Source organism: Pantoea sp. B550, assembly GCF_024158165.1.
Lineage (GTDB): Bacteria > Pseudomonadota > Gammaproteobacteria > Enterobacterales > Enterobacteriaceae > Pantoea > Pantoea alfalfae.
Genome location: NZ_JAMYXI010000003.1, coordinates 3731937 through 3788488 on the forward strand (window position 1 = coordinate 3731937; position 56552 = coordinate 3788488).

Here is a 56552-nt window from a genome sequence, read left to right on the forward strand (position 1 = left end):
ATGCTGCACCACTGAGTGCCGGGGCGGGGGCTGATGGCGTGCTGGTCAGGGCGGGTTTTCATTATTACCTTTCGCCGCCTTTATCCCACCCACACCGGGCGGCGTGAGGCAGGGATGCCGCGCACCACCCGCTGATATGACTCCTCAACCAGCTGCTGAATCAGGCCTGGCGACAGGCCGTCGCCGGGATAAACCGTAATCCAGTGGCGCTTATTCATATGGTAACCGGCGGTAATCGAGGGATAGATCACCCGGTGCAGCTCCGCCTGTTGCGGTTCGCATTTCAGGGTGATAATCGGCACGCCCCGCAGTTCGGTCAGCAGTAAAAACACTTTCCCACACACTTTAAAAACCTGATGTTCCGGCCCGAACGGATAGCCCGATTCGGCGGCGGGCAGCCGTTCAGCTGCGTCGATAGCGATACGCTGGATCGCGTGACCCTGCATAGTCTCTCTCCCTGTCATTATTCACTCTGCCTCTGTGGCCCGCGACTGGCTGGTCGCCAGAGGCCTGTTACACTTCTGATAAGCATCAATCAGGAGCAGTCATGAAATTAGGCTTTGCATGTAAGTATCTCAATAGCGACGGCAAACAGTTTTTCCCGTTTCGCGCGACTACCCGTAAACGATTTCTGAGTTTACCGCACGCTGAACGTCACCAGCTGGTTCATGAGATCACCGTTACCAATCTCAATAATCTCTACCTGACGCTTGAGCATCTGGCCATGTTACCCGCGCCGCTGCGAATGATGCGTATCGGCAGCGATCTGCTGCCGCTTTATACGGTGCCCGAAGCGACGCCGCTGTTTGCGGAATTCCTGCCTGAACTCTACCCGCTGTTTGCCCGCTGTGGTGAGCTGGCGCGGGCGCATGATATCCGGCTCTCATTCCATCCGGGCCAATATACCGTGCTGGCTTCCGATAATCCCGATGTCGTGGTGCGAGCCCTGGAAGATGTGGAGTATCACACGCTCTGCGCCTGTCTGATGGGCTACGGCAAAACCTTCCAGGATTTTAAAATCAACATTCATATGAATGGTAAGGCGGGATTCGACGGCTTTAAACACTCATTTAATCAGCTCAGCCCGGAAGCGCGACTGATGCTGACGGTGGAGAATGATGAGATTTCCTGCTCGCTGGATGATGTGCTGCAGGCGGCACCCCTCTGTCCGGTCGTGCTGGATATCCACCATCACTGGGTAAAAGAGAGTGAGTTTATTCAGCCGGATGATGCGCGCGTTGCCAGAGTAATCGACTCATGGCGCGGCGTACGGCCGGTGCTGCACTATTCGATTTCGCAGGAGGGGATTATTCCGCAGGCGGGCTGGCCCGATCAGCAGCAACTGGGCGTGAGCAAAAGCAAACTGCGGGCGCACTCCGACTTCTTTTTCAATCCGACGCTGAATGGCTGGGCGCTGTCGTTCCACGCTTTCGACATCATGTGCGAAGTGAAAATGAAGAATCTGGCGCGGGAGCCGCTTTATCAGTGGGGAATAACGCAGAAGCTGATAGAGAATCCCCTGGTCGAAGCGACCAGGGAATCGGCAAACGTTAAATAATCGCCACGCCGCCTGTGACGGCGATGGTCGCACCGGAAATGTAGCTGGCTTCATCACTGGCCAGCATCACATAGGTTGGCGCCAGCTCAGCAGGCTGACCGGCACGCTGCAGCGGCACTTCACTGCCAAAGGTCTTCACCTGTTCAACCGGCATGGTCGACGGGATCAGCGGTGTCCAGATGGGGCCGGGCGCAACCGCATTGGCTCGGATGCCTTTTTCCGCCAGCAAGGCGGCCAGGCCACCGGAGAAGTTAACGATGGCGGCTTTGGTGGCGGAGTAGGCGAGCAGTTTCGGTTTCGGCTGGTCAGCATTGATCGAAGCCGTATTAATGATCGACCCGCCTGCAGGCATATGTTTTGTGGCCGCTTTAGTGATGTAAAACATCGCGTACAGGTTAGTCTTCATCGTCCGATCAAACTCGTCGTCGCTGATCGCATCCAGCGAGCCGCGCGTCATCTGATACGCCGCGTTATTCACCACAATGTTAATCTCACCAAAGGCTTCAACGGCTTTATCAACCAGCGCGTTGCAGTGTGACGCATCGGTAATGTCGCCGGGCACCAGGACGGCTTTCTGACCGGCGGCCTCAACCAGTCGGGCGGTATCCTGCGCATCCTCATGCTCATCAAGATAAGAGATCAGCACGTCAGCACCTTCCCGGGCAAAAGCAATCGCCACGGCCCGGCCAATGCCGGAATCGCCGCCGGTAATAATCGCTTTTTTACCCGCCAGACGGCCTGAACCCTGATAACTCTCTTCACCATGATCGGGCTGTGGCTGCATCGCGGCGGTGCTGCCAGGCCACGTCTGCTGCTGCTCTGTGAATGGGGGTTGTGGACGCTGAGTGGATGACATGACTTCTCCTCCGTAAAAAATGGAAAAACCTGTCAGGGCATTGGTCCCTGACAGGCGGGTAATTATGGTTTCGGTGGCGTAACGCCATCAATCTGCTCTGACTGTGCACCGGAGCCGGGACGGGCATTGCCCAGCAGCGGCTCATCACCCAGAATCTCGGGCTGCTGCTTCGCGCTGAACTGCCCATGACCATCGTAAGCCGGGCCACTGCTCCAGCGACCTTCCGGCAGCGGTTTGTCCAGTGAGGTATTCAGGCAGTAGTACGAGTGCTCCTGCGCCTCATGTTCCTGCGGGAAGCTGTTCGGGATCGGCAGCGATGCGTTCAGGCCACCCATCTCTTCGATCACCGCCAGCCACTGCTGCTGGTGCATCGTGTCACGGGCGATCAGGAAGGAGAGGAAGTCCTTCATCCCTTTGTCTTCGGTCATGTTGTAGAGCCGGGTAGCCAGTACGCGGCCGGTGGCTTCTGCAGTGACGTTAGCCAGCATATCTGCCGCCACGTTGCCGGAGGCGTAGATGTGGCTCATGTCGAACGGCATGCCGTTGGCATTCACCGGCATCGCAGCCAGACCGGAAGAGAGGATATGGCGTGGGTTCATGCCACCCAGAATGGCATTAACCACCGGGTCTTTGGCTGACGCTTCCTGGTAAGAGAGCGGTGCGCCTTCAAGGTTCAGCGCCACGGCGTAGCCCAGCATTTCGATATGGCTCAGCTCTTCGGTGGCGGTGGAGATCAGCAGATCCCGAATCCGCACATCACCCCGCGCGCCCATCGCCTGGAAAAAGTATTGCATCGCTACACGAATCTCACCTTCGACGCCGCCGATGGCCTGCTGTAACAGCATGGCAAACTCTGGATCGGGCTTCTCTACACGAACCGGGAATTGAAGTTTTGATGAATGATGAAACATGATTATTTTCCTCGTCTGTGTTTGCAGTAGATGCAGAAAAAGCCTGGACACAGATATCGGATAAATAAAGCGAACCGAGAGCAATTAATCGCAATTTAAGGTGAAATAAGCGGCAAAAACGGTAAATAGTAGAGCTATATCTGGTCCGGCAGGGCAGGCAGTACGGGAGGTGAATATAGAAGCGGGCGATGCAGTGCAGCAGAAATAAAAAAGCCCCTTTAAAAGGGGCCGATTCCGTAGTGGAAAAGCATCCGTGCTAATTCGCGTTCCGTCATGACAGACACAGGTTTTTAGCTTTCGCTGGTGGCCGTTGCACGCTGCAGAACATGTTCAAGAGCCTGACGGTAAATATCCTGCTTAACCATGTCGCGCTCGCTCTCCAGGCGGTGAATCAGACCCAGCACAATGTCTTTATCGGAGACATGGGCTTTGGCTCGCGCAAGTTCAGCATGAACTGCGGCGATCACCTGTTTTTCTGTGGTCAGCGCTGTACCAGAGTTCATGAAGTAATCAGAAATCTGAGACTCTGTATTCATCGTTGTTTGCATGTCAGGCCTCATAAGAAATTGGGAAGGAATGCGTTGATTCAGATCCGGTAACCGGCTGACGCAAAAAAATTGCATCTGAAGGTGGAAATCCACAACACCTTCAGATGCGGTGCAAAGCACGCTCGTTACAAGTGATTTAACATCACGAGGTAAAGTTATACAAAAATGGCAAAGTTGTACAATAAAATTTGACAAAAGATAACTGGTCAGATGTGTTGAGGGAGAGATGGCACACAGGACAAAGCGAGGCTTTCACTCTTTATGTTATATTATTCAGTGAATTAACAGGGATTTCCCATAAGATGATAACGTCTGCTGGTGAGTGCCAGCTATTTTTCTGCCGTCCTGTAAAACGATACAATAGCCGTTCAGGCAGACATTTTTGCAAAAAACCTGTACAGCCCGTACAGGTTTTTTTGCGCAGGAAAAGCGGACAACGCAACACAGCTGCTGCAATCCTGTCCGCCTGACAGGTCATGCCACATAATTCACTTCCCACGCCTGATGCAGAAGGCTAAGGTTGAGCCCTTATTCATCACAAGGAAATGATCATGGTTCACGACTATTTTGCGATTCCGCCTGCGGGCGTGACGCAGGAACAACATAAACGTTCAGTGGCTGTGGCAGCGGCGCTGTCAGTGGCAAAGGAATCCGTCAGCGCTTCAACGTCAGCAACCGGTTCAAAAGCCTCCTGGGACCTGCAGGCCGTGGCGAATGAAATTGGTAATCTGGCCGATGCGATTCAGGATGCGCTGGAGAGTGATAGCCAGGCTTAAAGGCTAATCCGCAGCGCCTCAGACGGCTGCCGGGACGGGGCAGGGGATGGCAGTGTTCAGGAGCCGGTAACGTCCGGTGAGCGGACGCTGCCGGAGAGTCCTATTCCATCGTGGGTGGCTCATATTTAATATACTGACGCAGGGCGTCATGGATTGCCTGATTATTGCCTTCCTCCAGACCACGTTCGGCATATTCTTTCGCCAGCGCGGCCAGCACATCGTCAAATTTCCCTTTGTAGTTGAGATTATTGAGCGCAATTTGCTGACCGAGTATCGCTTTTAATACCGTGGTCTCAACCGTTAACTGCGCAACGGCTTCTTCCAGATGTTTAATTCTATCGTCGTCTGTCATAACCCCTCCATGCCTTAAAAAAGGCAGAATAACCAGCCCGCTCTGAATATTCAAACCTCGGCGAATGCCACAGAGACGTTGTCAGATTTTCCTTAAGTAAAAATAATCAGCGGGTGAATTTATAAGATTAGTTACTGAAAGAAAAAAACGCTGATATTCCCGTGCTGCGGCAAAAGTAACCCGTTTCCGCTTACTCTCACAGCAGTGAGAAAAAAGAGGATTAAAAAAGTGTATTACCATCAACTCCTTTGCTTAAAAATGTTCCGTGTCACTTGATTAAAAGGGGGATTAGCTATTACTGTATTTATATACAGTAATCTGAGCAAGGAGTGAAATTGTGGAATTCATTAAACCTGCGGACATTCGCGCCGTTATGCCTTTACCGCTTTATATCGAACGTGTGCCGTGCGGATTTCCCTCCCCGGCGCAGGATTATGTCGAACAACGTATCGATCTCAATGCGCTGATGGTGCAGCATCCCAGTGCCACCTATTTTGTCCGCGTCAGCGGCGAGTCGATGATTGAGGCGGGCATTAACGATGGTGATATGCTGGTGGTCGACAGCTCGCTCACCGCCTCACACGGCGATATCGTGGTGGCCGCCGTCGATGGTGAATTTACCGTTAAACGTCTTCAGCTTCATCCCTGCCTGCAACTGATGCCGATGAACACCAAATTTAAACCGATCGCTATCCAGACCGAAGATGCGCTGGAAGTGTTTGGTGTTGTGACCTTTGTTATTAAATCGACGCACTGACCATGTTCGCGCTGGTCGATGTGAACTGCTTTTATGCATCGTGCGAAACCGTTTTCCGGCCCGATCTGAAAGGCAAACCGGTGGTGGTGCTGTCGAATAACGACGGCTGTGTGATTGCGCGCAGCGCCGAGGCAAAAAAAGCCGGCATTAAAATGGGTGCACCCTATTTTAAAATGCGTGAAGAGCTGACGCGTCATGCGGTACAGGTCTTCAGCTCAAATTACGCGCTCTATGCCGACATGAGTGAGCGGGTGATGACCATCCTCGAAGAGATGGCTCCCTCGGTGGAGATCTACTCGATCGACGAGGCGTTTATGGATCTTACCGGCGTGCAGAACTGCATGGCGCTGGAGACCTTTGGCCGGCAGGTTAAAGAACGGATCCGCAAAGAGACCCATCTGACCGTCGGCGTCGGCATTGCACAGACCAAAACGCTGGCTAAGCTGGCGAATTTTGCGGCCAAAAAGTGGAGCAAAACCGGCGGCATTGTCGATCTGTCGGACCCCGAACGACAGAAAAAGCTGCTGGCGCTGATTGATGTGGCTGACGTCTGGGGCGTAGGGCACCGGATCGGCAAACGGCTCAACGCCATGGGCGTTATGACGGCGAAAGATCTGGCCGATCTAAGCACCGAATCCATTCGCAAACAGTTCAGCGTGGTGATGGAGCGTACCGTCAGAGAACTGCGTGGCGAATCCTGCCTGGAACTGGAGTCAGTGACACCGGATAAGCAGCAAATCATGTGTTCCCGTTCGTTTGGCAGCCGCATCTCCGATTATGACCAGATGCGTGAAGCCGTCTGTGCCTATGCTGAGCGTGCGGCAGAGAAGCTACGCCGCGGTAACCAGTATTGCCGTCAGGTGGGGGTCTTTGTGCGTACCAGCCCGCATGCTACGGATGAACCCTTTTATGGTAATCAGTCTACCGGCCAGTTGGTCATCCCGACACAGGACACGCGCGATATTGTCGGCGTTGCGATGGCGTGTCTGGATAACATCTGGATTGAGGGGCATCGCTATATCAAGGCGGGCATCGTGCTGGGGGATTTTTTCAGTCAGGGCGTGGCCCAGCTTGATCTGTTTGACGAGCATCAGCCGCGCCGCAACAGCCAGGAGCTGATGCAGCTGATTGATAAAATTAATAAAATCGGCAGCGGAAAACTCTGGTTTGCCGGGCAGGGGATCAACAAGGCCTGGGCAATGAAGCGCGAGATGCTGTCACCTGCCTATACCACGCGGGTAACGGATTTGCCGGTGGCGGCGGTTAAGTAGGCGCGGGTCCGGCTTCCTCTGTTGCTGACGTAGCAGCAGCTGTTATACGCTTTTTTATCACGCGATTAAAGTGACAGGAAGTGATGCTTTGCCTGGCCCGATGAGTAGTTTTTCATCGGGCATTTTAAAAAAATAACCACGTAAATATAGTGGGTTTCAGAGCGTTTGAAGCCAGAGTCATGCTCTGGCCTGCAATACAATTCACAGCAATCATTCAATCCCGCCACCATGACGACGATGAGATTTATGTGGTCGACGGCAACAGCACTATAAAAACCCGACTCTTTTTATGTTTTGCTGACAATGAGCACCACGCCAGCCTGCTTATTAAGCAGTCTATGTTATGGCTGATTAAAATAAACACGCAGCAACGGGCAGATCGCCGCAAAGAGACCGCGTTATTATCTGAGTAAATCGTGACCGGTTTGCTCTGTAACCTCTGCCGGGTTGCAGGGTACAACCGGTTACTCCCCTTGATCATCAGGCGACAGAAACGGACAGGCGTCAGTGTCAGGCCGCTATCTATACTTGTTACCCATGCCTGGGATAGAATCCGGGCTGATTCTGACAGGAACGTCCTTACCAGACCGGTAACAATGATCATGACAGCGACAGCGCAAAAAAACAAAGAGCGGGGACGTCCCAGAGAGTTCGATATTGAACAGGCTCTGGATCACGCCATGATCGTTTTCCGACAAAAAGGGTATCACGCCACATCAATAAGCGATCTGGGTGAGGCGATGAACCTCTCTGCTGGCAGCATCTACAAGGCCTTTAAAGATAAGCGCTCGCTCTTTCTGCAGGTGTTTGAACGTTATCTGTTGCTCAGAAATACCGAGCTGCGCCGTCGTCTGGCACCCTGTGTCAGCGGACGGGAAAAAATAACCGAGCTATTGCAGTTCTATCTTGACTCGGCGCGCGCCATCGAAGGGCGGCGCGGCTGTCTGGTCGTTGCCAGCGCCATTGCGCTGCAGACGATGGATCAGGCGCTGGGGCAGCGCATTGATGAGGTGGTTCAGCGTAATCAGCGCTTCCTGGTCTCGCTGCTGGAGCTGGGGCAACGGGATGGCTCAATCGATAACACACTGGACAGTGAAGCGGCAGCCGGTTTAATCCTCTGCATGGCATACGGTATGCGGGTTGCAGGCAAGGTCAGCGATGTGACCAACGAACAGCAGACGCTGGCGCTGGCATTGAAAGTGCTGGGGTAATCATTACGGGGAGGGGCATCAGTATACCGGCATTTCCCCGCCCACGTTTTTCGGACAGAAAAAGTCTGCAGTGCGCTTTTCCCGACGCTGTTTATGTGCCAGGCTTTTACGCTTTATTCTGTAGCGTAGAAAATTAAGGCCTGCTTCGTGAAAACCTCAATCTTACTGACACTCGTCGCCGCTATTGGCTGCTCTGTCTTTGCTGCACAGGGGGGATTTGAAACCCGCGCAGTGAAACATCCGCTGCAACAGCAGGTGACGGAAAGCGGAGAGCCGCTGACGCGCTGACAGAAGTCGCTGGCAGAGAGCGTCCGCTGCTTAACGGTCAAACAGCAGGCTGATGAGGGCACGGTAATGACGCTCCTCTTCCTGCGTGGACGCTGTCTCCAGCCGACGGAGAAGTTTGGTGCAGATCGATTTACGGTTTACGTTCCCGCCTGCATGCAGAATTTCCACCACCACCTGACCCAGCGTTTCCTGCTGTGAGGGCAGGCTTGCCGCATTAAAATAACGGGCAATATCGTCTGCCGTCCGCGGCAGTCTCTGGTTCGGGTACATGGATAATTTCCTGTGAGGTGATGGAAAAACGATCGGCTTGCGCCAAAGTTATACAAAAAATCGAATCTGTATAGCTATTTCAGCGCAGGACCGGTGGTTTTCGTGCGATCTGCATAGCTTCTGGCGATAAACAGAAAAAATGCAAAAACTGGCGTGATGCCGCGGAGTGGTGAGTGGCACCAGGCGAGGCCTGGCACCCTGAACCGACAGGACATTCTTTAGCACATTAGCGGTAATCTTTAAGGTAAACCGGCGCCTGTCCGGTTTCAACCAGCCAGTTTAATTCGGCGCGGTCGCGCGTTGAGGCCTCGATAAAGCCTTTAAGCCAGTTGCGTGTATCAGCAATCTGCGCGACGCGCTCATCGCTGCGTTCGTTTTCAGCCATTTCAGCCAGCTGGCGAATCAGTGATACCAGCGTGATCTCCTGCTGTTCAAACGCCAGATTAATGGCGGCTTCACCAAGAATGATATGACCGATTGTTTTATCATGGTAAACCATCAGCGACCTCCTGATTGAATAACGATATGAATAGTCTAGTTAAAGGTCATCCGGACTAAAAGATCGGAAACCGCCGATAAACACAGTTGAAATGATTAAAAAATAAAATGAACCTTTAAGCGAAGCGATAAGCCTCTAATAAAAAAGAATAAAAACAGAGTTCTGTTTTACGGGTAAAAGAGCTTGAGCTATTAAGCTGGTTAAAAAGGGTAGGGGTTGCCTGAAATTCAGATAAGTAATAAGCAGGTGAATCACGATTACTGTCATGTTGACTGCCATATTATGGCTATAACATAACGGATATTTCTGATTCGAATCGGCAGGTGGCGGGAAGCTTCGTTCGTACCACATGTCGCGCTAAGCACAGGAAAAAATAAAGCCGCCCGTAGGCGGCTTTATTAAATGAACGATAGTGCCCGGTTTATTTCTTCGGTACTTCAGAAACCGCTTTAACGTCCGCTTTATTAATCTGTTGCTTCACGCCATTAGCGTCGGTGTAGGCCAGCAGACCGGCATCTGACTCAGAAGGCTTGCCATCACTAATAATGGTACGTCCATCATTAGTCTGAATCGCATAACTGGTACGGGTGCAGCCGGTTAATACGGTCATACCAATCAATGCGGCGAGAGGTAAAATCAGCGCTTTTTTCATCTTATTCACCTTATATTAGTTGTCGAGTTCACTCATATTACTGATCTCATTGCGATTGATCTGCTCAGTTTTTCCTGTCTGAGCATCGCGATAAGAAACCAGGCCAGTATCTGAATCGATCTGCGGTTTACCATCAGTGACAATGGTACGGCCATCAGTGGTCTTAATTGACTGATTCGAGGCGCAGCCTGCAAGCGTACCTAAAGAAAGCGCCAGCAAAGCAATGGCTGACAGGGATTTCATTTTCATTTTTTTTAACTCCATGAAGTATAACCAGACGTTTACAGCATAGACGGCTTTATAGAGTTTGCTGACCCTGTCACGCTTCGCTGCCGGTTTTTTAGACAAAAAAGGGGGGTGTAGCGATTATTCACGGGAATGACGGTGGGGAATAGCATTTATTGCAAATGTGCACGGCTGTTTATGCCGTTTCAGCAGAGGCATTACATGGCCTGAATAAAAGTGAGGTCAGGGTGGAAAATAAGCACGGCAGCCGGAGCAGATATTCTTCGTTAAAGCCAGCGTCGCCATAGGGGTAATCGTCTGCACCAGCGTTAACGGCTGCTTATATCCGCTGGCCCGATACCCTGATGACTATCGGGCCAGTGAAGAAGGGGATCAAAGAATGGAGTCTTCGCCGGCTTTGGCTGCCGCTTTTTCCGCTTTCATGGCGCTGACCGGATCGGATGCGCTCAGCCAGCGATCAAATTTCTGGTAGGTGTCGATAAAGGTTTTAAAGTAGCTGCTGGCGACGGTGGCATTCTCTTTGTGGTTCATAAACGCCACAGCCAGCTTAAATGCATCTTCGTTATCAAATTTCATATTTGTTTTCCTCGCTTAAGATCTATAGAGCGTAGCCTGAGAACGCGGCCTGTGCATTCAGACAACCGCCTGAAAATGCGCAATAATTCAGGCGGCATGACAGCATCCACCAGATTGGCGCGGATTCCCACTTACTTCGCGCAAAATCCTTCTTATAATGCCAGCTTCACTCGTGAAGGAGACCCGCTTATGTTGAAAGGATTGACCGTTGCCGCGGTGCTGTTGCTGTCGGGCTGTAGTCTGATGCATAAACAGCCACCGTTGCCGCAGACCCTGCATTATCGCTGTGGAACCCTGCCCCTGACCGTGACACTGGATGAGGCGAACGAGCAGGTGAGCTTCATCATGGATGGCCAGCCCCTGACGCTGAAGCAGACGGTATCGGCTTCCGGCGCACGCTATAGCGACAACAACTATGTGTTCTGGTCCAAAGGAAACGGCGCATTTATCGAACGTAACGATAAAATCGTCGTGAACGATTGTGAGCTGCAACCTGCCAGCTGACTCTTTATCTGAATAGGCGAGCATTATGAGCGACAGCGAAACGCTACACACCATTGCCCATCTGCGGCGTGAATATACCCGCGGCGGATTGCGTCGTAAGGATCTGCCGGATGATCCGATTGCGCTGTTTGAACAGTGGCTGAGCCAGGCGTGTGAAGCAAAACTGCCCGATCCCACGGCAATGACCGTGGCCACCGTGGATGAGCAGGGCCAGCCGTGGCAGCGTATCGTGCTGCTGAAGCACTTCGATGCGCAGGGCATGGTGTTTTACACCAATCTTGGCAGCCGCAAGGCGCTGCAGCTGGCGCACAATCCACGTATCTCCCTGCACTTCCCGTGGCACTACCTGGAGCGTCAGGTGATGGTGCTGGGCGAAGTGGAGAAACTGTCGCCGCTGGAGGTGCTGAAATATTTCCACAGCCGCCCGCGCGACAGTCAGATTGGAGCCTGGGTGTCGAAGCAGTCGAGCCGTATTTCGGCCCGTGGCATTCTGGAAGGGAAGTTTCTGGAACTGAAACAGAAGTTCCAGCAGGGTGATGTGCCGCTGCCCAGCTTCTGGGGTGGATACCGCGTGAAATTTCACACAGTGGAGTTCTGGCAGGGCGGCGAACATCGCCTGCACGATCGTTTCATCTATCAGCGCGATCACGATGGCTGGAAAATCGACCGTCTGGCACCCTGAATCTGCATGATTTCCCCCTATCAGCGCTGGCACAGAAGGCGTCAGCGCTTTATGCTATAGCCCTCATTTTTTTCGATTCCGCAACTCAGCGGAAAGCTGTGTACCAGCATAGGTGCAGTCTGATCAATTTGGAGTCAGTAATGACCAGCAGTAACCTGATACAACAATTGCAGGAGAGGGGCCTTATCGCCCAGGTGACGGATGAAGACGCGTTAACAGAGAAACTGGCGCAGGGGCCAATTTCGCTCTATTGCGGCTTTGACCCCACTGCTGACAGCTTGCATTTGGGCCATCTGGTACCGCTGCTCTGCCTGAAGCGTTTTCAGGATGCCGGCCATCAGCCGGTGGCACTGGTCGGGGGTGCAACCGGCCTGATTGGCGACCCGAGCTTCAAAGCCGCAGAGCGTAAACTTAATACCAGCGACACCGTCAACGAATGGGTTGAGAAGATCCGCCAGCAGGTGGCGCCATTCCTCGACTTCGATTGCGGCAGCAACAGCGCAATCGCCGCCAACAACTACGACTGGTTTGGCAGCATGAACGTGCTGACCTTCCTGCGTGACATCGGTAAACACTTCTCCGTTAACCAGATGATCAATAAAGAAGCGGTGAAGCAGCGTCTGAACCGTGACGATCAGGGCATCTCCTTTACCGAATTCTCTTACAATCTGCTGCAGGGCTATGATTTCGCCTGCCTGAACGAGCGTCACGGCGTATCGTTGCAGATTGGCGGTTCCGATCAGTGGGGTAACATCACCTCCGGTATCGACCTGACCCGTCGTCTGCATCAGAACCAGGTCTTTGGTCTGACCGTTCCGCTGATCACCAAGTCTGACGGCACCAAATTCGGTAAAACGGAAGGCGGCGCAGTCTGGCTCGATGCGAAGAAAACCAGCCCGTACAAGTTCTATCAGTTCTGGATCAACACCGCTGACGCCGATGTCTATCGCTTCCTGAAGTTCTTCACCTTCCTGAGCATTGAAGAGATCAACGCGCTGGAAGAGGAGGACAAAAACAGCGGCACCGCGCCACGTGCGCAGTATGTGCTGGCTGAGCTGGTAACGCGTCTGGTGCATGGCGAAGCGGGTCTGTCGGCGGCAAAACGCATCACGGCCAGCCTCTTCTCTGGCTCCGTGAGCGACATGACCGAAGCCGATTTTGAACAGCTGGCGCAGGATGGTATGCCCACTATCGTACTGGGCGCTGACGACGATCTGCAGCAGGCGCTGGTGAAAGCCGAGCTGGTGCCGTCTCGCGGTCAGGCACGCACCATGATCGGCTCCAATGCCGTTTCTCTGAATGGTGAAAAGCAGTCTGACGCGGAATACCGCTTCAGCGACAGCGACAAACTGTTTAACCGCTTTACGCTGCTGCGTCGCGGTAAGAAACATTACTGCCTGATTAACTGGCAGTAAGATTTCAGGGCCGGTTTCCGGCCCTTTTTTATGGCAAGGCAGGACAGGGCAAACAAGTGAAAAATATTTTAGCGATTCAGTCGCATGTTGTTTTTGGTCACGCCGGTAATGCGGCGGCTGAGTTTCCGATGCGCCGTCTGGGAGCAAACGTCTGGCCGCTGAACACCGTGCAGTTTTCCAACCATACGCAATATGGTCACTGGACCGGCACGGTGATGCCTGCCACGCATTTAACTGACATCGTTAAAGGCATCGCAGATATTGACCGTCTGAAGACCTGCGACGCGGTGCTGAGCGGCTATCTGGGTTCGGCAGAGCAGGGTGAGCAGATTCTGCAGATTGTTCAGCAGGTCAAAGCGGCTAATCCAGATGCCTGGTACTTCTGCGATCCGGTGATGGGTCATCCCGAGAAAGGCTGCATCGTGGCACCCGGCGTGGCGGAGTTTCACTGTAAAATGGCGATGCCGGCCAGCGACATCATCGCCCCGAACCTGCTTGAGCTGGAGATGCTGAGCGAACGCACTGTCACCGACGTCGACGCGGCAGTCGACGCTGCGCGGGCGCTGATTGCCGAGGGACCACGCGTGGTGCTGGTGAAGCATCTGGCGCGCGCCGGTCGTCGCAGCAATCGCTTTGAGATGCTGCTGGTGACGGCGGAAGACGCCTGGCACATCAGCCGTCCGCTGGTCGATTTCGGTGTGCGTCAGCCGGTCGGCGTAGGCGATCTTACCAGCGGTCTGCTGCTGGTGAATCTGCTGCACGGCAAATCATTGCAGGATGCGCTGGAGCACGTCACTGCGGCGGTCTATGAGGTGATGCTGAAAACCCATCAAATGGGCGAGTATGAGCTGCAGCTGGTGGCGGCCCAGGATGCCATCGCCAGTCCAACGCAGCACTTCACGGCAGAAAAGCTGTAATGCATCAGGGCCGGTTGACCGGCCCTGTTCACTCAGGCTAAGCCTTCCGCTTTCAGCGCCGCCTGCACCGCAGGACGTTCCGCAACACGATCAAACCACGCCTCCAGCGCCGTAAAGCCGGACAAATCCAGTCCCAGCGCTTTTGCCCAGCGCGTCACTACAAACAGATAGGCATCCGCCACGCTGAAATGCAGCCCCATCAGCCACTGTTTGTCACGCAGTGACGCATCGACATAGCGGAATTTCGCTTCCAGCTGACTGCGCGTCTGCGCTTTCACCTCATCGGAGTAACCCGGGCGAAACAGCGGCCCGAAGCTTTTGTGCAGCTCACTGCCGATGTAGCTGAGCCACTCCACGGTGTGATAACGCGTCAGGCTGCCGACCGGTGCCAGCAGATGACGATCGGGCTTGAGATCTGCCAGGTACTGCACAATGGCAACGCCTTCCGTCAGCACGGTGCCGTCGCTGAGCAGCAGCGCGGGCACCTGACCTTTAGGGTTAATCTGGCGGAAATCATCGCCCCGTTCAGTGCGTTTTGTGGCCAGATCAACGTTCACCTGAGTGAAATCGAGACCGCATTCGCGCATGACAATATGGGGAGAAAGAGAGCAGGCTCCTGCTTTACAAAACAGTTTCATGACCATGTACTCCTTGTTGCAATGGGATCACAGCATAGTAAAGGCTCAGGGTGGAATTACCAGTGATAAGGATCAGGGATCGATGAGGGGAAAGGGTCAGCAATAAAAAAAGCCGGGCAGAGCCCGGCTGATTCGTATCACGGCAGCGATGACGCCTGCACGTTATTTTTTCGCGTCAGGATCCTGCGCCATGCGGTTCAGCATCGGCGCCGTAATCAGCATCAGCAGGGCGATCACCGCCGTCACGATACCAATCTGCTGGAATACGCGGCTGTAGGTCGCCAGCGAAATCAGTGGATCGGTAACGTTTTCCGGCACCGCCATCAGGTTGGCCACTTTACCGGCAATGACCGCCGCGCCTGCGGTGGTCAGGAACCAGGAGCCCATGATAAAGCCCATCAGACGCTGAGGCACCAGCTGTGCCACCATCGCCAGGCCGAGGCCGGAGATCATCAGCTCACCGATACTCTGCAATGCATAGCTCAGGATCAGCCAGTTAACAGAAACGATACCGGCATCGCTGGCGAACTTCGCGCCCACCGGCAGCACCAGGAACGCCGCGGAGCAGAGCACCATACCAAAGGCAAACTTGTGCGGCATAGGCAGCTTATCGCCCAGCTTGTTGTAGAGCGCCGCCAGCAGCGGACTGGCCAGCATGATCCAGAACGGGTTCAGCGCCTGGAACTGCTCGGGCGCAAAGGTAATGCCGAGAATCGTGTGCTCAACGTTGCGGATAGCAAAGAAGTTGAGTGACGTTGGCATCTGCATGTAGAGCACGAAGAAGAGAATCGCTTCGACCATCAGCAGGAAGGCCACAATCATTTTACGACGCGCCGCGCCCTGCAGTGCAAAGGCTTCTTTAGCAAACACCAGCACGATACCCAGCGCAATGACCGCCAGCACCAGGCGTGCAATGACCTGATGATGCAGCATCCAGTTCGCCAGCGCGATTAGCACCACGACGCCAACCAGGGTCATCAGCAGTTTTCCAACCTGCAACGGTGCAAAGTCCGGCTTAGAACCGTAATCCTTGACCATGCGTTTACAGAACAGGAAGTTAAACAGGGTGATGATCAGACCGATAACGCACAGTGAGAAGGCAACGCTATAACCATATTTCGCCGCTAACCACGGGGTGAGCATCATCGAAAACAGTGAACCGATGTTGATCGACATATAGAACATGGTGAAGGCACCATCGATACGCGGATCATCTTTTTCGTAGCAGGTGGAGAGCAGAGAAGAGGGGTTCGCCTTGAACAGGCCGCTGCCCACGGCGATCGTTGCCATACCGATATAGACGATGCTGACGTTATGACCGGAGAATGCCACCAGCGCATAACCCAGCGCCAGCACCAGCACGCCCAGCACAATCACACGTTTCGTGCCCAGCACTTTATCGCCGAGCCAGCCGCCAATGGCGACAAGTCCATAAACCAGCGCGCTGAATGAAGAGAACAGGGTGATGGAGTCTGATTCAGACAATCCCAGTTGCTTCACCAGGTAAACCGCCATAATGGCCTGCAGGCCATAGAAGCCAAAACGTTCCCATAACTCAATCGAGAAGATTAAGTAGAACGCCTTCGGCTGTTTAAACGCATTGAGACTGACAGCCTCATCAGTGTGTTTGTTTGCAGTTGACACATGTACCTCAGTTTTTTCATACCCTGTTTCGGGACAGCAATTAAGTCCGCGTCATGTGAGTTTTTCATGCGCGAGATTGTTATTAGAAGGGAAAAGCGGCGACTAATTTGGCTGATTACGGGCGGCAGGGCAAGAATTTTCTGACAACCTGCCTGAGCTGATAATCCAGAGTTAAAAACCTTATAACAAACTGTTGATCAGGTTTTAATATTGATGGAAAAGAGTATATCAGTATAAATCAACTGAATGCGAGTGAGGCGCTGGATGAATTTAACATTAACTGCTAATGAAGAGTAATTCAGATGAAACGTTTGCCGCAGATTTTATCAGCAGCATTTACAGGAGGTTTCAGGCCATTATTCAGGCAGTGTGACGAAAAAGTAAACGTTAACGCGTCTCATCTGGCGGCAAAGCATACAATTGCTGATCGAGAGCACAAACCAGCGATTTAATTCAGAAAGCAAAAGAAGAAACCGATTGCGTTGCTGCGCAGGAAAGCTAAAAAGCCTGTCGGCAGCATAAACCTGCAAAAAAGTTTTCGCTGAAGAAAAGAGAAGCAGACTGTGATGAAGGCATGATGCTCCCTGTACTGAATGGCAGCATTATGACGCGACTGTCAGGCCGCTCGACTTGAAATTAACATTCCTGTAACCTCTCCATTTCTCCGGAAAGGATCATTCCAATGTCGTCTCCCCTGCGCTTATCTCTGGCTGGTGACTACCGCGCGGATGCGGTTGCCCATCAGGCCATTCCTCTTGCTATTGAACGTGCTGCCCGCTGGCTGAACATAGCGGTTGAAGCTGAATGGGTTGCCAGCGAAAAACTCGCTGAATCCGATCTCAGGCGCAGTGACGCAGTATGGGTGGTGCCGGGCAGTCCCTATCATAATGATGAGGCCGTTTTCGATACCATTCGCTGGGCGCGGGAAAACGGAAAGCCTTTCCTGGGCTCCTGTGGGGGATTCCAGTATGCGGTCATCGAGTATGCACGCAATGTACTGGGCTGGCACGATGCCAGTCATGCCGAAACCGACACCGGTGGGCGCATGGTCATAACCCCGCTGAGCTGCTCGCTGGTGGAACAGCGCGGCGCGGTCAGATTCGAACCTGGTTCGGGTATTGCTACGGCCTACGGCAAGCTGGAAAGCGATGAAGGCTATCACTGTAACTTTGGCGTCAACCCCGAATTCAGTGCGGCGCTGGGTGATAACACCCTGCGTATTACCGCCTGGGATGAAGCAGGTGACGTACGCGGTGTGGAGCTGCCGGATCATCCTTTCTTCGTCGCGACGCTGTTCCAGTCAGAGCGCGCGGCACTACAGGAGAAAGAGTCTCCCCTGGTCATTGCCTGGATGCAGGCGGCGCTGGCACAACGTTAAACGCGGCCATCCTGTGACACTGTCACAGGATGGCCGTCATCAGCGCAGCAACGCCGGGCGTTTGGCGTTAAACGACCAGTTATCAATCAGAAACTGCATGCCCAGCGCATCGTTACGATTTTTATCCGGCAGCGAATTGTAGAGTGCATGTGCCGCTTCGACTCGTTCCATATTCAGGGTAATACCCAGCCCTGGCCCCTCTGGCAGTTCCAGATGCCCATCCCGAATCTGCGGCGCATGCTGCGTCAGCTGTTGTCCATCCTGCCAGATCCAGTGTGTATCAAAGGCCGTCAGGCGATCGCCGGGTGCAGCCGCCCCCAGATGCGCCACCATCGCCAGTGAGACATCAAAATGGTTGTTTGAATGGCAGCCGGTGGTCAGCCCCCACTCCTGACAGAGCTGTGCCACGGTATGCGCATTGCGCATCGTCCAGAAGTGCGGATCGGCCAGCGGAATATCAATAGCATTGAGCTGTAACGCATGCTGCAACTGTCGCCAGTCATTGGCGATCATATTGGTGGCGACCGGAATACCGGTGGCCCGTTTAAACTCGGCCAGCGTTTCCCGGCCGGAGTAGCCCTGCTCTGCGCCACAGGGATCTTCCAGATAGGGAATGCGGCCCGCCAGCTGTTTACCATAATAAATGGCTTCGTCCAGCGACCAGCTGGCGTTAGGGTCGACCGTGACACGAGCCTGCGGAAAACGCGCCAGCAGGGCATTAACCGTCTCGACCTCCACTTCGCCGTGGTGTACGCCACCCTTGAGTTTGAAGTCGCGGAAGCCATAGCGTTCCGCTGCGGCCTCAGCCAGCCGCACGACGCCTTGCGCATCCATTGCTTTTTCATGGCGCAGTTGCAGCCAGGCATCACCGCCGGCCTGGCCTGCCTGATAGTTCATACTGGTCAGGTTGCGGTCGGCGATATAGAACAGATAGCCGAGCACCGGCACCCGATCGCGCTGCCTGCCGCTGGCAAGTAACTCGGCAACCGGCAGATTCAGGTGCTGGCCCATCAGATCAAGCAGCGCGGCTTCAATCGCTGCGGTGGCGTTGTAGAACTTCTCCGGGTTCATCTGCGGAATGTGGATGTCATCGGTATGCGCGGTCTGCTGATGTCGTGCATCACTCGCAAACAGCGTGGCGATTGTCGCATTCAGCCGCAGCAACTCGCTGCCCTCAATCTGCGGTCGAAAACGTGCCAGCAGCGCCAGCGTCGAAGCGTGACAGGGACTTTCGCCAACGCCGGTACGGCCAGCGGAATCGGTCAGGATTACCAGGATGCGGGTAAAGTAGCAGTTATGCGCGCCACCAATGTTCAGCAGCATGCTGTCATACCCGGCGACCGGCACCACACGCATTGTTTTAATGACTGGACTGTCTGACATGGTGATTCTCCATAGGATCAAGGGAAGGCGGGGATGGCCTGCGGCGCAGCAGCAGCCACAACCCGGTCAGCAGCGAGACGCTGGTCAGGGCATAGAGGCCGCCGGTAGTGGAGCCGGTTTTCATCTCCAGATAGCCAAACACCGTCGGTGCGAAAAAACCGCCAAGATTGCCAACAGAATTCACCAGCGCAATACCCGGCGCGACAATCGAGGCGGGCAGTTCTCCCTGCGGCATCGGCCAGAAAAAGGTGGCGCTGACTTTTGAGCCGATGCAGGCCACGATCATCGCCAGGAAGCCAAACCACGGGGAACCTAACGTCGCCATAAAAGTGCCGCAGGCCGCGACCAGCATGGCGACGCCCAGCGCTTTATCGAGTCTGTCACGGTGGCGATCTGAAAAGCGGCTCAGCAGGTTGATGGCGATAATGGCGCACAGCCACGGCACGGCGGTGAGAATGCCGATACCAAAACTGCTGAAGCCCTGAATGCGCTGAATAATCTGCGGCAGCCAGAACACCAGCGTGTAACCGGTCATGGTCATGGTGAAGAAGATTGCGCAGAAGAACAACAGGCTGCGATTGCGTAACAGCGACATTTTTCCCGGCTCACGATTAAGCGCGTCACGCTGCGCCTCTTCACTATCCAGTTGCTGCACCAGCGCCTGTTTCTCCGCGTCACTCAGCCAGCGCGCATCAGCAGGACGCGACACCAGTACCCAGGCGGCGAGGATCCCGATCAGTACCGAGGCACCACCTTCGAGAAACATCACCCATTTCCAGCCCGCTATTCCCAGAAAATTATGCATCATCAGGATAGCGCCTGTGATCGGCCCGGAGAAGAGGAAGGCGCCAGCCGTGGCGCTCAGGACCATTGCAGTGGCCCGGCCGCGCCAGGCATTGGGCACCCACTGACGGAAATAGAACAGCACGCCGGGAAAGAAGCCCGCTTCGGCGACGCCCAGTAAGAAGCGCAGCAGGTAAAATTGAATGGGTGAGGTGACGAATCCGGTCAGGACCACCACGAATCCCCAGGTAATCATGATGCGTGTCAGCCAGACGCGTGCGCCAAATCGCTTCATCATCAGATTGCTCGGCACTTCAAACAGCGCATAACCAATGAAAAAGAGGCCCGCACCCAGACCAAAGGCGGCGGCGCTGATCCCGGCATCGGTGCGCAACTCGGCTTTAATAAAGCCAATGTTGGCGCGGTCGATCTGATTAATGATCAGCATCACCACCAGCATTGGGATGATATGGGTGAAGAATTTTTTGATGGCGGAGGCGATCAGCTCATCGTGCTGCGGGGATAAGGCGCTATCCATCGTTCTTCCTCATGAGAAACGTAAAGAAGAGCAAAGTGTAGGGTACTGAAAAGGCGGGCTCTATGGGCATCCGCCCAGGACCGGATGGGCGTCCGGCCTGGATGGCTGTGTTATCAAGATGTTACTGGAAAGGTGAGGCGAAGCGGCTGAGCAAAACTGTGGCAGCGATCAACGTTGTGTGTGTCAGTCGGCCACGCGGAATATGCCGACAGTACAGGATGCGCCAGCAGCGGTCAGACTTCAGCCGCTAAACTGACGGCGCTGCGCAATCTCTTCAGCGCGCAGCAGCAGCGCCTGCAAATCATCTTCGTCAATATCCAGCAGTTCGCCGCCCTGTAAAGCCTGATGCAGATCGGCACGCGTGAGCGGGACCGGCATGGCAACCGGCTCGGGTTTAACTTCCTGAGGCGCCAGCGGATGGGGGTAGCGACGACCGGCCAGATTATTTAACAGCAGGGCCAGCAGAGCCAGCGTCAGTGAGTTAAGCAGAATCGGCGTCAGGACAAAGTGATAACCCAGCTGCTGCACTGAAGGCCCGCCCAGAATAGCGGTCAGCGCCACTGCGCCGCCGGGCGGATGCAGACAGCGCAGCTGGAACATCAGCAGGATCGCCACACAGGCCGCGACACCGCAGGCGATGGCCGGATCGGGAATCAGCTGGCTGACAGTGACGCCTGCCAGCGCGGACAGGCTGTTGCCGCCAACGATTGCCCACGGCTGCGCCAGCGGACTGGCAGGCAAACCAAAGAGCAGGACTGCTGATGCGCCAACCGGGGCGACAAACCAGAGGTTCAGCTCGCCCAGCATCCAGTGGCTCAGCAGGCTGGTCAGCACCAGGCCAATGCCCGCACCCAGTCCGGCGATCACCACATGTTTTTTACTGACTGCCAGCGGATGCGGCCAGAGGCGTGCCAGAAGCAGGCGCAGACGATGCCTTCCAGCAGAAGGGCTTTTCTTCATTACGTTACTCACCGTGTCATAACTTTTTCTTATCATCAGGGGCGGCGATTTTCCATCATCAACATCAATGTAACAACCCGACAAACTGTGCCGGTATTCAGGCGCGTCGGAAAGCGTGGTGAAAAGGCGGATCGCGCAGGAGAGGTCATGCAGCGGGCACAGCAAGATAATAAAAAACCCGCCGCAGCGGGTCAGTTATCAAATCACTCGACTTTGTCGGGGTACTCGCAGAGATCTTCAATCAGGCAGGCGCCGCAGCGCGGTTTACGTGCCACGCAGGTGTAGCGGCCGTGCAGTATCAGCCAGTGGTGACAGTCAACTTTATAGGCTGCCGGAACTACCTTCAGCAGCTTCTGCTCGACCTCTTCCACATTCTTACCCGGCGCAAATTTTGTCCGATTGCTGACGCGAAAAATATGGGTATCAACGGCGATCGTCGGCCAGCCAAAGGCGGTATTGAGCACCACATTGGCGGTTTTACGGCCAACACCGGGCAGGGCTTCCAGCGCTGCACGATCTTCCGGCACTTCGCCGTTGTGCTGCTCCAGCAGAATGCGGCAGGTCTTAATCACATTCTCCGCTTTGCTGTTAAACAGGCCGATGGTTTTGATGTATTCCTTTACGCCATCCACGCCCAGCGCCAGCATCGCGGCAGGCGTATTCGCCACCGGATAGAGCTTCGCGGTGGCTTTGTTCACGCTGACATCGGTCGCCTGCGCCGAGAGCAGCACCGCAATCAGTAGCTCAAACGGCGTGCTGAAGTTCAGCTCGGTGGTCGGATGCGGATTGTTCTGCTGCAGCCGGTGGAGGATTTCGGTGCGTTTGGTCTGATTCACACCGCTTTCCCGGCTACGCCCTGAGGGGCCGCGGTTTCAGCCGCCTGAGCACGCAGCGCTGCACGCTGTTTCATCTTCTGATCGATCAGGTACTTGGCCGCCAGCATCATGCCCAGGCCGATAAACGCGCCAGGCGGCAGCATGGCCAGCAGCATCGGCGAGTCGAAATGCACCACTTCGATACGCAGCGATTTTGCCCACGGGCCAAGCAGCTGGTCGGCACCGTTAAACAGCGTGCCGCTGCCGATGATTTCGCGCAGCGAACCCAGCACCACCATGGCGCAGGTTGCGCCCATACCGATGGCGAAGCCATCCAGCGCCGAGAGCGGGATGCTGCTTTTAGAGGCGACGGCTTCAGCACGGCCCACCACGATGCAGTTGGTCACGATCAGCGGGATAAAAATTCCCAGCGACTGATAGAGACCGTAGGCATAGGCGTTGATCAGCATCTGCACGCAGCTCACCACCGAAGCGATGATCATCACATAAATCGGAATACGGATTTCCGACGGCACCCAGCGGCGCGAGGCGGAAATGAAACTGTTGGTCAGGGTCAGCACCAGCGTGGTAGCCAGACCTAAACCCAGCGCGTTCGTCGCCGTCGCCGTTACCGCCAGCAGCGGGCAGAGGCCCAGCAACTGTACCAGTGCTGAGTTATTCTTCCACAATCCACCAACCAGCAGACTTTTAGCTTCACTCATTTGTGTCTCCACATGCCGGTAACGAAGAGAGTCTCTCCGGAAGCGTTTTCATCAATAGCGCGGTGCGTTTCGTCGCATTGACCACCGCGCGTGGGGTAATGGTGGCGCCAGTAAATTGATCGAAATCGCCGCCATCTTTTTTAACTGCAAAAGCTTTATCCGCCGGACCCTGCACCACTTTGCCATTAAAGCTGTTGATCCAGTCAGAGATGCGCAGTTCGATCTTATCGCCAAGGCCAGGCGTTTCATGGTGTTCAATCACCCGCACGCCCAGTACTTTACCCTGGAAATCGGCACCGACCAGCATCTGTATCGCACCAGAATAGCCGTCAGGTGCGGTTGTCTCCAGTGCAGCCGCGACCGGCTGGCCCCCTTTACGTGCCAGGAAGAGATGATGCGGCGCATTGTTGCCCAGTGCTGCATCCGTGACAACGTAACAATCCTGCTGAATGTTGTTGTCATACAGCTCAACCGGCACCACCTGGTCCAGCAAACTTTTCTGCTGTAACTGGGTCTGATGCTCCACCGTTGGTTTGGTGACCGTATTCACCACCGCGGTAGCGGCCGTGGTAATCGCGGCGAAAATCGCCAGCGTGACGCCATTTTTACGAACCGTCTCCAGCATCGCTTAATCCTTCTGATGGCCGTAAACGCGCGGCTGGGTGTAGTAATCGATGAGCGGCACGCAGATGTTGGCAAGCAGAACCGCAAACGCCACGCCATCGGGATAGCCGCCAAAGCTGCGGATCAGCCAGACCAGCAGTCCAATCAGCGCGCCATACACCAGGCGGCCACGGTTAGTCGTTGAGGCGGTCACCGGGTCGGTGGCAATAAAGAACGCGCCCAGCATGGTGGCACCGGAGAAAAGGTGAATCAGCGGACTGTTCAGCGATTCCGGGGAGAAGAACCAGCCCAGTGTGGCGCAGAACGCCAGTGACAGCAGCATGGCGGCCGGAATATGCCAGCGAATCGCACTCTTCCACAGCAGGAACAGGCCGCCCGCCAGGTAACCGACGTTCACCCACTGCCAGCCGAGCCCGGCCAGCACGCCGCTGTAAATCGGCTGCGCCAGCAGATGTTCGGCACTGTGGCCGGCACGTAAGCCGGTTTTAAAGGTATCCAGCGGGGTCGCCTGGCTGATGCCATCCACACCCAGCTGCAACTGCTGCATGGTGTCACCCGCCACCGTGTGGCCCTGGAACACCATGCTCAGACTGTCCATCAGTCCGGGTTTAATCGCCTGTAGCATGTCAGGCGGCAACCAGCTGGTCATCTGCACCGGGAAGGAGATCAGCAGCACCACATAGCCAACCATCGCCGGGTTAAACGGGTTCTGGCCCAGTCCGCCATAGAGCTGTTTGGCAATGACCACCGCAAACAGGGTACCAATGACCACCAGCCACCAGGGCGCCAGCGGCGGCAGGCTGATACCGATCAGGATGGCGGTCAGCAACGCCGAGTTATCCGCCAGGGTGCTGGCAACCGGTGCTTTACGCAGACGCAGGATCGCCGCCTCTGTCAGCCAGGCGGTAAGGGTCGCCAGTAAGACCTGTAAAACGGTGCCGTAGCCAAAAAAATAACACTGTGCAGCAAAACCGGGCACCGCCGCCAGCACCACCAGCAGCATGATGTTGCCGGTACTTCGGCGGTTATGGGTATAGGGAGAACTTGCGATACGAAAAGCCATTTAATCCTCAAGCGTCGTAGACGACTGCGCTTTACGCGCTTTGGCACGGGCGATGGCGGCGGCAATAGCGGCCTTGCGCGCATCATCGGGTTGATTCAGTTCAGGTGCCTGTTCAGGTTCAGCATTGGCGTTATTTGCCTGCTCCTGCGCCTGTTCCGCGTTCTCTACCGCAAAGTGTGCGGCGGTGGCGAGCGCTGCGGCGTCACGTGACGCGGCATCCGCCGCACTTTCAGCCTGTGCCGCTTTCTTCGCTTTAGCGCGGGCGATAGCCGCCTGAACCGCGGCTTTACGCGGATCGGTTTCTACGGCGGCGTCCGACGCGGCTTCTGGAACGCTCTCCGAAGCAGCCGGAGCCGTCGTATCAGCGCCTTCTGCCTGCGCGGCTTTCTTCGCTTTGGCGCGGGCGATAGCCGCCTGAACGGCGGCTTTACGCGGGTCGGTTTCAGCGGCAGCGTCTGATACGGCGTCAGTAACGCTCTCCGCTACAGCCGGAGCCGTCGCATCAGCGCCTTCAGCCTGCGCGGCTTTCTTCGCTTTAGCGCGGGCAATAGCCGCCTGAACGGCGGCTTTACGCGGGTCGGTTTCAGCGGCAGCGTCTGATACGGCGTCAGTAACGCTCTCCGATACAGCCGGAGTCGTCGTATCAGCGCCTTCAGCCTGCGCCGCTTTCTTCGCTTTGGCGCGGGCGATAGCCGCCTGAACCGCGGCTTTACGCGGATCGGTTTCTACGGCGGCGTCCGACGCGGCTTCTGGAACGCTCTCCGAAGCAGCCGGAGCCGTCGTATCAGCGCCTTCTGCCTGCGCGGCTTTCTTCGCTTTGGCGCGGGCGATAGCCGCCTGAACGGCGGCTTTACGCGGATCGGTTTCTACGGCGGCGTCCGACGCGGCCTCTGTAACGCTCTCCGATACAGCCCGCGTCGTCGCATCAGCGCCTTCTGCCTGCGCGGCTTTCTTCGCTTTGGCGCGGGCGATAGCCGCCTGAACGGCGGCTTTACGCGGGTCGGTTTCAGCGGCAGCGTCCGACGCGGCCTCTGTAACGCTCTCCGATACAGCCCGCGTCGTCGCATCAGCGCCTTCAGCCTGTGCCGCTTTCTTCGCTTTGGCGCGCGCTACAGCGGCCTCGACGGCGGCTTTGCGCGGATCGACACTGGCGTCAGCAGCCGTATCAGCCGGTGAAACTTTCTTCGCTTTTGCCCGAGCAATAGCCGCTTCAACCGCCGCTTTACGCGGATCGACTGACTGACGCGTCACCGGCTGGGTTTCAGCCTGAGCCTCTGCCTGACGCAGACGCGCCTGCGCATGGCGGGCCTCACGCTGCGCTTCAAGCGACGCTTCATCCGGTTCAGCGGCCTGGCGGGCTTTCACCCGCGCTTTGGCTGCGGTCAGTTCGCTGGTATCGGTGCGGGCAACTCGCTGTTTCGCCTCTTCATGACGCGCTTCACGGGCCTGCTTCTCACGCTCCAGGCGCGCCTGACGCGCTTCGAAGCGGGCTTTGGCCTCCAGCGTGCGTTTCGCTTCCAGATCGATGGCGCGCAGTTCCGCTTTTTCCTGACGGTAATATTGCACCAGCGGGATATTACTCGGGCAGACATAGGCGCAGGCACCGCATTCGATGCAGTCATCAATATGATGTGCACGCGCTTTATCGTGATCGCCGCCCTGGCTGTACCAGTAAAGCTGCTGCGGCAGCAGCTTAGCCGGACACGCATCGGCACAGGCAGAGCAACGAATGCAGGACTGCTCTTCGTCGTTATTGCCCATCTCACTGGCAGAGGGCGCAAGAATACAGTTGGTAATCTTCACCACCGGCACATCCAGCGATGGCAGGGTAAAGCCCATCAGCGGACCGCCCATAATCACCATCTGACGCGGTGCAGGCGTGAAACCCACCTGATGCAGCAGATGGCTGATTGGCGTGCCAAGACGACTCCAGACGTTACGCGGCTGGGCAATCGCCTCGCCGGTCAGCGTCACGACGCGTTCGGTGATCGGTTCACCATTGATGATGGCCCGTTTAACCGCCCAGGCGGTACCGACGTTCTGCATCAGCACGCCGATATCGGTTGAGCGTCCGCCGTGCGGCACTTCCATGCCGGTCAGAATGCGGGTCAGCTGCTTGGCACCGCCGGAAGGATATTTGGTCGGGATCACCCGGATTTGCAGATCGCGCTCGCTGCCCAGCGCCTGTTTCAGTGCGGCGATCGCTTCGGGTTTATTATCTTCAATGCCAATCAGTACCCGTTCAGCCTGTAACACCCAGGCGAGAATGCGGCTGCCTTCCAGCACTTCGGCGGCGTAATCCTGCATCAGGCGATCGTCAGCGGTGATGTAAGGTTCACACTCCGCCGCATTAATAATCAGGGTTTTAACCCCGCGCAGGCCGCCTTTCAGTTTGGTGGCGGTCGGGAAGCCCGCGCCGCCCAGCCCCGCGATGCCCGCATCATGAATTCGCTGCACGATGTCGGCGCGCGGATGCTGACGGTAGTCTGGCAGCGGATCGAGCGGCATCCAGCGGTCTTCACCATCGGGCGTCAGGAAGATGCAAAGTTCGGACAGACCAGAAGGGTGCGCGGTCATATGCTGACCGATATCCTCAATTACGCCAGAGGTGGGTGCATGGACCGGCAGCATACGGCCGGTACCAAAGGTCAGGGGCTGACCGCGCAGCACTTTGTCGCCGGGCGCAACGCAGATCTCACCTTCATGTCCGATGTGCTGTTTCAGCGGAATAATAAAACGGTGCGGCAACGGCAGTTCGCTGAGCGGCGTGCCGTTGGACTGGGTTTTCATTTCGGGCGGATGAATGCCGCCCTGAAAATCCCAGACCTTCTCTTTTTTCAGGAAGTTAAACAGATTAAGCATGAGTTTCTACCGGGATCACCCGTACAGGAATGGTATTCAAATCCCACTTCCAGTTAGCTGGCGTGGTGGCGACCGGACGCATTTCAATACAGTCAGTCGGGCAGGGCGCGACACAGAGATCGCAGCCGGTGCAGACATCGCTCAGCACAGTGTGCATGGCGCGGGTTGCGCCGACAATCGCATCAACCGGACAGGCCTGAATACATTTGGTGCAGCCAATGCAGTTGGCTTCATCGATAAACGCCACGGTGCGCACCGGCTCTTTCGCCGTTTCATCGCCATCAATCGGCTGCGGTTCAACGTTAAGCAGCGCAGCCAGCTTGAGCATGGTCTGCTCCCCGCCCGGCGCGCATTTATTGATTGCTTCTCCGTTGTTGCCGACCGCATCGGCATAGGGTCGGCAGCCCGGATAGCCGCACTGGCCACACTGGCTCTGTGGCAGAATGGCATCAATCTGCTCAACGATAGGATCTTCTTCGACCTCAAAGCGGCGCGAGGCGTAACCCAGCAGGGCGCCAAACACCAGGCTCAGGGCGCTTAATACAGCTACAGCAATCCAGATCGCGGTCATCAGAATTTCACCAGACCGCTGAAGCCCATAAACGCCAGCGCCATCAGGCCTGCGGTAATCAGGGCAATGGAGTTGCCTTTGAACGGCGCAGGCACGTTGGCCAGCACCAGTCGCTCACGCATTCCCGCGAACAGCACCATGACCAGCGAGAAGCCGATAGAGGCACTGAAACCATACAGCGCGGCCTGCATAAAGGTGTGGTTAAGGTTAACGCTCAGCAGAGGCACGCCCAGCACTGCACAGTTAGTGGTGATCAGCGGCAGGAAGATACCCAGCAGGCGATAGAGCGACGGGCTGGTTTTACGCACCACCATTTCGGTGAACTGCACGACGACAGCGATCACCAGGATATAGGCCATGGTGCGCAGATAGACCAGGTCCAGCGGCAGCAGGATCAAGTGGTTGACCAGCCACGCGCAAATAGAGGCCAGCGTAATCACGAATGTCGTGGCGAGGCCCATGCCAATCGCCGTTTCCAGTTTTTTGGAAACGCCCATAAAAGGACAGAGGCCGAGAAACTTCACTAAGACGAAGTTATTCACCAGCACGGTGCCAACAAAGAGAAGCAGATAATCGGTCATTTTTTCGCCTGGGAGCCGGAAAGCGGCTTATTATCATTGATAGCGCGGCGTATCTCAATATCCGCGCCTCCCGCAAGGCGGCAGACCGCACTCAGAATTAAATTCCTGACATAACTCACAGCGTTACGGCGCGATAAAGGTGGTTTTTACCCGCTTTGAACGTTTGAAATAGGGTGCAAATACCGCCGCCGCGAGCAGTGACAGCAGTAACGTCTGAAGAGCACGGCTATCGGCAACCGGCGTAAAAGCAAAGGTTTTCAGCGCCAGCAGCACGGTTATGAGCAGCCAGAGCAGATAGTGGCGCGGCAAACGGCGCGAGCGCTTAAAGAAAAGCCAGCTGATCCAGAGGCTGTAGGCCCAGACCGCCACGGCGGTAAGCAGCGAGATGGCCCAGTAAGAAAGGAGGGTGCTGCCGTGTGAAAACAGCGCCACACGCCATTCCGGATTAAAGAGGGGGGTCAGATACATCGCCAGCACCAGAACGGTGGTTAACAGGGTCATTATCAGCCAGGCCAGCGGCAGCAAAAGCCAGCCACCAATACGCGGCGCAGCAACCTGTTCATTCATCGTGGTTATTCCTGTCTCGGGGAGTCGAAGCGCAGCAGAATAACATGTCCAGAGGGGCACGCCCATCCGGACAAGGTCAGAGGTAAAGAGAGCGATTAATCAGCCGGATATCAGACCACGTAGCGCCACACCGTTTTAGGGACACAGCCAAGATCATATAATCGTCCGCCAGAAACCAGTTCGGCACGACGATGATCGGCAGCCCGATACATATTGATGATTTCCATATCATTTGTAAGGGAGTAGTTAAGGTGATCGAAAAGCTTTTCCAGACTGTCTGAATTATTTACTTTGCGGAATTTAAGCAGGTAATCGTGCGCAGTCATCATTGCCATAACAGATAGAAGTACAAAGGAGTGCTCAGTATAGGGGGCAAGCCAGGGCTGTCCAGATCGGGCCGGTTAAAAAAGGCGAAAATCAGACTAAAGCACCTTATCAGCTATTAAAAGTCCAAATCTGCTATTTTTATCGCAGTCAGTGCCAGCCTGCCCGCGCGATGATAGTAAATATGGCATTAGCTCACACAAATCCATGCCGGAATACATCGTTGAACGCGTATTTTAAATATCATTTTGCATTCCTTCAGGCCAGCCAATGCATCAATGCCTCCTTTCTGACAATTTCCGGTCAGAAGAAATAATCCTTTTGAAACCACGCGCATAGAAACGTTTCGCGCCCAATCAGCACGCGCAAACGACTGTGCGGGCAATCACAAATCCCATTTTTTGTTCATCGCAGGCCGGATAACCCATTTAGTACGCCTGTCTGTAATCGTTTCCAGTGGCGTTAAGCATAAGCGATTCTGTTTATTACAATTATTTAACGGACATTGTTTTATTACTCAGTCGTTTTATCCATAACGCTGTGACCAGCGAACCCGTCTGGCTGCACGTAACTCCTTTAAATTGCTCTGATTTGTGAAGTGTGTCGCCATTATGCACGCTTTTTTAGTCCAGTCTAAGCAGGCTCTCTACCCTAAACAGCAAACGCCTTTCAGAGGATTAAAAACTATGTGGAAACGTTTACTTCTGACCACGCTGGTCAGCGCCGCGTTAACCGGCCCGGTGCTCGCTGCAGATATGACGGTGGGCTTCTCGCAGGTAGGTTCGGAATCTGGCTGGCGTTCGGCAGAGACCAGCGTGGCGAAAAGCGAAGCCAAAAAACGCGGAATCACCCTGAAAATCGCCGACGGGCAGCAGAAACAAGAGAATCAGATCAAGGCAGTACGTTCGTTTATTGCGCAGGGCGTTGATGCCATCTTCATCGCGCCAGTCGTACAGACCGGCTGGGAGCCGGTTCTGGAAGAAGCCAAAGATGCCAAAATCCCGGTTTACCTGCTGGACCGCGCCATCGTGGTGAAAGACAAATCGCTCTATCAGGCCGTCGTGACGGCGGACAACGTGCTGGAAGGCAAACTGATTGGCGACTGGCTGGTGAAAACCGTGGGTGACAAGCAGTGTAACGTGGTGGAACTGCAGGGTACTGTCGGTGCCAGCGTGGCAATCGATCGTAAGAAAGGCTTTGCTGAAGCGATCAGCAACCATCCAAACATTAAAGTGATCCGCTCGCAGTCCGGTGACTTTACGCGCAGTAAGGGTAAAGAGGTGATGGAGAGCTTTATCAAGGCTGAGAACAACGGCAAAAACATCTGCATGGTTTACGCGCATAACGATGATATGGCGATCGGTGCCATTCAGGCGATTAAAGAAGCCGGCCTGAAACCAGGCAAAGACATTCTGACCGGCTCGATTGATGGTGTGCCGGATATCTACAAAGCGATGCTGGCAGGGGAAGCCAACGCCAACGTGGAGCTGACACCGAACATGGCTGGTCCGGCATTTGATGCCCTGGAGAAATTCAAAAAAGATGGCACGCTGCCGCCTAAAGTCATCAAGACCGAGTCGAAGCTGTTCCTGCCTGCTGACGCGCAGGCGGAACTGGATAAGAAAAAGGGTATGGGTTACTGATCCACAGACCTGCCAAAGACCAGCCGCAGACCGCCCTACGGGGCGGTTTTTCATGACGTGAGGCGGAGTGAGCAGAATGACCACGCAAAATGAAACACCGCTGTTATCCATCAGCGGCGTCAGCAAAGGGTTTCCCGGCGTTAAAGCGCTGAGTCATGTTTCCTTTGATATTCGCAAAGGGGAGATCATGGCGCTGCTGGGGGAAAACGGTGCGGGGAAATCGACCCTGATAAAAGTGCTGACCGGTGTTTACAGCCGTGATGCCGGAACGATTACCCTCAATGGTGAACCGATTACCCCGCATAACACCGCGCAGGCGCAGGAGATGGGCATCGGTACCGTTTATCAGGAAGTGAATATGCTGCCGAACATGTCGGTGGCAGATAACCTCTATATTGGTCGTGAGCCGCGTCGCTTTGGCATGATCGACCGTCGCCGCATGGTACGCGATGCCGATGCGCTGATGCGGAACTACGGTTTTTCCCTCGACGTGACGCGCCCACTGGGCCACTACTCGGTGGCGATGCAGCAGATTATTGCCATCTGCCGCGCGGTGGATCTTTCGGCGCAGGTGCTCATCCTCGATGAGCCAACCGCGAGTCTGGATGCCAGCGAAGTCGAAATGCTGTTTACCCTGATGGCGCAGCTAAAAGCCAAAGGGATGAGCCTGATTTTTGTGACCCACTTTCTCGACCAGGTGTACCGCATTACTGACCGGATTACCGTGCTGCGTAACGGGCAGTTTATCGCCACCCGCGATACCGCCACGCTGCCGCAGATTGAGCTGATTAAGCTGATGCTGGGTCGCGAACTGCTGGAGACTGCATTACAGCGTCAGGGCAGCACGCTGCGCAGTAATCAGCCGGTGGTGTCGTTTGAAGATTACGGCAGGAAGGGCACCATCGAACCCTTCAACCTGGCGGTGCGTCCTGGTGAAGTCGTCGGCCTGGCCGGGCTGCTGGGATCTGGCCGCACAGAAACCGCTGAAGTACTGTTTGGTATTCGTCGGGCCGATCGCGGAACCGCGAAGATCAAAGGCAAAGTGCAGCGCATTACCAACCCGGCGAAAGCCTCACAACTTGGCATGGGATTTTGCCCGGAGGATCGGAAGACGGATGGGATTATTGGCGCAGCCTCCGTTCGCGAAAATATTATTCTGGCGTTGCAGGCGCAGCGCGGCTGGTTAAGGCCAATTAAGAAGCGCGAGCAGCAGGCGATTGCTGACCGTTTTATTAAGAGCCTGGGCATTCGCACGCCACACGCCGAGCAGCCGGTAGAGCTGTTATCGGGCGGCAACCAGCAGAAGGTGCTGCTGTCGCGCTGGCTGGTGACTAAACCGCAGTTTTTAATCCTCGACGAACCGACGCGCGGCATTGATGTAGGCGCACACGCCGAGATTATCCGTTTAATTGAATCCCTGTGCGCCGATGGTCTGGCGCTGCTGGTGATCTCCTCTGAACTCGAAGAGCTGGTCGGTTATGCCGATCGGGTGTTGATCATGCGCGATCTGAAGCAGGTGGCAGAAATTCCGCTGGAGCAGCTTTCGGTGGCGTCGATCGTCAATGCTATCGCGGACGGAGGAGCAAAACATGCTTGAGTCGCCTATGACATCTGAAAAACCACCACGTCGTAAGCTGAAGTTTCCGCCAGGGATGCCGCAAATCGCCGCGCTGCTGCTGGTGCTGCTGATCGACAGTCTGGTAGCCAATAACTTTTTTGCCGTGCACCTGCAGGATGGTCGCCTGTTCGGCAGCCCGATCGATATTCTTAATCGTGCGGCCCCGGTTGCCCTGCTGGCAATTGGCATGACGCTGGTGATCGCCACTGGCGGCATCGATCTTTCCGTGGGTGCGGTGATGGCGATAGCGGGCGCGACCGCCGCCACACTGACCGTCGCCGGACACGGTGTGCCGTTCATTATTCTCTGCACGCTGGGAACCGGTTTAGCCTGTGGGTTATGGAATGGGGTGCTGGTGGCGCTGCTGCGTATTCAGCCGTTTGTTGCCACGCTGATTCTGATGGTCGCCGGGCGTGGTATCGCTCAGCTGATTACGCAGGGGCAGATTGTGACATTCGACAGTGACAGTCTCGGCTGGTTTGGTAACGGCTCGCTGTGGATGTTGCCGGTCCCGGTCTGGATCACGCTGGTGGTGGCGCTGGCCGTCTGGCTGCTGACGCGCAAGACCGCGCTGGGTCTGTTTATCGAAGCGGTGGGGATTAACCTGCGCGCTGCCCGCAATGCGGGCGTGACGGGCTGGCTGGTGGTGATGTCCACCTATGCGCTCAGTGGCGTCTGTGCCGCTGTTGCGGGTCTGATCGTTGCGGCGGATATTCGCGGTGCGGATGCCAATAACGCCGGTTTGTGGCTGGAGCTGGATGCGATTCTCGCCGTGGTGATTGGCGGTGCATCGCTGATGGGTGGCCGCTTTAATCTGGTGTTGTCGCTGATTGGCGCACTGATTATTCAGTCGATGAATACCGGGATTCTGCTTTCCGGCTTCCCGCCGGAGCTGAATCAGGTGGTGAAAGCGGTAGTAGTGATGTGTGTGCTGCTGCTGCAGTCACCGCGGTTTATTGCGATGTTGAAACGGAGACGCCCTACATGATTAAACGTCATCTTCCGCTGATGATCACCTTGCTGGTGTTTGTGGCGGGTTACCTGTTTTGTCTGAGTCAGTTTCCGGGCTTTGCCTCTACCCGGGTGATATGCAATATCCTGACCGACAACGCCTTCCTCGGGATTATCGCCGTCGGCATGACCTTTGTGATTTTGTCGGGTGGTATCGATCTGTCGGTTGGCGCAGTCATTGCCTTTACCGGCGTGTTCCTGGCGCGGGCGATTGGCGATTTCCATGTCGATCCGTTGCTGGCGTTTGCGCTGATTCTGTCACTGGGCGCGCTGTTCGGAGCCATGATGGGCTGGCTGATCGATGCGCTGAAGATCCCGGCCTTTATCATTACTCTGGCGGGGATGTTTTTCCTGCGCGGCTGCAGTTATCTGGTGTCGGAAAACTCGATTCCTATCGATCATCCGTTTTACACCCTGCTTTCCAGTCTGGCGTGGAAAGTGCCGGGCGGAGGGCGTCTTAGTCTGCTGGCGGTGATTATGCTGGTAGTGGTGTTGGGCGGGATTATTCTGGCGCACCGCACGCGATTTGGTAACCGGGTTTACGCCATCGGCGGCAATATGACGTCGGCTCAGTTGATGGGTGTTTCAACCCGAGCCACCACCATTAAGATTTATATGCTTTCCACCACGCTGGCGACGCTGGCTGGCATCGTGTTTTCGATCTATACCTCGGCAGGTTATGCGCTGGCCGGGTTGGGTGTGGAGCTGGATGCGATTGCGTCGGTGGTGATTGGCGGCACGCTGCTGTCGGGCGGTGTCGGTACGGTGCTGGGCACGCTGTTTGGCGTGCTGATTCAGGGGCTGATTCAGACCTGGATTAATTTCGACGGCACGCTGAGTTCGTGGTGGACCAAGATCGCCATCGGGATCCTGCTATTTGCGTTTATCGCCCTGCAGCGGTTACTGACGGTGATCTGGGATCGTCAGCAGAACGCGCCGGTTAAGCGAATCCCTACCTGAATAAATGGCTGAATGGCGGCTCTCAGGAGCCGCCATTTATTGTGCCAGATGCAGTACCATCACCGTGACCGCTTCACCCGCTACCTGCCGCTGTTCCACCGCCTGCCATCCTGAACGCTGATAGTATGCCTGTTGATCGGGTGTATAGAGCCAGAGCTCGCCAATCTGCTGTTGTTTTGCCCGGACAATCGCCTGCTGGATCAAGGCTTTCGCCACGCCCCGGCCCCGGTATTTCTTGTCCGTCACCACTTCACCTATCCAGTATTCCCTTACCGCGATGTCGTCCAGTTCATAACGGATGACACTACAGGTCGCGATAACCGTTTCACCGTCCGATGTGGCGACGAGAGTAAATTCCGCCGAGCCGGTCTGATTCCGTTTTGTTAAACGCGTAAGGATGGTGGCCTGATGCGACCATGCAGGAAGATGTGACCATTCAGTGTGCAACAGTTTTGCGGTTTGTGGGGCGTAGTCGGGATGTAGGTTCAGATCGGTAATTTGCATGGCGCTTTAACCTTGTTTTATCAGGTATGTAGCGATACAGGCTGGTGGGGGAAAGTGCAAGATGGTGAAAGAGTAGCGTTATAGCAAAGACTAAAGCGCTCTTTTGTATGTCCGGAAATACAATCGCTATGGGATTTGTGTGCAAGGTCAGGAAAGGTATGCCTGATCGCAAAGAATTCCCGCATCCATGCGGATCGGCCGCGCCATCCCTGGCGCGGACGCTTTGCTCTTCAGGCATACCATTCCTTCCCGGTTGGGTTTGATCATGGCTTTTAACAACTTGCACTGAGCTATCAAAAAGGAAGGAATCGTAGGCGGTTGAGTGAAACATCTGACGCATGAAGTTATTGCTAATACGCTTGATGCTCTGAGCTTTGAAATATTCGCTCAGACTCAACAAAAAGGAGGGGATGGCGGGCAGTGGAGTAAAGCGTCCGCCGCATGGATGCGGCGGCCGAGCCTACAGGGATGTATTTACGGCGACTTTACGTAACGCCCGCCATTCCCGACTGAATAGCACAGTTTTTATCAAAACCGACGCGGAATTAATTCCTGCGTCGGTCTTTTTTAATCACTTAGGCACGCTACCAATCAAAGAAAGGCAGCACCAATCACCTATTAACGTTTCAACCGGTAATACGCTTCATTCCAGCGCAGCGCGTCTTTAAACGCAGGCAAGGTGGTGTGCTCATCAATCACCAGCACTTCGATATCATTCATCTCACCATACAGATACATATCGTCGAGCGTCAGCGCCTGACTGAACACCGTATGGTGCGCACCGCCGCCCAGAATCCACGCTTCGGAAGCGGTCGCCAGTGAAGGCTGCGCTTTCCACAGTGCGCGGGCAACCGGCAACTTCGGCAGCGGTTTCGGCTGTTCGATAGCATCCACCACGTTAACCAGCAGACGGAAACGATCGCCCATATCAATCACGCTGGCGTTAACCGCACGACCGGCTGGCGTGGAGAAAATCATGCGTGCCGGGTCGGCTTTATCGCCAATGCCGAGGAACTGCACATCGATTAATGGCTTCTCTTCAATGGCAATCGACGGGCAGACTTCCAGCATGTGCGAGCCGAGCACCAGATCGTTGCCCGGTGAGAAGTGATAGGTGTAATCCTCCATAAATGAGGTGCCACCTTTGCGATCGCCTGCCAGCACTTTGAAAATGCGCAGCAGCGCAGCAGTTTTCCAGTCACCTTCGCCGGCGAAACCATAGCCCTGACCCATCAGACGCTGAACCGCCAGACCGGGCAACTGCGTCATGCCGTGCAGCGTCTGGAAGTTAGTGGTGAAGGCGTGGCAGCCTTCCGCTTCCAGGAAACGCTTCAGACCGAGTTCTATGCGCGCGGCATCCAGCACGTTCTGACGTTTTTCGCCGCCAGACGCAGCGACATCAGTAAAGCGATAAAGGCTTTCGTACTCGTCCATCAGTGCATTCACGTCGCCATCGCTGACGCCATTGATCACCTCAACCAGATCGCCTACACCCCAGCCATTCACTGAATAGCCGAACTGAATTTGTGCGGCGACCTTATCGCCTTCGGTCACGGCCACTTCACGCATGTTGTCGCCAAAACGGGCGACTTTCAGCTGCTGGCTGGCCTGTTTTGCCAGCGCTGCACGCATCCAGTTGCCCAGACGCTGCTGACTGGCGCTGTCTTTCCAGTGACCGGTCACCACGCTGTGCTGCAGGCCCATGCGCGCGCCGATGAAACCGAACTCACGGCCGCCGTGCGCGGTCTGGTTCAGGTTCATAAAGTCCATGTCCATGCTGCCCCACGGGATCTCCGCATTGAACTGGGTATGGAATTGCAGCAGCGGCTTATTCAGCACGCTCAGGCCGCCAATCCACATCTTGGCCGGGGAAAAGGTGTGCAGCCAGGTAATGATCCCGACGCACTGCTTGTCATAGTTGGCGTCGCGGCACAGGGCCAGGGCTTCATCCGGTGACTTCACCAGCGGTTTCAGCTCCAGACGCACGGGTAAACCGGCCTGATTCAACCCCTCGACGACCTGACGTGCATTCTCTTCAACCTGGCGTAATGTCTCCGGCCCGTAGAGGTGCTGCGTGCCGATGACAAACCACACGCTGTAGTTATTTGACTGTTCCATAAAACCACTCCTTCACTTAGCGGAAGCGGGGCGGGCGGCGTATTGTGGTTCTGCCGTCACGCACCATTGTTGATAGCGTTGATAAAGTTGTTGATAGCGGGCGACGCGCGCCGGATCGGGCTGCAGCGTCACGGCAATCGGGCTGGCCATGACCTGCTGTGCATCCGGTACGCTGGCGTGAACACCGGCGGCGACGGCGGCGAAAATGGCCGCACCCAGCGCACAGCACTCGTCAGAGGCGACGATATCCAGTGGGCGGTTCATCACATCGCAGCAGGCCTGCATAATCGCCGGGGATTTCCGCGCGATGCCACCGAGTGTCAGAATGCTCTCGACCGGAATCTGCTGCTGCTCGAAGCACTCCATAATGGCACGTGCGCCAAACGCGGTTGCCGCGACCAGACCGCCAAACAGCGCGGGGGCATCGGTGCCCAGATTCAGGTCGGTAATCACCCCTTTCAGCCGCTGATTGGCATTTGGCGTGCGGCGACCGTTAAACCAGTCCAGTACCACCGGCAGATGGTCGAGCTGCGGATTGGCAGCCCAGGCCTCGGTCAGATCCTTAATCAGATTCTTTTGCATCTCAGCCAACTGAGGCTTCAGCTCAGGATGCTGCTGCGCCGCCAGCTGTAACGGCCAGCCCAGTAAACGGCTGAACCAGGCGTAGATATCACCAAAAGCAGACTGACCCGCCTCCAGTCCGATAGCGCCTGGCACGACGCTGCCATCGACCTGACCACAGATGCCTTTAATAGCGCGATCGCCGACTTTATCTGCGTCAGCAATCAGAATGTCGCAGGTGGATGTGCCGATCACTTTCACCAGGGTATAGGGTTTAGCTCCGCCACCGACTGCGCCCATATGGCAGTCAAACGCGCCACCGGAGAGCGTGACGGTCTGCATCAGGCCCAGACGCTGTGACCATTCCGGACTGAGCGTGCCGACCGGCAGATCCGCGGTCCAGGTATCCTTGAATAACGGGGAGTCGAGCTGCTGGGTTAACAGCGGGTCGAGCGCATTAAGGAAATCGACATCGGGCAGGCCGTTCCAGTCGCCGTGCCACAGCGCTTTATGCCCGGCCGCACAGCGGCCACGGCGCAGCTTATCTGGCGCGGTCGTGCCGCTTAACAGGGCGGGTACCCAGTCGCACAGTTCGACCCAAGAGACCGCGGCCTCACGTACGGCCGCATCTTCACGCGACACGTGCAGAATCTTCGCCCAGAACCACTCCGAGGAGTAAATGCCACCGATATAGCGGCTGTAATCCTCGAAGCGGCCGCTGTGACACAGCTGATTAATCTCTTCTGCTTCTTCTATCGCCGTGTGATCTTTCCACAACACAAACATCGCGTTGGGGTTCTCCGCGAACTCCGGGCGCAGCGCCAGCACGTTGCCGTCGCGGTCAATTGGCGCCGGGGTTGACCCGGTGCTGTCAACGCCAATGCCGACTACGGCGGCGCGTTGATCGTCGCTCAGTGCATTCAGCACGCCGAGCAGCGCCTGCTCCATCGCGTCGATGTAATCCTGTGGATGGTGACGAAAACGGTTAGTGTGCGGATCGCTGTATAAGCCCTGCTGCCAGCGCGGGTAGCTGCACACCGCACTCTGCAGCTCTTTGCCGCTATGACAATCTACGGCCAGCGCACGCACCGAATCACTACCAAAGTCCAGCCCAAGGGTGATGGCTCCAGCACGCATCGGAATCTCCTGTAGTTAGTTAACTCCTGTATCCTGGGTTCGGCGCGCCAAATCAGTTAGTCATCGCTGGCTGACAATATGCACTTTTCTGTCATCGGCAGTGATTTTGTGATCCATTGCAAAAGTTAAGGTCCGGTTAAATTTGCTGAATATATGGATCATTTTGTCGTGATTTTAATGTGTGATACCGCTCTACATTTTTCTTCGCTAATACCGCTAAAACTAGCCCAGCGTCTGGACAGTCTGTCGGCACATGCCAGCCTAACGCACTGATTTATGGCTGTACCCACATAAGAAAATTAACTGGTAGCGTTTACACCAATTCGTTATTAGCAGCGAAAAATAACCTGGTACCGGAGAGCATCATGCATAAATTCACTAAAGCATTCGCGGCCATCGGCCTGGCAGCGGTTATGTCACAATCCGCTATCGCCGAGACCATGAAGCTGGGTTTTTTAGTCAAACAACCAGAGGAACCCTGGTTCCAGACTGAATGGAAATTCGCCGACAAAGCGGGCAAAGATCTTGGCTTTGATGTCATCAAAATTGCCGTGCCGGATGGTGAAAAAACCCTGAATGCCATCGACAGCCTGGCGGCCAATGGCGCGAAAGGTTTTGTTATCTGTACCCCCGATCCGAAACTTGGCTCTGCCATCATGGCAAAAGCGCGGGGCTATGGTCTGAAAGTCATCGCTGTGGATGACCAGTTCGTCACCGCGAAAGGTAAACCCATGGACACCGTGCCACTGGTGATGATGGCGGCCACCAAAATTGGTGAGCGTCAGGGTCAGGAACTCTATAAAGAGATGCAGAAACGCGGCTGGGATGTAAAAACCACTGGCGTGATGGCGATTACCGCGAATGAACTTGATACCGCACGTCGCCGTACCGGCGGCTCAATGGACGCGATCAAAGCCGCAGGCTTCCCGGCAGCGCAGATTTACCAGGTGCCAACCAAATCTAACGATATCCCAGGCGCGTTTGACGCAGGTAACTCCCTGCTGGTGCAGCATCCTGAAGTTAAACACTGGCTGATTGTCGGCATGAACGACAACACCGTGCTGGGCGGCGTGCGTGCCACCGAAGGCCAGGGCTTTAAAGCGGCTGACGTCATCGGTATCGGCATCAACGGCGTCGATGCCATCAGTGAACTGTCGAAAGACAAGGCGACTGGCTTCTACGGTTCGCTGCTGCCAAGCCCGGATATCCATGGCTATAAAAGCAGCCAGATGCTCTACAACTGGGTCAGCAAAGGTGAAGAGCCACCGAAATTCACCGAAGTTACCGATGTGGTGCTGATCACCCGTGACAACTTCAAAACTGAACTGGCGAAAAAAGGACTGATGTAACCCTGAGCCTGTCGGGCTGTCCGCAGCCTGGCATCCTTAATAGCCGATTTCGCGCCGCCTGCCGTAACAGGCCGGTGGCGCGAAAGAGTGAGGACCAACATGAACACTGATTCAGCATTTCTGTCGTTTCATGGCATCAGTAAAACCTTCCCTGGCGTGAAAGCGTTGCAGGATATCTCCTTCGACTGCCGGGGCGGTGAAGTCCATGCGCTGATGGGCGAAAACGGCGCAGGCAAATCGACGCTGTTAAAAATACTCAGCGGCAGTTATCAGCCGAGCGGCGGTGAGATTCGTATTAAAGGCAAGCCAATGAGCTTTCAGCGCACCACAGATGCGCTGGACGCGGGCGTTGCCATTATTTACCAGGAGCTGCATCTGGTACCGGAAATGAGCGTGGCGGAGAACATCTACCTCGGTCAGATTCCGCACAAGCACGGGCTGGTTAATCGTAAGCTGATGCGCTTTGAGGCGGGCGTGCAGCTGAAAAATCTCGGCATGGATATCGATCCCGATATGCCGCTGAAATACCTGTCGCTGGGGCAGTGGCAGATGGTGGAGATTGCCAAAGCGCTGGCGCGCAACGCGCGCATTATCGCCTTTGATGAGCCAACCAGCTCCCTGTCAGCGCGTGAAATCGACAACCTGTTCCGCGTCATCCGCCAGCTCCGCGAGGAGGGCCGGGTGGTGCTCTACGTTTCTCACCGCATGGAGGAGATCTTTGCCCTCAGCGATGCCATCACCGTCTTCAAAGATGGTCGCTACGTGCGGACCTTTACTGACATGGCCAACACTCATCATGACGATCTGGTGCAGGCGATGGTGGGACGTAACCTGGGTGATATCTATGGCTACTCACCGCGGGCCAAAGGCGAAGTGCGGCTGGAGCTGGACAAGGTTGAAGCGAAGGGCGTGCGGACGCCAATTTCGCTGAAAGTTCATGCCGGTGAAATCGTCGGGCTGTTTGGCCTGGTCGGAGCCGGACGCAGTGAACTGCTGAAAGGATTATTTGGCGGCACGCGGCTGCGCGGCGGTCAGGTGATCCTGGACGGTAAACCGCTGCCGCTGCGGGAGCCGATCGATGCCATCCGCGCGGGCATCATGCTCTGTCCGGAAGACCGCAAAGCCGAAGGCATTATTCCGGTGCACTCGGTGCGCGACAACATCAACATCAGCGCCCGTCGTCACAATCTCACCGCCGGTTGTCTGATTAAAAACGGCTGGGAAAACAAAAACGCCGACAGTCATATCCGCTCGCTGAACATCAAAACGCCCAGCGCTGACCAGCTGATCATGAACCTCTCCGGCGGTAACCAGCAGAAGGCGATTCTGGGACGCTGGCTCTCTGAGGATATGAAAGTGATCCTGCTGGATGAGCCAACGCGCGGCATCGATGTCGGTGCCAAACATGAAATTTACAACCTGATTTATCAACTGGCGAACCGGGGTATTGCGGTGCTGTTCGCCTCAAGCGATTTACCGGAAGTCATGGGCCTGGCCGACCGCATCGTGGTAATGCGTGAAGGTGCCATTGCCGGTGAACTGCTGCACGACGACGCCACGGAGCAGCAGACGCTGAGCCTGGCGATGCCCAAAACCACTCAAGCGGCCGCCGTGGCCTGACAGGAGATCATCATGGCTTCATCCACGACCTCAAATACGCCGCAGCCCGCTTCACGCGGCGGCCTGCAGTTAGGTCGCATCTGGGACAACTTCGGCATGCTGGTGGTATTTGCACTGCTGTTTATTGTCTGTGCGATTTTTGTGCCGAACTTCGGCTCGTTTATCAATATGAAAGGCTTAGGGCTGGCGATGTCGATGTCCGGCATGGTCGCCTGCGGCATGCTGTTCTGTCTGGCCTCCGGGGATTTTGACCTGTCGGTTGCGTCAGTTATCGCCTGTGCAGGTGTTGTGACCGCCGTGGTGATCAACATGACCGAAAGCCTGTGGATTGGTGTAGCGGCCGGTCTGGTGCTCGGCATGATCACCGGTTTTATCAACGGTTTTGTGATTGCCCGACTCAAGATCAATGCGCTGATCACCACGCTGGCGACGATGCAAATCGTGCGCGGCCTGGCTTATATCTTCTCTGACGGTAAAGCAGTCGGGATTGAAGATGAGCGCTTCTTTGAACTCGGTTTTGCCAACTGGCTTGGCGTGCCTGCGCCCATCTGGCTGACGCTGGCTACCATGCTGATCTTCGGCTTCCTGCTTAACAAAACCACCTTTGGCCGTAATACCCTGGCGATTGGCGGCAATGAAGAGGCCGCGCGACTGGCCGGTGTGCCGGTGGTGCGAACCCGTATCATCATCTTCATTCTTTCCGGTCTGGTTTCGGCGGCCGCGGGCATCATCCTGGCGTCACGTATGACCAGTGGTCAGCCAATGACCTCCATCGGCTATGAGCTGGTGGTGATTTCTGCCTGCGTACTGGGCGGCGTGTCACTGAAAGGCGGCATCGGCAAGATTTCCTACGTGGTGGCAGGGGTGTTAATTCTCGGCACCGTCGAGAATGCGATGAATTTATTGAATATCTCGCCATTCTCACAGTATGTGGTGCGCGGTCTGATACTGTTAGCTGCGGTGATTTTTGACCGTTACAAACAGAAAAAAGCCTGACTGATCGAGCCGTTGGCCCGCAGAGGCAAAGGTCTCTGCGGGCTATCCGAACAATAACAGACTGAGTGAGGACGCTATGTATCACCGCGAATTACCGGCCGAGCAGCAAAACCCCTTGTTGCCGGGCTATTCATTCAATGCCTGGCTGGTGGCGGGGCTGACGCCCATCACCGCTGATGGCCCGCTCGATTTCTTTATCGATCGCCCGCACGGCATGAAAGGTTACATTCTGAACCTCACCATCAAAGGCAAAGGGCGGGTATTCGACGGCGAGCGGGCATTTGACTGCGAACCGGGCGAAATGCTGCTGTTTCAGCCAAAAACCGCTCACTATTATGGCCGCGCGCCGGACAGCCCGCAGTGGTTCCACCGCTGGGTCTATTTCCGTCCACGCGCCTACTGGCACGACTGGCTGCGCTGGCAGGATGAGCAGGAGGGCGTGGGACGACTGCTGCTGCCGGAATCGCTGCGCGGCGAGTTCGACCGCCTGTTTGCCAGTATCGAACAAACCCATAACTCGGGCCGTCGCTTTGCGGAAGAGCTGGCGATGAACCTGCTGGAGCGACTGCTGCTGCGCGCCGTTGAAGAAGATCCGCGCAGCCATCAGCTAATCCGCGATCCGCGCGTGATTGAAGCCTGCCAGTATGTGACCAACCATCTCGCCAGCGAGGTGAAGATTGAAGAGGTGGCACGTCACGTCTGTCTTTCACCGTCGCGGCTGGCGCACCTGTTCCGCGAGCAGATGGGTGTGAATCTGCTACGCTGGCGTGAAGATCAGCGCGTTATCCGCGCTAAACTGCTGCTGCAGACTACCCAGGAACCTATCGCCTCGGTAGGGCGTGAAGTGGGTTACGATGACCAGCTCTACTTCTCACGGGTATTCCGCAAGCGTGTTGGTGTCAGTCCCAGCGACTTCCGCCGTCGCAATCAGGATGCGCACGACAGCCTGGCGGCGCAGACGGCCTGGCCCCTGGCGCGAAGTGCTATCTCCTAGTTTTTTCGGGGGATTCCGCCTTGTCCTCACCTGGTTAATAGTCTTAAATCAATCAGGTTATCAACTAAGAGCCTGCCATACAGGCTCTGAGAGGAATCCAAATGAGCGATAAATTACGTGTTGGTCTGATCGGCTACGGCTTTGCCAGTAAAACGTTTCATGCCCCGCTGATTGCGGGAACGCCGGACGTCGAACTGGCCGCCATTTCCAGTAGCGACGCCAGCAAAGTTCACGCCGACTGGCCCGCCGTGAAGGTGGTGGCCGATCCTCAGGCGCTGCTGGACGACCCGACTCTGCAATTGATTGTTATTCCTACCCCTAATGATACTCACTTCCCGCTGGCTAAAGCGGCGCTGAACGCCGGTAAACATGTGGTGGTCGATAAGCCGTTTACCGTGACGTTGTCACAGGCACGTGAGCTGGATGCGCTGGCGAAAGCCAAAGGGCTGCTGCTGTCGGTGTTCCACAACCGACGCTGGGACAGTGACTTTCTGACGCTGAAATCCCTGCTTGAAGCAGGTTCATTGGGTGACGTGCGCTACTTCGAATCGCATTTTGACCGTTTCCGTCTGGAAGTGCGTAATCGCTGGCGTGAAATGAAGGGCGCAGGCAGCGGAATCTGGTATGACCTGGGACCGCATCTGCTGGACCAGGCGCTGCAGCTGTTTGGCCCGCCGGTCGCCATCAATGTCGATCTGGCCGAAATGCGTCCGGGTGCGCAGACCACCGACTACTTCCACGCCACGCTGACCTATCCGCAGCGCCGCGTCGTGCTGCACGCCAGCATGCTGGTGGCAGCGGAATCTGCGCGTTATACCGTCCACGGCACGCGCGGCAGTTACGTCAAATATGGTCTGGATCCGCAGGAAGATCGCCTGAAGTCAGGTGATTTCCCGCCGCAGGCAGACTGGGGCTATGACATGCGTGATGGTACTCTGACGCTGGTTGACGGAGATTCCCTGACCGAAACGACCCAGCTGACCCAGCCGGGCAACTATCCTGCTTACTATGCAGGCATCCGCGATGCGATTGCCGGACGCGGTAATAATCCGGTGACGGCGGAAGAGGCGATTCAGGTGATGGAGCTGATCGAGCTGGGTCTGCAATCCGCCGAGAAACGCCAGACGCTGTCGCTGAAGCGCGTTTAATCTGTAGGTGCAATACGGGCTGGGTACCAGCCTGTCAGATTGCTAACAAGCCCGTAGCGTGAATCAGACAGCAATAAATCTGTTTAGCGCGCAGGGACTACGGTCAGAAGAGGAAAGCGTCCCACGCTATGGACAAAAACGCCAGGCGTTTTTGAACAACGCAACGCGTTGGCCCGGTACGGGCGCACCTCAGGGATGAGGTGCGTAATTGCGTGGGCCGAGCGTGTCACGGATGACGGCTTTTGCGTCTTTCCGATCTGACCGTAGTCTCTGCGCAGGCTCGGTCCCACAGCGAAAAGATCTATACCTCGTTACCATAAAAACGGGCCGGTTATCCGGCCCGTTTTTTGTCGCTACGCTTCAGGATTACTGCACGCGAGCGCGAATAGCCGCTTTCTCAGCGTCGCTGAGGAAGGCAATCGTCAGACCATTCTCCTGCGCCTGACGGATCTGTGCCGCGCTCAGACCGGCAGCCGGTGCGGCATGATGATATTCATGCGCCAGTTCAATGCCCTGAACCGCGGGATCATCGGTATTGATGGTCGCCAGAATGCCATGCTCAAGGAAGGTCTTCAGCGGATGCTGCGCCAGTGAAGGCACGGTGCTGGTCTGGATGTTGGAGGTCAGGCAGGACTCAATACCAATATGGTGCTCCGCCAGGAAATCCATCAGCGCGCGATCTTCAATCGCTTTCACGCCGTGACCGATACGTTCTGCGCCCAGCTCACGAATTGCCTGCCAGATGCTCTCCGGACCAGCTGCTTCGCCCGCATGCACGGTAACGCGGAAACCGGCATCGCGCGCCTGGGTAAAGTGACTCAGGAACTCGCTGCCCGGGAAGCCCAGCTCATCACCCGCAAGATCGACCGCAGTGATATGATCGCGGTGGGCAAGCAGACCTTCCAGCTCGCTGAGGCAGGCATCTTCGCCAAAGGTCCGGCTCATAATCCCAATCAGACGCACGTCGATATCGTGCTGCTGACGGCCTGCGCGCACGCCGTCAATGACCGCTTCCACCACACCGGCAATTGGCAGATTGTGGGTCATCGCCATATAACCGGGCGAAAAACGCAGTTCAGCATAATGAATGCCCGCGCGCGCGGCATCTTCGACATTTTCCTGCGCAATGCGGCGGCAGGCATCCAGATCGCCCAGCACTTTCACGCCCCAGTCGAGTTTCTGCAGGAAGCTCACCAGATCAGGTTCATTCTGGCCAACCTGCACATGCGGACGCAGCGTCTCCAGGGTTGATGCGGGCAGGGCGAGATTAAACTGGCGGCCTAAATCAAGAATGGTTTGTGCACGAATGTTGCCATCAAGGTGGCGGTGAATATCAGTCAGAGGAATTTTAGAATCGATCATGGCGCACTCGCTGAGTTGTCGGTGAAGTGCAGAGCATTATAAAAATATCTTGCGCAACAGCGCCAGCTATTTGCGCAACAGCCGCGCCGGATGCTGCTTAATTACCCATAACTGGCGGGCAAACTCACTTCCGCAGCGGTCAGGCATAAAAAAAGCGACCCGGAGGTCGCCTTTGGTGGAAGACAGCGCTTACTGCGGCATGCCTTCGCTGGTCGGCATACCCAGCATATAACGGGACAGAAACTGTTCCAGCGTCATCTTGTCGCCGTTCATGTTCACCTGACCGTTGGTGTACTGCAGGCTGGTCACGATGTTGTTATCCTGCTGTTGAGTCAGGCGGAACATCTGACCCATCGCCGCCAGACCTTTAACCTGCTGATCCGCCAGCTTCTGCGCGTCGTCGGCCTGATAACCTTCAGCCAGACCCACTTTATGCATGGTTTCGGTTGCCATCGGCATATTGATGACCAGCTTGCTGTCCAGACTTTTCAGTACCCGATCAACCATAGCGCTCAGAGTCTGGGCTTCACCGGTAACAGCAGAAGGGTCATTGAAGCTGGCCGTCAGATTAAAGGTGCTTTCACCTTTGTCATTCTTCCAGCTCAGCGGAGCGATGCTGATGGATGGCGAGCCTTTCAGCAGCATCGGCAGATTGGCCATCAGAATCTGATGTATGCCTGCCTGATAGCGGATAGGATCTTCTGCAACGCCAGGCTGGGTCAGCAGTTCCTGCATCTGTTGGTTATAACGATCGGAGAACGCTTTGACCGCCTGCGCATCAAACTGTGACAGCTTCATTTTCAGCGCTGCCTGACCAAAGTCCTGCTTCTGCAGCTGAACGCTTTCAACCTTGTAGTCGATATTGCCGCCAATTTTACCGGCGCTGTTGTCGAAAGAGGAGGTGCCTTTCATTTTGTGCAGCGTCAGGGCGTCCTGACCATTGATGCTGGCATTTACCTTCTCAATACCGACCGACTGATCGCCGATGCGTACGCCTTCGGGGCTGAGGTGCGTGTTACCGCTCAGCTTCAGACCATTGACAGTGAACAGTACCGGCTGGCCCATCTCATTTTTACTGGTCAGCGCGAGGCTATCCACATCGCTGTCCAGCGACACTTTATCGCCTTTATTATCGGCGCTGATGTTGAAAGTGCCGCCATTGGTGGCAAAACGTTCACCGGTTTGCGCATTCTGATAATCAACCGGCAGGACACGCAGTGCGGTATCGGTAGCACCGCTGTAGCCGATGCGGGTGTCTGCGTTAATCAGCGATTTATTGCCGGTCAGCTCAAACAGCTTCTTCACCGCATCGGTGTTAGCCAGCTCGGTATGAACAGATGCCATGCTCGGGATCAGATTGAAATGCCTGAGCTGCGCAAACGGGAAAGGGCCATGATCGATGGTTTCATTCAGGATGATGCTCTGACCCGGCTTAAGCAGCGGATTATCTTCCGTCTGCGAATTGGCCTGAACCACCAGATTCACCTTGCTGCTGAACACGCCGCGCTGATAGTCCTGATAGCTGATCTTCAGTCGACTGTTAGGGGCATAAGCGTTCAGCTGTGCATTGGCGTTCTGCACCAGCTCATCCCTGTGACTTTCAATTTGCTTGCCGGTGAACCACGCCGCGCCAGTCCAGACTACGCCCAGTGCGATGATGACACCTACGGCAACATTGGTCTTTTTCATTGCTGATTCGTCCTTATCCTTGAGTCCGCTTATGCCGCAGGTTTACCCCAGCGACCGAAGAAAAACGCCCGCAGGCGTTTAAAAGCTAATAGGTTGAAATAATAGCAGTTAACAGAGATTCCGTCAGCCGCGCTGCCCTAAGTCGTTAAATACCCGCGCCAGTCGGCCCGTACCGGCGACCGTTACTGGCGATTCGCTGGCGGCAATGAAGCAGGATTCACCCGGTTTTAGCGTCAGTTGCTGATCGCCTTTGGCGATGACCGCCTGGCCTTCGATGCAGAACAGCAGGGCAGCGCTCTGCTGCGCCAGCGATTGCGGTTCTGCATTCAGGCTATGGATGGCAAAGGCAAAATCTTCCACCGGAATCGGGAAGCGCAGCATGTTGCCCTGTTGCTCTGGCTCCGTCAGCAGCGAGCTGGCAGGCTTCTCCTCAAACTTCAGGTTGGCCATCAGCTCGTCGATATCGATATATTTCAGGGTTAAACCGGCTCGTAATACGTTATCAGAGTTGGCCATCACCTCCAGCGCTACGCCTTTCAGATACGCGTGCGGGGTTTCAGCGTAGAGGAACATTGCCTCGCCGGGCTGCAGGGTGATGACATTCAGCAGCAGCGGTGAAAACAGGCCGCTGTCGTCAGGATATTCAGCCGCAATCATGCGGATGGTTTCCCACGGCTCGCCCTGCTGCGCATCAAGTGCGGATTTCAGCACGCCCAGCGCCAGCGATTTCGCCTCACCCTCCAGTGACAGCAGGGTCGAGAACAGCGCAGCAAGCGTCTCCCGATCGGGATGTTGCAGAAAATGGGCAATCTGAGGATGTGCACCTGCAACCGGCTCGAGCAGTGAGACCATCTGCGTCAGCGTGCGAAAGCCATTCATTGCCTGAAACGGCGTCAGCGCATAGACCAGCTCCGGCTTGTGGTTTGCATCTTTATAGTTGCGCTCGGCGGCCGTCAGGGGAATCCCCGCCGCATTCTCACGGGTAAAGCCCACTTCGGCCGCACGTTTGCTGGGATGGACCTGAATCGACAGCGGCTGATCGGCACACAGCACTTTAAACAGGAACGGCAATTCACCAAAGCGCTGTGCCACCGCGTCGCCCAGCATCGCGGCGGGCGCCGCATCAATCACGTCACGTAACGAACGCTCGCTGCCCTGATCCATCACGATAGAGGGACTTTTCGGATGTGCGCCCATCCACAGCTCTGCCATCGGCAGGCCCTCGGGATTGGCAATCCCATACAGCTCAGTCAACGCTGTTTTGCTGCCCCATGCGTAATTTTGCAGCGAGTTATTCATTTTTTGCATTATGTAACCCTTTATCACGGGAAATTATTGCGGCTATTAAAACAGAAACTACCGGTAAAAATACATATCCAGCGCAAAAGGACGCTAAGCTCTGATAATGTTAAATTATTGTATATCAGTATCCTGACCGCCGGGTTATCGATTGCGATGACAGAACGGGCGATCATTCTTTTAAAAAACAGGTGAAGGAGACGTATTCATGGCAGCCAATCGCATTGAGAAAGATTCAATGGGCCCCATCGATGTACCGGCAGACAAACTGTGGGGCGCGCAGACGCAGCGCTCACTGGAACACTTCCGTATCTCAACCGAAAAAATGCCGACCGCGCTGGTGCATGCGCTGGCACTGACCAAGCGCGCCGCGGCCAGCGTAAACCGCGATCTGGGGCTACTGCCTGCTGACCGCGCGGATGCGATTGTCAGCGCGGCGGATGAAGTGCTGGCGGATAAGCATGCGGACGAGTTCCCGCTGGCGATCTGGCAGACCGGTTCCGGCACCCAGACCAATATGAACATGAATGAGGTGCTGGCAAACCGCGCGAGTGAAATCCTCGGCGGGGAGCGCGGGATGTCGCGCCTGGTCCATCCTAACGACGATGTGAACAAGAGCCAGAGCTCCAACGACGTCTTCCCGACGGCGATGCATGTTGCCGCCGTGATCGCCCTGCGCGAACAGTTAATACCTCAGATTCAGGTACTGAAAAAGACGCTGAGCCAGAAGTCTGACGCCTTTAAAGACATCGTTAAGATTGGTCGTACTCACCTGCAGGATGCGACGCCGCTGACGCTGGGCCAGGAGATTTCCGGATGGGTAGCGATGCTGGAGCACAACCTGAAGCATATCGAACAGAGCATTCCGCACGTGGCGGAGCTGGCGCTGGGCGGAACCGCCGTAGGCACCGGTCTGAACACCCATCCGGAGTATGCAGTGCGCGTGGCGAAGGCGCTGGCCGATCTGACGCAGCAGCCATTTGTCACCGCACCCAACAAGTTTGAGGCACTGGCAACCTGTGATGCGCTGGTGCATGCGCATGGCGCGCTAAAAGGGCTTGCCGCCTCGCTGATGAAAATTGCCAATGACGTACGCTGGCTCTCTTCCGGCCCGCGCTGCGGCATTGGCGAAATCGCCATTCCGGAAAACGAACCTGGCAGCTCAATCATGCCGGGCAAAGTTAACCCAACGCAGTGTGAAGCGATGACCATGCTTTGCTGTCAGGTGATGGGAAACGACGTGGCGATCAACATGGGCGGCGCGTCGGGTAACTTTGAGCTTAACGTTTTCCGTCCGATGGTGATCCATAACTTCCTGCAATCGATTCGCCTGCTGGCGGATGGCATGGACAGCTTTAACCATCACTGTGCCGTCGGCATTGAGCCGGTGCGTGAGCGCATCGATCAACTGCTCAACGAATCACTGATGCTGGTGACCGCGCTGAACACCCACATCGGCTATGACAAAGCGGCTGAAATTGCCAAGAAGGCGCATAAAGAGGGGCTGACGCTGAAGGGTTCGGCGCTGAAGCTGGGGTATCTGACCGAAGAGGAGTTTGATGCCTGGGTTCGTCCGGAAGAGATGGTCGGCAGCATGAAGTCGTAAGGTCAGCGATGAAGAAGAGGCCAGCGAATGCTGGCCTTTTTTTTATATCGGGCAATCGACCCACAGATGCAGTCGGGGTATCAGCAGATTAAGCGGTTCAGCGGCGGGCTTATGACGATGCGTAATGTTATCGGCGTCGTAATTAAGCAGCTCGCCCAATACCGGAACCTGACTGCGATCGCGACAGATCACCAGGATCGGTGAAGGGCAGGCCAGCTGGGTCTGTTTTTGTTCATCCGCGCGCCAGACGCGTGCCACCGGCTGGACTTTCACCGGGCGCTTGATTTTCAGCCGTGCCGAGGCGGGCAGGGCACGCACGCTTGCCAGCTCCTCCTGCACTTTTTCCGCCCACTGTTCGCGTGACCAGGGTGCCTTCGCGCGTCCCGACTTCAGGCTTTTTTCCAGCTGGGCGATCACCTCTTCACGCTTAAGATTCTTGATAATGTGCTTGTTGGCCCAGCCGAAACGCAGGCTGTCAGGGGCGCTGAGCAGGGTGATCGTGCGATAGGCATTCAGGGTAATCAGGCCGCGCAGGTGCTGGTGGACGAACTCAAAACGCGCTTCGCTCGGCAGGCCCGAGTCTACCGTGATCAGTTGCTCCAGCCGGGCTTTCAACTGGTTGATGAGGTCGACCAGCGAGCCGATCTCCGCTTCCCGCTGCGCATCGCATTCAATACAGAGCGCGCCGGGTAAGCGAACGGCAGCCTTGGTGCTGAGCTGTTCGGACTGATGCTGCATAAACAGGCGGCAATAATGATCAAGTGCCATCTTCAACGCGCTCTCACCGAGATGCTGTTCAACGGCAATCTGAGTTATCGCTTCATGTTCACGGCCTTTCACCACCGGCGGCAGGCTGAAGATGCGGGCGATCAGCAAAGGCTGCGCCTCAATCTGCTGACGCAACTCGCCCAGCGCCAGTTCCAGGTCGTTTACACACTGATGCATATCAGCCACTAAGTCGTAGCGCGTCATGTCGTGCCTCCATAGTTACAACGTTCACAATGTGGCAGAAGCCTGGCGAGGATGCAAGCACCATATAGTTACAACATACTGAAAGTGTTTTACTCAAAACCGTGCAGCCTGCGTAGCTATCCAGTCAAAAGGGCATCACGCATTTTGGCTTATCGCGGAACATGTTATAAAAACGGTTCGCCTGCTAACCAAGAGATTGCCTGTGAATCAGAACAACAAACCCGGTATCGCCGCCATTTTCACCCTGGGCCTGGTGCAGATCCTGTCATGGGGCGGGTCATTCTACCTGATGGCGGTGATGGCGAATCCGATTGCGGCTGAGACAGGCTGGTCACAGCAGTGGATCTACGGCGCGCTCTCGACGGGAATACTGGTGTCAGGCCTGCTGTCACCGCTGGCTGGCAGGATTATCGCCCATACCGGCGGTCGTCTGTTACTGGCGTTAAGCGGTCTGGTAATGGCGGTGGGGCTGGTGATAATGGCGGTCAGCGACTCGCTGCCGCTGTTTCTGTTTGCCTGGGTGATCATCGGCATCGGTATGGCGATGGGCCTTTATGATGCCCTGTTTGCCACACTCGGCACCTGCTATGGCGGTCAGGCACGTTCAGCGATCACCGGTATTACGCTGATTTCAGGCTTCTGTACCACGCTCGTCTGGCCCGGCACAGCGTTACTGATTCATGGATTTGGCTGGCGGGATGCGTCACTGATTATTGCGGCAATGATGGTGATCTGCGTGCTGCCTGCCTATCTGTTTGCCTTACCGGCGAGCCATGCTAAGCCGCCTGCAAAAAGGGCGGTTAAACAGTCTGCCATGCCGGAGATTGAACCTGCGCTGTTCTGGCTGCTGTGCGCCATTTTTACTCTCGCGTCTGTGATCATGACGGCGATTTCTGTGCAGCTTATCGCGCTGTTGCAGGCGAGTGGCCATACGCTGACGTCGGCGCTGGCGATCAGCGCCGTACTTGGCCCGTGCCAGGTGGGATCCCGACTCGTCGATATCGCCTTTAAACGCAGTCATCCGATCCGCACTACCTTTTTTTCTGTCGGGCTGGTGGCGCTGGGCCTGCTATTACTGGCACTTTTTCCGCAGATGGCGCTGCTGAGCATGGTGCTGTATGGCGCAGGAAATGGCTTACGCGCCATCGTGCGCGGAACTTTACCGCTGGCGATGGTCAAACCAGAGTCTTACGCGATTGTAGTGGGTAAAATGGCCCGCCCGGCATTAATGGGACAGGCACTGACACCGCTGATGGGTGGATATGTGTTTGAAAAGATGGGTGCATCGGCGACGCTGTGGTTGCTTTGCGCTTTAGCAATCTTTAACGTGGTGCTGGTTATGGCGCTAAAGCAGCGATTACCGGCGGCGTCGGTCACCACCGCATGATCGCACTGTTCTCCGTGTTCAGCAGAATAAGGACAAAGAACAGGGTAAGCACCTTGTGCTATCAGGCCTCAGCCTTTGGTGAATACGTGCCTTGTCACCGTGGGCTTGCTTCAAAAAAGCAACAGTGTTTGTTATATTTATTGCTCATTGATTGTTCACTTATGCGGCAATAAAACAATAAGATGCACCGCAACTCAGGATAAAGAAATGCTTGATTACCGCTTCCCGACAGCTTTGCAAATGGTTCTGAGCGTAGCTATGGCGGAGCAAATGGGTAAACGCTCTACCAGCGCGATTCTGGCCTACGGGCTTGAAGCGAATCCCAGTTTCATTCGAAAATTAATGGTCCCGCTGACCCGTGACGGCATTATCGTCTCTACGCTGGGCCGAACCGGTTCGATTCATCTGGGCCGTCCTGCGGCGGAAATCACCCTGCGGGATATCTATGTCTCAGTGATTGAAGACAAAAAAATCTGGGCTGCGCGCCCTGACGTCGCGCCGCGCTGTCTGGTCAGTGCCAACCTCTGCTGGTACTTTAAGTCGATAGCCGATGAAGCCGAGCAGGCGTCGCTGGATGTGCTGGCAAAACGCACCGTGGCAGACGCACTGAACGAACTGAAGAAACGCGATACCAGCAACTGCACCGCCGTGCCGGAACCTGAACCCGAAGAGAGTGAAGAACTCTGCAAAAAAGGCCGCTGATTAGCGGCTTTTTTTATGCCTGCTGAACGTCCATTTCTGAGCCACTTCTTTCCCAAACCTGCAACACAGGCCTTCTCTCCGTAAATTCCATCTTGACCTCTTACCGTATCGTAATAAAATGACTTCACTGGGTGAAGTCGCGAAGGTCAGGATGAACACCGTTGTCAGGGACTTACGGAAAAAACAGCGTGAAACGTTGGAGCAGGTTTTTCAAATGCCGCCGCCGTCCGGACTGAAATGGCAGGCAGTTGAGTCATTATCAGGGCTCTGGGTGGTGAGATTAAAGAAGGCAGTGGTTCACGGGTGCGTTTTCTTCTCAGAGGAAGAATAGCGCGTTTTCACCGGCCGCATCCTTCGCCAGACACCGACAGAGGGGCTGTTATTAATCTGCGTGAATGGCTGGAAAGTATTGGAGTCGATCCTTATGAATAATCGTTCAAATTCATCAATCACCGTCGCCGGGCAACCCGCCGTGATCACCTATGTTCCTGAACTCCACATGTTCCGTGGGCGTTTTACTGGCCTGTCAGGCTACTGTGATTTTGTCTCTGACAGCGTACAGGGGCTGTACAAAGAGGGCGAGATTTCGCTGCGCGAATACCTGGAAGATTGTGCAGCCTCCGGCATTAATCCCTATGCTGAGCAGGAAAAAATTAAGACCTTTACGCTGCGCTATCCTGAATCGATGGGAGAGCGCCTGTCTCAGGCTGCCGCGCAAAATGAAACCTCGCTGAATGCGTTTATCATTGAAACGCTGAATGAAAGATTGAAGCGGCGCTAATCAACATGTTGCCAGTCACAGACAAAAAAAGGGGCGATCATCCGATCGCCCCTTTTAATGTTGAGTGTTTACGCCGTCACGGTTTCGGCATCACCTGACCGGCGCGTCACCAGCTTGCGCAGGGCGACGTAGAACACCGGCGTCAGGAACAGACCGAAGAGTGTCACGCCGAGCATGCCAGAGAAGACGGTAATCCCGGTCACGCCGCGCACTTCTGCACCCGCACCTTCACCCAGAATCAGCGGGATGGTACCGGCGATAAAGGCGATTGAGGTCATCACAATCGGACGCAGACGCAGGCGACACGCTTCCAGCGCCGCTTCGATAATCCCTTTGCCCTGAATCTCCAGCTCACGCGCAAACTCCACGATAAGAATCGCGTTCTTACAGGCGAGGCCCATCAGCACCACCAGTCCGACCTGCACGAAGACGTTGTTGTCACCGCCGGTCAGCCAGACGCCAAACAGCGCAGAGAGCATCGTCATCGGCACAATCAGGATCACTGCCAGCGGCAGCGTCCAGCTCTCATACAGCGCCGCCAGCACCAGGAACGCCAGCAGGACGGCCATCGGGAAGACAATCAGCGCGGTATTACCCTGGGTTGACTGCTGATAACTCAGGTCGGTCCACTCGATGTTCATGCCGTTCGGCAACAGCTGGCCGGACATCGCTTCCAGCTGACTCATCGCCTGCGCCGAAGAGAGCACGCGTGGATCGGCATCGCCAATTAAATCCGCCGCAGGATAGCCGTTATAGCGGATCACCGGATCGGGGCCGTAGGTGGTGGTGATGTTAACCATGCTGCCAATCGGCACCATCTCACCGCGGTCGTTGCGGGTACGCAGGTTCACAATACCTTCGACGCTGTCGCGGAACTCCCCATCCGCCTGCGCCATGACGCGCCAGGTGCGCCCAAAGCGGTTAAAGTCATTCACGTATGACGAGCCGAGATAGGTCTGCAGCGTGCTGAACAGTGCGGTCAGCGACACGCCCTGAGCTTTGGCTTTATCCCGGTCAACCTGCACATCAAGCTGTGGAACATTGGCCTGATAGGAGGAGATAGGGAAGTGCATCCCTGGCGTCTGCATGATGCTGCCCGACAGCGTATTAATTGCCGTTTGCAACGCGCCATAGCCCAGACCGGCACGGTCCTGCACATAGAGCGAATAGCCAGAGCCCTGACCCAGTCCCAGAATCGGCGGCGGCATAATCGAGAAGCCAAAGCCCTGCTGGATCTGCGCGATTTTTGCATTAATCTCCGCGTTAATCTCTGCCGCCGTATGTTTGCGCTCATTAAACGGCTTCAGACCAAAGAACACCGTGCCGCTGTTCGGGGTGTTGGTGAACTGCAGC

General features: G+C 55.7%; 57 protein-coding genes and 1 pseudogene (2 of these 58 cut by a window edge). 26 read left to right on the top strand and 32 right to left on the bottom strand.

The annotated features are described in order from the left end of the window. Positions 1-15, top strand: partial view of a metal-binding protein ZinT gene (gene zinT, locus NIM72_RS20505; protein ID WP_222924090.1) — the end only. It extends 636 nt beyond the left edge of the window; the window shows 15 of its 651 coding nt (coding positions 637-651); its start codon lies off the left edge, out of view; it ends in the stop codon at positions 13-15. Between the two features lie 65 nt (positions 16-80). On the opposite strand, the gene NIM72_RS20510 is transcribed toward zinT, so the two are convergent. Next, on the bottom strand, positions 81-446 hold the full coding sequence (locus NIM72_RS20510) for an MmcQ/YjbR family DNA-binding protein (RefSeq protein ID WP_150012898.1): 366 nt from the start codon (positions 444-446) through the stop codon (positions 81-83). Positions 447-547: 101 nt separating this feature from the next. Between NIM72_RS20510 and NIM72_RS20515 the strand changes: the two genes are divergently transcribed. Beyond that, on the top strand, positions 548-1558 hold the full coding sequence (locus NIM72_RS20515; RefSeq protein WP_253421776.1) for a UV damage endonuclease UvsE: 1011 nt from the start codon (positions 548-550) through the stop codon (positions 1556-1558). Here the strand turns inward: NIM72_RS20515 and NIM72_RS20520 are convergent. The 3 genes from NIM72_RS20520 to NIM72_RS20530 form a co-directional block, all read right to left on the bottom strand. Beyond that, positions 1551-2414: a glucose 1-dehydrogenase gene (locus tag NIM72_RS20520; protein WP_253421779.1), complete on the bottom strand. Its 864-nt coding sequence runs from the start codon at positions 2412-2414 to the stop codon at positions 1551-1553. The genes NIM72_RS20515 and NIM72_RS20520 overlap by 8 nt on opposite strands. Before the next feature lie 62 nt (positions 2415-2476). After that, positions 2477-3325: a manganese catalase family protein gene (locus NIM72_RS20525; protein ID WP_161732501.1), complete on the bottom strand. Its 849-nt coding sequence runs from the start codon at positions 3323-3325 to the stop codon at positions 2477-2479. A 290-nt stretch (positions 3326-3615) separates the two neighbouring features. Further along, the gene (locus NIM72_RS20530; RefSeq protein WP_161732559.1) at positions 3616-3873 is read right to left on the bottom strand and encodes a biofilm development regulator YmgB/AriR family protein; all 258 of its coding nucleotides are present in this window, start codon (positions 3871-3873) and stop codon (positions 3616-3618) included. A gap of 551 nt (positions 3874-4424) precedes the next feature. On the opposite strand from NIM72_RS20530, the gene NIM72_RS20535 reads away from it, so the two are divergent. Beyond that, a complete protein-coding gene (locus NIM72_RS20535) occupies positions 4425-4649 on the top strand; it encodes a hypothetical protein (RefSeq protein ID WP_033732545.1) in 225 nt (74 codons plus the stop codon). Positions 4650-4749: 100 nt separating this feature from the next. On the opposite strand, the gene NIM72_RS20540 is transcribed toward NIM72_RS20535, so the two are convergent. Beyond that, positions 4750-5001 (bottom strand): hypothetical protein, encoded by a 252-nt coding sequence (locus NIM72_RS20540; protein WP_161732499.1) that lies wholly within the window; start codon positions 4999-5001, stop codon positions 4750-4752. 337 nt (positions 5002-5338) lie between these two features. Here NIM72_RS20540 and umuD point away from each other — a divergent pair, with 337 nt between their 5' ends. The 4 genes from umuD to NIM72_RS20560 all read left to right on the top strand — a co-directional run bounded on the left by umuD (position 5339) and on the right by NIM72_RS20560 (position 8528). Then, positions 5339-5758, top strand: coding sequence for a translesion error-prone DNA polymerase V autoproteolytic subunit (gene umuD, locus NIM72_RS20545; protein ID WP_013357748.1), 420 nt, complete (start codon positions 5339-5341; stop codon positions 5756-5758). A 2-nt stretch (positions 5759-5760) separates the two neighbouring features. Continuing rightward, positions 5761-7029 (top strand): translesion error-prone DNA polymerase V subunit UmuC, encoded by a 1269-nt coding sequence (umuC, locus tag NIM72_RS20550; protein WP_253421781.1) that lies wholly within the window; start codon positions 5761-5763, stop codon positions 7027-7029. 596 nt (positions 7030-7625) lie between these two features. After that, positions 7626-8240: a TetR/AcrR family transcriptional regulator gene (locus NIM72_RS20555; protein WP_161732495.1), complete on the top strand. Its 615-nt coding sequence runs from the start codon at positions 7626-7628 to the stop codon at positions 8238-8240. 147 nt (positions 8241-8387) lie between these two features. Continuing rightward, positions 8388-8528, top strand: a complete 141-nt coding sequence (locus NIM72_RS20560) for a hypothetical protein (protein ID WP_237566674.1) — start codon at positions 8388-8390, stop codon at positions 8526-8528. Positions 8529-8558: 30 nt separating this feature from the next. Here NIM72_RS20560 and ycgZ read toward each other — a convergent pair whose 3' ends face one another. The 5 genes from ycgZ to NIM72_RS20585 all read right to left on the bottom strand — a co-directional run bounded on the left by ycgZ (position 8559) and on the right by NIM72_RS20585 (position 10771). Then, positions 8559-8798 (bottom strand): regulatory protein YcgZ, encoded by a 240-nt coding sequence (ycgZ, locus tag NIM72_RS20565; RefSeq protein WP_253421785.1) that lies wholly within the window; start codon positions 8796-8798, stop codon positions 8559-8561. Positions 8799-9024: 226 nt separating this feature from the next. Next, entirely contained in the window at positions 9025-9297 is a 273-nt protein-coding gene (locus NIM72_RS20570) for a hypothetical protein (protein WP_253421788.1), read from the bottom strand. Positions 9298-9718: 421 nt separating this feature from the next. Continuing rightward, complete coding sequence (locus NIM72_RS20575) at positions 9719-9949, bottom strand: YgdI/YgdR family lipoprotein (RefSeq protein WP_010245445.1); 231 nt, start codon at positions 9947-9949, stop codon at positions 9719-9721. Between the two features lie 15 nt (positions 9950-9964). Next, positions 9965-10198, bottom strand: coding sequence for a YgdI/YgdR family lipoprotein (locus NIM72_RS20580; protein WP_010245442.1), 234 nt, complete (start codon positions 10196-10198; stop codon positions 9965-9967). Positions 10199-10567: 369 nt separating this feature from the next. Continuing rightward, complete coding sequence (locus NIM72_RS20585; protein WP_061062381.1) at positions 10568-10771, bottom strand: hypothetical protein; 204 nt, start codon at positions 10769-10771, stop codon at positions 10568-10570. A 189-nt stretch (positions 10772-10960) separates the two neighbouring features. On the opposite strand from NIM72_RS20585, the gene NIM72_RS20590 reads away from it, so the two are divergent. From NIM72_RS20590 to pdxY, 4 genes are all read left to right on the top strand, one after another. Beyond that, positions 10961-11275: an MliC family protein gene (locus tag NIM72_RS20590; RefSeq protein WP_253421791.1), complete on the top strand. Its 315-nt coding sequence runs from the start codon at positions 10961-10963 to the stop codon at positions 11273-11275. A gap of 25 nt (positions 11276-11300) precedes the next feature. Then, a complete protein-coding gene (gene pdxH, locus NIM72_RS20595) occupies positions 11301-11957 on the top strand; it encodes a pyridoxamine 5'-phosphate oxidase (RefSeq protein ID WP_253421794.1) in 657 nt (218 codons plus the stop codon). Between the two features lie 140 nt (positions 11958-12097). Next, positions 12098-13372 (top strand): tyrosine--tRNA ligase, encoded by a 1275-nt coding sequence (tyrS, locus tag NIM72_RS20600; protein WP_161732485.1) that lies wholly within the window; start codon positions 12098-12100, stop codon positions 13370-13372. A 56-nt stretch (positions 13373-13428) separates the two neighbouring features. Continuing rightward, entirely contained in the window at positions 13429-14289 is an 861-nt protein-coding gene (pdxY, locus tag NIM72_RS20605; RefSeq protein ID WP_253421797.1) for a pyridoxal kinase PdxY, read from the top strand. 32 nt (positions 14290-14321) lie between these two features. Here pdxY and gstA read toward each other — a convergent pair whose 3' ends face one another. Both gstA and dtpA read right to left on the bottom strand, forming a co-directional pair. Then, on the bottom strand, positions 14322-14927 hold the full coding sequence (gene gstA / locus NIM72_RS20610; protein WP_222924085.1) for a glutathione transferase GstA: 606 nt from the start codon (positions 14925-14927) through the stop codon (positions 14322-14324). Between the two features lie 162 nt (positions 14928-15089). Then, the gene (gene dtpA, locus NIM72_RS20615; protein WP_253421800.1) at positions 15090-16571 is read right to left on the bottom strand and encodes a dipeptide/tripeptide permease DtpA; all 1482 of its coding nucleotides are present in this window, start codon (positions 16569-16571) and stop codon (positions 15090-15092) included. 682 nt (positions 16572-17253) lie between these two features. On the opposite strand from dtpA, the gene NIM72_RS20620 reads away from it, so the two are divergent. Beyond that, positions 17254-17949, top strand: coding sequence for a CTP synthase (locus NIM72_RS20620; protein WP_253421803.1), 696 nt, complete (start codon positions 17254-17256; stop codon positions 17947-17949). Positions 17950-17988: 39 nt separating this feature from the next. Here the strand turns inward: NIM72_RS20620 and NIM72_RS20625 are convergent, their stop codons facing one another. From NIM72_RS20625 to ydgT, 12 genes are all read right to left on the bottom strand, one after another. Continuing rightward, positions 17989-19332: an enolase C-terminal domain-like protein gene (locus tag NIM72_RS20625; protein WP_161732474.1), complete on the bottom strand. Its 1344-nt coding sequence runs from the start codon at positions 19330-19332 to the stop codon at positions 17989-17991. Continuing rightward, complete coding sequence (locus NIM72_RS20630; RefSeq protein WP_161732472.1) at positions 19310-20653, bottom strand: MFS transporter; 1344 nt, start codon at positions 20651-20653, stop codon at positions 19310-19312. The genes NIM72_RS20625 and NIM72_RS20630 overlap by 23 nt, the downstream gene beginning before the upstream one ends. 240 nt (positions 20654-20893) lie before the next feature. Next, positions 20894-21613 (bottom strand): HPP family protein, encoded by a 720-nt coding sequence (locus NIM72_RS20635; RefSeq protein WP_161732470.1) that lies wholly within the window; start codon positions 21611-21613, stop codon positions 20894-20896. A 203-nt stretch (positions 21614-21816) separates the two neighbouring features. After that, entirely contained in the window at positions 21817-22449 is a 633-nt protein-coding gene (gene nth / locus NIM72_RS20640) for an endonuclease III (protein WP_161732468.1), read from the bottom strand. Next, entirely contained in the window at positions 22446-23150 is a 705-nt protein-coding gene (locus NIM72_RS20645; RefSeq protein WP_161732466.1) for an electron transport complex subunit E, read from the bottom strand. The genes nth and NIM72_RS20645 overlap by 4 nt, the downstream gene beginning before the upstream one ends. Further along, positions 23143-23775, bottom strand: coding sequence for an electron transport complex subunit RsxG (gene rsxG, locus NIM72_RS20650; RefSeq protein ID WP_253421806.1), 633 nt, complete (start codon positions 23773-23775; stop codon positions 23143-23145). Before rsxG ends, NIM72_RS20645 begins: the two co-directional genes overlap by 8 nt. Positions 23776-23778: 3 nt before the next feature. Then, positions 23779-24837 carry an electron transport complex subunit RsxD gene (gene rsxD / locus NIM72_RS20655; protein WP_222924080.1) on the bottom strand — a complete coding sequence of 353 codons (1059 nt, stop codon included), beginning with the start codon at positions 24835-24837 and terminating at the stop codon, positions 23779-23781. Next, positions 24838-27699, bottom strand: a complete 2862-nt coding sequence (gene rsxC, locus NIM72_RS20660; protein WP_253421809.1) for an electron transport complex subunit RsxC — start codon at positions 27697-27699, stop codon at positions 24838-24840. After that, positions 27692-28270 (bottom strand): electron transport complex subunit RsxB, encoded by a 579-nt coding sequence (gene rsxB, locus NIM72_RS20665; RefSeq protein ID WP_010245386.1) that lies wholly within the window; start codon positions 28268-28270, stop codon positions 27692-27694. The genes rsxC and rsxB overlap by 8 nt, the downstream gene beginning before the upstream one ends. Further along, positions 28270-28851, bottom strand: coding sequence for an electron transport complex subunit RsxA (gene rsxA / locus NIM72_RS20670; protein ID WP_003853423.1), 582 nt, complete (start codon positions 28849-28851; stop codon positions 28270-28272). Before rsxA ends, rsxB begins: the two co-directional genes overlap by 1 nt. 123 nt (positions 28852-28974) lie before the next feature. Beyond that, complete coding sequence (locus NIM72_RS20675; RefSeq protein ID WP_161732458.1) at positions 28975-29418, bottom strand: DUF2569 domain-containing protein; 444 nt, start codon at positions 29416-29418, stop codon at positions 28975-28977. A 110-nt stretch (positions 29419-29528) separates the two neighbouring features. After that, positions 29529-29744 carry a transcription modulator YdgT gene (gene ydgT / locus NIM72_RS20680; RefSeq protein ID WP_033782999.1) on the bottom strand — a complete coding sequence of 72 codons (216 nt, stop codon included), beginning with the start codon at positions 29742-29744 and terminating at the stop codon, positions 29529-29531. 684 nt (positions 29745-30428) lie between these two features. Here ydgT and ytfQ point away from each other — a divergent pair. The 4 genes from ytfQ (at position 30429) to yjfF (ending at position 34974) form a co-directional block, all read left to right on the top strand. Further along, entirely contained in the window at positions 30429-31385 is a 957-nt protein-coding gene (ytfQ, locus tag NIM72_RS20685) for a galactofuranose ABC transporter, galactofuranose-binding protein YtfQ (RefSeq protein WP_150009958.1), read from the top strand. A gap of 76 nt (positions 31386-31461) precedes the next feature. Further along, complete coding sequence (locus NIM72_RS20690) at positions 31462-32982, top strand: sugar ABC transporter ATP-binding protein (protein ID WP_161732456.1); 1521 nt, start codon at positions 31462-31464, stop codon at positions 32980-32982. Beyond that, complete coding sequence (ytfT, locus tag NIM72_RS20695; RefSeq protein WP_253421811.1) at positions 32975-33991, top strand: galactofuranose ABC transporter, ATP-binding protein YtfT; 1017 nt, start codon at positions 32975-32977, stop codon at positions 33989-33991. Before NIM72_RS20690 ends, ytfT begins: the two co-directional genes overlap by 8 nt. Next, positions 33988-34974 (top strand): galactofuranose ABC transporter, permease protein YjfF, encoded by a 987-nt coding sequence (gene yjfF / locus NIM72_RS20700; protein WP_161732452.1) that lies wholly within the window; start codon positions 33988-33990, stop codon positions 34972-34974. The genes ytfT and yjfF overlap by 4 nt, the downstream gene beginning before the upstream one ends. A gap of 36 nt (positions 34975-35010) precedes the next feature. Here the strand turns inward: yjfF and NIM72_RS20705 are convergent, their stop codons facing one another. The 3 genes from NIM72_RS20705 to NIM72_RS20715 form a co-directional block, all read right to left on the bottom strand. Next, on the bottom strand, positions 35011-35478 hold the full coding sequence (locus NIM72_RS20705) for a GNAT family N-acetyltransferase (RefSeq protein WP_253421814.1): 468 nt from the start codon (positions 35476-35478) through the stop codon (positions 35011-35013). A gap of 618 nt (positions 35479-36096) precedes the next feature. Next, on the bottom strand, positions 36097-37596 hold the full coding sequence (gene araA, locus NIM72_RS20710; RefSeq protein WP_253421816.1) for an L-arabinose isomerase: 1500 nt from the start codon (positions 37594-37596) through the stop codon (positions 36097-36099). 12 nt (positions 37597-37608) lie between these two features. Next, positions 37609-39294 (bottom strand): ribulokinase, encoded by a 1686-nt coding sequence (locus NIM72_RS20715; RefSeq protein WP_161732446.1) that lies wholly within the window; start codon positions 39292-39294, stop codon positions 37609-37611. Positions 39295-39659: 365 nt separating this feature from the next. Between NIM72_RS20715 and NIM72_RS20720 the strand changes: the two genes are divergently transcribed. From NIM72_RS20720 to NIM72_RS20740, 5 genes are all read left to right on the top strand, one after another. Further along, complete coding sequence (locus tag NIM72_RS20720) at positions 39660-40643, top strand: arabinose ABC transporter substrate-binding protein (RefSeq protein WP_003853437.1); 984 nt, start codon at positions 39660-39662, stop codon at positions 40641-40643. Between the two features lie 99 nt (positions 40644-40742). Beyond that, positions 40743-42263 (top strand): L-arabinose ABC transporter ATP-binding protein AraG, encoded by a 1521-nt coding sequence (araG, locus tag NIM72_RS20725; RefSeq protein WP_161732444.1) that lies wholly within the window; start codon positions 40743-40745, stop codon positions 42261-42263. Between the two features lie 12 nt (positions 42264-42275). Next, positions 42276-43259, top strand: a complete 984-nt coding sequence (araH, locus tag NIM72_RS20730; protein WP_013357784.1) for an L-arabinose ABC transporter permease AraH — start codon at positions 42276-42278, stop codon at positions 43257-43259. Positions 43260-43335: 76 nt separating this feature from the next. Next, on the top strand, positions 43336-44253 hold the full coding sequence (araC, locus tag NIM72_RS20735; protein WP_003853440.1) for an arabinose operon transcriptional regulator AraC: 918 nt from the start codon (positions 43336-43338) through the stop codon (positions 44251-44253). 101 nt (positions 44254-44354) lie between these two features. Beyond that, complete coding sequence (locus NIM72_RS20740; protein ID WP_161732442.1) at positions 44355-45401, top strand: oxidoreductase; 1047 nt, start codon at positions 44355-44357, stop codon at positions 45399-45401. 366 nt (positions 45402-45767) lie between these two features. Here NIM72_RS20740 and add read toward each other — a convergent pair whose 3' ends face one another. The 3 genes from add to manA all read right to left on the bottom strand — a co-directional run bounded on the left by add (position 45768) and on the right by manA (position 49760). Then, complete coding sequence (add, locus tag NIM72_RS20745) at positions 45768-46763, bottom strand: adenosine deaminase (RefSeq protein WP_161732440.1); 996 nt, start codon at positions 46761-46763, stop codon at positions 45768-45770. Positions 46764-46952: 189 nt separating this feature from the next. Further along, on the bottom strand, positions 46953-48452 hold the full coding sequence (locus tag NIM72_RS20750; protein ID WP_253421819.1) for a YdgA family protein: 1500 nt from the start codon (positions 48450-48452) through the stop codon (positions 46953-46955). Between the two features lie 123 nt (positions 48453-48575). Beyond that, complete coding sequence (gene manA / locus NIM72_RS20755) at positions 48576-49760, bottom strand: mannose-6-phosphate isomerase (RefSeq protein ID WP_253421822.1); 1185 nt, start codon at positions 49758-49760, stop codon at positions 48576-48578. A gap of 199 nt (positions 49761-49959) precedes the next feature. Here manA and fumC point away from each other — a divergent pair, with 199 nt between their 5' ends. Further along, positions 49960-51357, top strand: a complete 1398-nt coding sequence (gene fumC, locus NIM72_RS20760) for a class II fumarate hydratase (RefSeq protein ID WP_161732435.1) — start codon at positions 49960-49962, stop codon at positions 51355-51357. A 42-nt stretch (positions 51358-51399) separates the two neighbouring features. Here the strand turns inward: fumC and tus are convergent, their stop codons facing one another. Beyond that, positions 51400-52329 (bottom strand): DNA replication terminus site-binding protein, encoded by a 930-nt coding sequence (gene tus / locus NIM72_RS20765; RefSeq protein WP_161732433.1) that lies wholly within the window; start codon positions 52327-52329, stop codon positions 51400-51402. Positions 52330-52531: 202 nt separating this feature from the next. Here tus and NIM72_RS20770 point away from each other — a divergent pair, with 202 nt between their 5' ends. From NIM72_RS20770 to NIM72_RS20785, 4 genes and pseudogenes are all read left to right on the top strand, one after another. Next, positions 52532-53716 carry an MFS transporter gene (locus NIM72_RS20770; protein WP_253421825.1) on the top strand — a complete coding sequence of 395 codons (1185 nt, stop codon included), beginning with the start codon at positions 52532-52534 and terminating at the stop codon, positions 53714-53716. 207 nt (positions 53717-53923) lie between these two features. Further along, on the top strand, positions 53924-54418 hold the full coding sequence (locus NIM72_RS20775; RefSeq protein ID WP_161732429.1) for an Rrf2 family transcriptional regulator: 495 nt from the start codon (positions 53924-53926) through the stop codon (positions 54416-54418). 151 nt (positions 54419-54569) lie between these two features. Then, positions 54570-54850: pseudogene (locus tag NIM72_RS20780) on the top strand (type II toxin-antitoxin system HicA family toxin). After that, positions 54843-55199, top strand: coding sequence for a type II toxin-antitoxin system HicB family antitoxin (locus NIM72_RS20785; RefSeq protein ID WP_161732427.1), 357 nt, complete (start codon positions 54843-54845; stop codon positions 55197-55199). Before NIM72_RS20780 ends, NIM72_RS20785 begins: the two are co-directional and overlap by 8 nt. A gap of 68 nt (positions 55200-55267) precedes the next feature. On the opposite strand, the gene oqxB is transcribed toward NIM72_RS20785, so the two are convergent. Then, positions 55268-56552, bottom strand: the 3' portion of a protein-coding gene (gene oqxB, locus NIM72_RS20790) for a multidrug efflux RND transporter permease subunit OqxB (RefSeq protein ID WP_253421828.1). Its footprint extends 1868 nt past the window's final position; only the last 1285 of its 3153 coding nucleotides appear in the window; the start codon falls outside the window, past its right edge; it ends in the stop codon at positions 55268-55270.

Coding starts and splice junctions, on each gene's coding strand:
- NIM72_RS20775 (WP_161732429.1), top strand. CDS start 53,924: ATGCTTGATTACCGCTTCCCGACAGCTTTGCAAATGGTTCTGAGCGTA.
- NIM72_RS20690 (WP_161732456.1), top strand. CDS start 31,462: ATGACCACGCAAAATGAAACACCGCTGTTATCCATCAGCGGCGTCAGC.
- ytfT (WP_253421811.1), top strand. CDS start 32,975: ATGCTTGAGTCGCCTATGACATCTGAAAAACCACCACGTCGTAAGCTG.
- rsxA (WP_003853423.1), bottom strand. CDS start 28,851: ATGACCGATTATCTGCTTCTCTTTGTTGGCACCGTGCTGGTGAATAAC.
- NIM72_RS20575 (WP_010245445.1), bottom strand. CDS start 9,949: ATGAAAAAAGCGCTGATTTTACCTCTCGCCGCATTGATTGGTATGACC.
- rsxG (WP_253421806.1), bottom strand. CDS start 23,775: ATGCTGGAGACGGTTCGTAAAAATGGCGTCACGCTGGCGATTTTCGCC.
- araH (WP_013357784.1), top strand. CDS start 42,276: ATGGCTTCATCCACGACCTCAAATACGCCGCAGCCCGCTTCACGCGGC.
- ycgZ (WP_253421785.1), bottom strand. CDS start 8,798: ATGTACCCGAACCAGAGACTGCCGCGGACGGCAGACGATATTGCCCGT.
- araA (WP_253421816.1), bottom strand. CDS start 37,596: ATGGAACAGTCAAATAACTACAGCGTGTGGTTTGTCATCGGCACGCAG.
- pdxH (WP_253421794.1), top strand. CDS start 11,301: ATGAGCGACAGCGAAACGCTACACACCATTGCCCATCTGCGGCGTGAA.
- ydgT (WP_033782999.1), bottom strand. CDS start 29,744: ATGACTGCGCACGATTACCTGCTTAAATTCCGCAAAGTAAATAATTCA.
- tus (WP_161732433.1), bottom strand. CDS start 52,329: ATGACGCGCTACGACTTAGTGGCTGATATGCATCAGTGTGTAAACGAC.
- NIM72_RS20720 (WP_003853437.1), top strand. CDS start 39,660: ATGCATAAATTCACTAAAGCATTCGCGGCCATCGGCCTGGCAGCGGTT.
- NIM72_RS20620 (WP_253421803.1), top strand. CDS start 17,254: ATGTCGTCTCCCCTGCGCTTATCTCTGGCTGGTGACTACCGCGCGGAT.
- NIM72_RS20715 (WP_161732446.1), bottom strand. CDS start 39,294: ATGCGTGCTGGAGCCATCACCCTTGGGCTGGACTTTGGTAGTGATTCG.
- NIM72_RS20785 (WP_161732427.1), top strand. CDS start 54,843: ATGAATAATCGTTCAAATTCATCAATCACCGTCGCCGGGCAACCCGCC.
- yjfF (WP_161732452.1), top strand. CDS start 33,988: ATGATTAAACGTCATCTTCCGCTGATGATCACCTTGCTGGTGTTTGTG.
- NIM72_RS20570 (WP_253421788.1), bottom strand. CDS start 9,297: ATGGTTTACCATGATAAAACAATCGGTCATATCATTCTTGGTGAAGCC.
- NIM72_RS20520 (WP_253421779.1), bottom strand. CDS start 2,414: ATGTCATCCACTCAGCGTCCACAACCCCCATTCACAGAGCAGCAGCAG.
- gstA (WP_222924085.1), bottom strand. CDS start 14,927: ATGAAACTGTTTTGTAAAGCAGGAGCCTGCTCTCTTTCTCCCCATATT.
- NIM72_RS20630 (WP_161732472.1), bottom strand. CDS start 20,653: ATGGATAGCGCCTTATCCCCGCAGCACGATGAGCTGATCGCCTCCGCC.
- NIM72_RS20750 (WP_253421819.1), bottom strand. CDS start 48,452: ATGAAAAAGACCAATGTTGCCGTAGGTGTCATCATCGCACTGGGCGTA.
- NIM72_RS20555 (WP_161732495.1), top strand. CDS start 7,626: ATGATCATGACAGCGACAGCGCAAAAAAACAAAGAGCGGGGACGTCCC.
- NIM72_RS20585 (WP_061062381.1), bottom strand. CDS start 10,771: ATGAAATTTGATAACGAAGATGCATTTAAGCTGGCTGTGGCGTTTATG.
- NIM72_RS20705 (WP_253421814.1), bottom strand. CDS start 35,478: ATGCAAATTACCGATCTGAACCTACATCCCGACTACGCCCCACAAACC.
- NIM72_RS20740 (WP_161732442.1), top strand. CDS start 44,355: ATGAGCGATAAATTACGTGTTGGTCTGATCGGCTACGGCTTTGCCAGT.
- NIM72_RS20510 (WP_150012898.1), bottom strand. CDS start 446: ATGCAGGGTCACGCGATCCAGCGTATCGCTATCGACGCAGCTGAACGG.
- NIM72_RS20530 (WP_161732559.1), bottom strand. CDS start 3,873: ATGCAAACAACGATGAATACAGAGTCTCAGATTTCTGATTACTTCATG.
- NIM72_RS20645 (WP_161732466.1), bottom strand. CDS start 23,150: ATGAGTGAAGCTAAAAGTCTGCTGGTTGGTGGATTGTGGAAGAATAAC.
- NIM72_RS20515 (WP_253421776.1), top strand. CDS start 548: ATGAAATTAGGCTTTGCATGTAAGTATCTCAATAGCGACGGCAAACAG.
- NIM72_RS20535 (WP_033732545.1), top strand. CDS start 4,425: ATGGTTCACGACTATTTTGCGATTCCGCCTGCGGGCGTGACGCAGGAA.
- add (WP_161732440.1), bottom strand. CDS start 46,763: ATGATCGATTCTAAAATTCCTCTGACTGATATTCACCGCCACCTTGAT.
- umuC (WP_253421781.1), top strand. CDS start 5,761: ATGTTCGCGCTGGTCGATGTGAACTGCTTTTATGCATCGTGCGAAACC.
- NIM72_RS20625 (WP_161732474.1), bottom strand. CDS start 19,332: ATGTCAGACAGTCCAGTCATTAAAACAATGCGTGTGGTGCCGGTCGCC.
- tyrS (WP_161732485.1), top strand. CDS start 12,098: ATGACCAGCAGTAACCTGATACAACAATTGCAGGAGAGGGGCCTTATC.
- rsxC (WP_253421809.1), bottom strand. CDS start 27,699: ATGCTTAATCTGTTTAACTTCCTGAAAAAAGAGAAGGTCTGGGATTTT.
- rsxD (WP_222924080.1), bottom strand. CDS start 24,837: ATGGCTTTTCGTATCGCAAGTTCTCCCTATACCCATAACCGCCGAAGT.
- NIM72_RS20525 (WP_161732501.1), bottom strand. CDS start 3,325: ATGTTTCATCATTCATCAAAACTTCAATTCCCGGTTCGTGTAGAGAAG.
- NIM72_RS20635 (WP_161732470.1), bottom strand. CDS start 21,613: ATGAAGAAAAGCCCTTCTGCTGGAAGGCATCGTCTGCGCCTGCTTCTG.
- ytfQ (WP_150009958.1), top strand. CDS start 30,429: ATGTGGAAACGTTTACTTCTGACCACGCTGGTCAGCGCCGCGTTAACC.
- NIM72_RS20540 (WP_161732499.1), bottom strand. CDS start 5,001: ATGACAGACGACGATAGAATTAAACATCTGGAAGAAGCCGTTGCGCAG.
- araG (WP_161732444.1), top strand. CDS start 40,743: ATGAACACTGATTCAGCATTTCTGTCGTTTCATGGCATCAGTAAAACC.
- NIM72_RS20590 (WP_253421791.1), top strand. CDS start 10,961: ATGTTGAAAGGATTGACCGTTGCCGCGGTGCTGTTGCTGTCGGGCTGT.
- fumC (WP_161732435.1), top strand. CDS start 49,960: ATGGCAGCCAATCGCATTGAGAAAGATTCAATGGGCCCCATCGATGTA.
- NIM72_RS20675 (WP_161732458.1), bottom strand. CDS start 29,418: ATGAATGAACAGGTTGCTGCGCCGCGTATTGGTGGCTGGCTTTTGCTG.
- NIM72_RS20580 (WP_010245442.1), bottom strand. CDS start 10,198: ATGAAAATGAAATCCCTGTCAGCCATTGCTTTGCTGGCGCTTTCTTTA.
- araC (WP_003853440.1), top strand. CDS start 43,336: ATGTATCACCGCGAATTACCGGCCGAGCAGCAAAACCCCTTGTTGCCG.
- manA (WP_253421822.1), bottom strand. CDS start 49,760: ATGCAAAAAATGAATAACTCGCTGCAAAATTACGCATGGGGCAGCAAA.
- rsxB (WP_010245386.1), bottom strand. CDS start 28,270: ATGACCGCGATCTGGATTGCTGTAGCTGTATTAAGCGCCCTGAGCCTG.